Source organism: Myxococcales bacterium, from assembly GCA_012517325.1.
Taxonomy (GTDB): domain Bacteria; phylum Lernaellota; class Lernaellaia; order Lernaellales; family Lernaellaceae; genus JAAYVF01.
In genome coordinates, this window is record JAAYVF010000087.1 from 1 (window position 1) to 57,671 (window position 57,671).

Genomic DNA, 57,671 nt, shown 5'->3' on the forward strand with positions numbered 1-57,671 from the left:
CCATCGACCAATATGTCCGCTGGTACAATGAAAAACGAATCCACTCGGCGCTCGGTTACCGGACGCCGAACGAGGTCGAAGCGGCTTACCTCACCCTAAAAGCCGCCTAAATCTGTCTTGCTTTCGGGGGGACACTACGAGGGTTTCTGCTTTTAACTAACCTGCAATGCAACGTAAGGAGTGTTCGGCGCGATCCGCTTCACTCCGCTTTTTCGGCGGTCGGCTCGCGCAGTTTTTCGGCCAGCGCCACGGTTCCCCAGCGGATGACCGGATCACCGTACTTTTCGCGCAGGCGGTCGATGGCGCGGTGCAGGGCGCGCGACTGCTCGCGGGCCGGCGAGTCGCCGAACAGGCCGCGCTGCAAATCCTCGTCGGCGAGTTGCGGAGCCTGCAGGCGCAGATAACGCAGGCGGACCCGCCGCGCGAACAATTGCGCGGCCGCGGGTTTCAGGACGGCGGCCAGATCGAGATCGAGGTTCGACGGTTCGGCGGGCCGGACGGTGCGCGTCTGGTCGCGGCCGTCGCTGAAGCGCGCCGTCAACTGCAGCGCCAGCGGCAACTTGCCCCGCAACCGTAAATGCCGGCCGAGCTGCTCGGCGAGAATCCACAGCGCGGCGGCGAGTTGGCGGTCGTCGTTGGTGTCCTCGGCCAGCAGGGTTTCGGCCATGGCGTGCGGCACCCGCGCCGGCGGCAGGACCGGCCGCGGATCGATGCCCCGGGACCGCTGCCAAAGCACCGCGCCGAACGCGCCGAAGGCCATTTCCAGGTGCGCCGGATCGACGGCGGCGATCTGGCCGACCGAGCGCAGGTTCAGTTCCTCGAGCAGGCGGCGGGCCTGCGCCGCGCCGATGCCGGGCAGATGCCACGGCGGCAGGGGCGCCAGAAACGGTGCCTCGCCGCCGGGCAGGACGTCCCAGATGCCGTCGCGCACCAGGTCGCCGGCGACCCGGCTGATCAGCTTGTTGGTCGCCAGGCCCAGGTCGCCTGACAGGCGCAGGCGGTCGGCGATTTCGCGCCGCATCTTCCAGCCGGCGTTTTTCGCCTCGCCCAACAGCCGCCGCGTTCCCGTCAGGTCGATGTACAGGCGACCGTGCGCCTCGGGCTCGACCAGCGGCGAATAGCGGCCCAGCACGTCGGCCATCGCGGTTTGCGCCCGCTGATAAAGGGCGTCGTCGGGCAACAGGATCTGCAGTTTGGGGCAATAGCGGCGGGCCAACGGCACGGGCATGCCCTCGTAGACGCCGTCGGCGCGGGCTTCCCGGCTGGCCGCGACGACCACGGCCCGGCTGCCGGTTTTCGGCACCAGGGCGACGGGCCGTTCGCGCAGGCGGCGATCGCGGATTCGTTCAACCTCGATGGGAAAATCGTGGACGTGAAAGCAGACGATGTGTCGCGGATCGGCCATGGCTCGTTTCGCTCGCCCGGAACAACCGCGGGCCCGGCGGTCGCGCGGGCGCTACGGCTGCCGCTTGGCCGGCGGCGCTTTCTTGAGCGGCTCGCCCTCGAGCACCGAGGGTTTGCCGACGACGAACGGCGCGACCGCCAGCACCTGGCCGCGTTCGTCCTGCACCTCGACGCGCCAGGAGCCCGCCTGGGCGGCGGGAATGTTCATCTGCGCGGTGCCGTTAAAATGATTCTTGTCGAGGGCGAGCGCGATCCGCGAGCGTTCCTCGTCTTCCCGCAGCCAGACCACGTTCACCTTCAGGGGACGCGACAGGTCGATGGCGTCGACGCGGCAGAAGACGACGCCGACCTCGGCCGGAAAACGCGCCGCCTCGCCCTGCAAGGCGCCGGCTTCGGTCACGCCCGTGCCGACCGCGGCCTCCACCGAAAAGTCCGGTATCGACAACCAATCCATCGGATCGACGGTCTCTTTTTCCTGGCCCCAGGCGACCGCCGCGCCCAGCAGGACCAGCGGCAGAATCCACATCCAACGGCAACGCACGACGGCTCTCCTTCCCGAAAAAAACCTCGCAAAACAATGTACGCCCGCCCCGGATCGGAAGCAAGTATTGCCGCGCGGCGAAATCAGGATGCGGGACGGACGCGCACGATCGTGCCGCGCGAAAAACCAAGCGCGGCGGCACTGCCCTCGCGCACGGCCAGCTCCAGAAAACCGTGCGAGCCGATCAGCGCCAGCAGCTGACCGTGGGGGACGTCGTCGTAGGTGCGGGAGAGCGGCAGCGGCGGCAGGCCCGGCGCCTCGACGAGGCAAGGGCCGGGGCCGATTTCCTCCAGCCGGGAGGCGGGCAGCGCGGTGATGCAGTTGCCGAAGCGATCGACGTGCGCGACCGCGACGATCAACACTCCGGCCTGCCGACGGATTTCCCAGTCGGGGAGACGGACCGGATCGGTCACCGCGGGGCCGCATTCCGCCACCGGCAAACCGCCGGCCAGCCGCGCGGCGGCCGGGGCGAACAGGTCGCGGCCGTGAAAGGTCGGCGCGGCGTCGGGCAGCCACAAATCGGGATCGGCCAATTCGCGAACGATCGTCCGATCCTCCAGAAACGGCGAAAACAGACCGTTGTCGGGGCCGACGAACAACTGGCGCCGCCAGACCGCGACGATCCCCCGCCGCGACCCGCCGACGCCCGGGTCCACGACCGCCACATGCACCGTCTCGGGCGGAAAAAACGGCGCCGCCTGGGCCAGCGCGAAAGCGCCGTGGCCGACGTCGAACGGCGGCACTTCGTGGGTGATGTCGACCACCGTCGCGCGCGGCACCAGCGAATAGATGACGCCCTTCATCGCCCCGACATAACCGTCGGCCAGGCCGAAATCGGTGGTCAGGGTGATGATCATGGCCGGCCGAGGACCTCGATTTTATAGGAGTCGATCTTGGGATTGACCTTGACCATCAGGTGAAATTTCCCGTCCTGTCCCGGCGACAGGACCATCGGGTCCACCAGCGTGGTTTCGACCATCAGGAAGCGGTCTTCCTCGTCGTAGAAAGTCACCTTCACCTTGACCTGGGTGACCGGCTGGCTGAAGCCGTTCCGGACCTTGCCGACGATGTGATAGAAGTTGTCTTCCCGGTAATAGTTATCCTCGGTCAGATCGACCTGACCGGTCGGCTTGGCCGGCTCCTCGCCACGGGGCTTGGTGGTGGCCTCGGTGGGGACGAAGGAACCCTTGACGGCGGAATTGCGGAAACGTTCGGGAATTTCGTTCAAATTGTCGGTGTAGCGAACGCGGCCCTGCTCATCGACCCAGCGATAGAGCACGCTGGTTTTCGTGCCGGTCTGCGCTAGGGCGACGCCGACCAGAAAAAACACGAAAAGCCAGACAAAAACGATGACCGCCCGCAGCTTCAGTTTAAACCTCACCCGCCTAGCACCCGCGCTTCCGTGATCTTAATGGCCGGACCGCCACTGTCAAGGAAGACGTGGGGCAAAAACCCTTTTCCGCTCAAACTTTCGGTGGGACAAGCGACCATCGCCGCTTGTTCCCGCTTTATCGGCCGACCGTCCCCAACGGAAACAAGGCATAGCGCAGGGATGCCGAGCCCGCGTAGGCCGCATGCCCCCAACCGGCGCGATCCAGAGCGAACGAAGTTCGTCCGCTGACCGAGGAACCCGTATCGAGCACCCGGCCGGTCCAGCCGGCCGCCGGATCGCCCCAGACGTAATCGGTTTGCGCGGGGTCGCCGCTGTAATAAGTCAGATGCGCCGCGCCTTGCCGGTCCGCCGCCAAGGAGGGGTAATAGAAGTTGCCGCCCTCGCCGATCGTCACGACCTGCCAGGCGGCGAATTCACTGGGCTTATACGCGTACCGCAACCATCCGTCCAGGCCCGTCGCATAAACGGCCTGCACCGCGCCGGAGGCGGCGGCGGACAAATCGACGTACCATCCCGGATCGGACTCGCCGTCGACCGTCTCGAAGACCCAGGCCCCGAAACCGCCGGTCGCATAGCGCAGCCGGCTGAAAGCGGCGTCACGATACGCCAGGTGCACCCGGCCCGCGTCGTCCACCGCCAGCGACGAGTACTCGCCCGCGTCGCCGCCGGCGTCGACGAACTCAATCCGCCAATCGCCCGTGGCGTTGGTCGCGTACTTTAGTGCCGCGTGGGAATGGTCGCGGTAGGCGATGTGGACGCGCCCGTCGCCGTCCAGCGCCAGCGACGGGTTCAGGCCGACGTCGCCGTCGGCATCGATGGTCAGGCCGATCCAGCCGCCCAGGAGATTGGTGGCGTAAACGAGGTCGCCGGCGGCGCGGTCGTAGAAGGCTACATGCGCGAAGCCCCCGTCGTCCACCGCCAGCGACGGGTAATAACCCGTGTCGCCGTCGGCGATCACCGTTTCGATCGTCCAGCGGTTGCCGAGCAATCGGGCCAGTTTCAGCCGTTTGTTCGAGTAATCGTAGTAGGCGATTTGCGGCCCGCCGTCGCGGTCCAGCGCCAGCGAAGCGTACAAGCCGACCACGCCGTCGCCGTCGAGGTGCGCGACCGTCCAGGCGGCGCCGTCGTACTCCGCCAGTTGCAACCCGTCGAGGCTGTAAAACGAGAGGTACAACCGTTCCGCCGCGGCCAGCAAATGGGTCTGCTCGCCGTAGAGCCGGCCACCGCCGACGGTTTCGACGTTCCAGACGCCTTCCCGCCGTACCGCGTGCAGCAGTTGGTCGGCGCCGTTGTCGTAATAGGCGGCGTGGAAATCGCCGGCCTCGTCCGCCGCCAGCGAAACGTAATAGCCCCGGCCGGACGCCTCGTCGATCCGTTCGCTCTGCCAGAGGCTGCCGTCGCGCCACGCCCAGTAAGGGGCGGTATCCGGCCCGGTGTAACGGTAGGCGATGCCGATCCGGCCGTCCGCGGCGATCGCCAGCGGATGATAGGTTTCCAGCCGGGCGCTGGTCGCCACGATTTCGGTCCGCCAGGCGTCCGAGCTTTTTTCCGCGTGGTAAAGGCCCGTCCCGCGGTTGTAGGCGATATGCGGGCCGCCGCCGGCGTCGAACGCGATACCGCTGAACGGGCCGAAGGTTCCCGAGTCGCCGAGCGTCGCGAATTGCCAGTCGCCGCCGGCGTTGGTCGCGTAGGTCTGCCGGCCGTCCCCGTCGACGTACGTTAAGTGGGCCTGCCGGTCGGCGTCCACCGCCAGCGCCGGCCGCACCGCCGCGGATTCCGCCGCGTCCACGTCCGTGAATTCCCAGCCGCCGTTCGCGTTGGTGCCGTAAACGATGCGCTTTTCCACGCCGTCGAGCAGGTAGGCTACGTGCAACGCATCCTGCGCGTCGGCGACCAGCGACGGCGAGCGGGCCTGCTCGGCCAGTTCCTTCATGCTCACGGCCTGGTTTTGCAGCGTGTAGAGGTACAGCCAGCCTTCCTTGGCCGCGGCGACGGCCAGCGCGCCGGAAGAGAGGCGCGCCACGGAGGTGCCGTCCAGCCCGGGCAGGCCGCCGTCGATCAGCTCGACGCGTACCGCGAGAGGCGTGTCATCGTTGTCGTTGTCGTCGTCATTGTCATCGTTGTCGTCGTCGTTGTCGTCATTATCGTCATTGTCGTCATCATCATCGTCGTCGTCGCCGGAATCGTTGTCGTCGTCGTTGTCGTCGTCGCCCTCGTCCGTGTCGTCGTCAGCGCCGGGATTCGGGGTAGGAGAGGAATCGTCGTCGGTCGGGATCAAGCCGTCGAGCCAGTCATTTTCCGCCGCGTCGGCAAAGGCATCGGCGAAATCCTGGATGCTGCAGCCGGCGACGGCCAGCAAGCAAAACGCCACGGCAAGGTGAAACCAGCCCCCAAAGCGGTGCATGTCCGTCGCCCATCACCTTCATTGCCAAACCGGCCGGATAACTCCGGCCGGAAATTCGCTAGCGGATCGCCGCCCGCGGCGGCGCAACCGGTTGCGGCCGGCTGGTGTTGCCGCTGGGATCCTTCAGCCGGATTTGCAGCGCCGCGCTGTTCGGGGTCACGGCCGGCAAACGGAACGAATCCAATCTCAGCCACGGCGACCAGGAACCGGCGCCGACCCGTAATTGCATCCGTAGATTGGCGACCGGCGCCACGTAATCGTGGGCCCGGACCGCGAGGCCCCGCCCGTCGCGCGCCAACCGGACGCCTTCCAGACGCGGCGCGACGCGATCCAGCACGAAGGTCAGCCGCGCCGGCTTCGCGGTGGTCATGCCCAACCCGTCGACCGCGACGGCCTCCACCCGGTGGACGCCGTCCAGCAACCCGGCCAACTCGACCCGTCCGTCGCGCTCTTCCAACCAGGCGCCGCCGTCCATGCGCACACGGAAGGAATCCGCCGCCGCCCCGTCCAATCGCGCCAGACGCAACACCGGGGCGGCCGTCGCCGACAAGCCGGCGCGCGCCGATTCGGCGGCGGTCAGCACCCGGTCGGTCACCACGCCGAGGCCGGGCAGGTCGAAGCCCGCCCGCGGGCGGCCGCTCTGCGCCGACTGTTCGACGAACTCGCAGTACAGCCCGAAGTAATCGAGGTCATCGCCCACGGCGCCGATCTCGTTGATCTGCAACTGGTAGCCGCTGAACGCCGGCAGCGGAATGGGCGGCAACGCGGCTGAGAGCATCGGCAGTAAAAAGTTGTTGATGAAGCCGTTGAGCAGGCTTTCGATCAGCGCCGGCGGCAGGATGTTGTATTCGTTGCCGGTGACGTCGAAGGTCACGTGCGACGCTTCGGTGTCGAGCGCGACGATCAGTTGATTTTCGGCGTCGATCGACAGCGTCAGGGCCAGATCGAGGTCGATGTAGGCCGTGAGCATCTTCACGTACCGGCCTTCCTTCTGGATGTACCAGTCGAGGCGGTACGGCTGCGCCACCAGCGACAGGTCGGCGTCGCCCTGGCCGACGACGATCTGCGGCAGGTCCACCGGGTACAAGTCGATCAGGTTCGCGGCGTCCTCGAGCGCCTGGGGCAGTTCGTAATCGGGAAACAGGCCGGCGAAATCGGCGAGCGTCAGCTTTTGGTCCAGCTCCCACGGAAACATCAGGCAGAGCTGGCCCTTGAGCAAGAAGCTGTAGACGAGCTGATTGAGCAGGTCGTCGGAAAAGAGCAGCGCGGCGTCGTAGGGATCACCGTCCGGCGTCGTGGTGCTGAATTCCGGCAGCGGCCCGTCGGTGTAGGGGCTCCCGATCGGGTCGCCCGGATCGATGCACGGATCCGCCGTCGTCCCTTCCAAAAACAGCTGGCCGGTCGTCGTCGCGCCGTAGCCGTTGGTATAGCGGGTGAAGTCCGGATCGAACGCGTAGTCCATCGTGTAGTCGCCGACGGTCGTCGTTCCTTCCAGCACGATGCCGCTCAGTTGTTCCTCGAGCATCTCGTTGATCAGTTCCGGGCCGAGCGTTTCCACCAGGTACGGCAGCATGTTGTCGATCAGGGCCAGGAGAATCGATTCGAGCGACGGATCGGGCAGGCCCGTGAAGGAAATCACCAGGTCGTCGTCGTTGATCAGGGTTTGCAGCACGGTGACCACGAAGCCGTCGGTCGGGTTGTAGTCGAGGGTAAGCGAGGCGGCCAGTTGCACCGGATCGGCGGTGATGGAGGCGGTCGCGTTGAACTGGGTGGTGCAGCCCAGGCCCCAGTAGCCGTCGATGCCGATGGTCAGCAGGCTTTCGCCCTCGGCCGGATAAAGCGAGATGAGCGCGTACAAGGCGTTGGCCTGCGGCGTCAGTCCCAGCAGCGGCGTCGTGGAGAGTTGCACGTCGAAGGTCTCGACGGAAAAGTCGGTGATGTTGGCCGAGCCCATGAAAATCAGGGAGCAGGACGACACCTCGAAGAGCGGATTGAGCCCCATGAGCACCGGCGTCAGGTCGTAATTGGAAAGAATTTGCGAGGCCATGTCGCCGATGAAATCCAGGCCGTTCTGCGTCAGGTACATGGCGGCGGCGTCCGGAACGGTGCCTTCAAGCGGAATCACGCCGTCGGCCGCCGTCGCACTCGTCGCCCAACATAACGACAAAATCATAATAATCAGGATTCGGCGCATGGAAACACCTCCCGCGTTCGCCCGATCAACCGGGAATTTGATTATAGAACCCGCTTTCGGGCCCGGTCAAACGAGAGCCCGGGCGGTCCGGCGCCGCCCTTCCGGCCGGGGGATGGGTGGAAATCACCCGGACGGCTCCGGATCGGGCCTTACAAATTCCGCTCGACGAACGCCGTCAGCCATTGGTGCAGCGGCAAGAGGCGGCGATAGATTTTGAAGCAGGTGTCGACGAATTTCGCGGTGTGCAATTCGGGCGGCAGTTTCAGGCCGGCGCCCGCGTAGAGGCCGTCGTGTTTGAGCAGTTCGGCGTTCGGATGCTCGGCGTCCAGCCCGCGCGGCACGCGCTTGTATTTCAGGCCGCCGACCTCGAAACCGGCCTTTTGCACGGCTTTGACGGCGTCGGCCAGTGCCAGCCCGTGCACCGGATGCACCGCGTCCTCCCGAAAGGCGGGCAGCAGGTCGTCCGGAAAACGGTACATGCCCGTCCCGACGTAGATCTCGGGCGGTTCGAGTTGAAAATAAAAGCCGGAATTTTCCATCCGCGGCCGCGGGCCTTCCCACATCCAGATGCCCAGATGGGTTTTGTAGGGCGACTTGTCCTTCGAAAACCGCGCGTCGCGGTAGATGCGGAACAGCGACCGGTTGACGCGCGGATCGGCCACGAGGCCCGGCGCGATCGTCCGCAGCTTTTCGCCCAGCGCCAGGATGAAATCCCGCGCCGGCGCCAGCACCTGCTCCTCGTACTCGCTTTTGTGGGCCTCGAACCACTTTTTCTCGTTGTGCCGGGCCAATTCCCGGAAAAAGATCACCGCCGGCTTGGGAAATCCGTTGAATGGTTGCGCTTTTTCCATCGGCCGCCCTTTGCTGCAATGGTTACGTTTCAAGATAGGCACGCGGTTTCGCCTCGGCAAGCGCCCGGTCGCCGCCGGATCCGGCTCGCGGTTGAAAAATGGGCTCTTTTTTTCTTGGCGCGAATGGTTTAGGATGCGCCTCCTTCTTTGATTTAACCTGAGGAAGGTTCAATGCGTAACGTCTGGACAGTGATTCGATCCCTCTATGCCTGGCTCGGCATTTCGCTCCTGGTGCTGCTGATGCTGCTCGTCGTGGGCATCGTGCGGCTGTTCGATCGCGATCCGGTGCGCTACCGGACCGGCTACGTCTTCCGCAAAATGGGCAGTTGGCTGACCAAGGTCAATCCCATGTGGGACGTGAAAACCGCCGGCGCCGAACTGGTTAAAAACCCCCGCAACCCTTATGTGGTGGTCAGCAATCACCAGTCCATGGCCGACATCCCCTGCATTTCCCTCCTCCCCTGGGAAATGAAATGGGTCTCCAAGGCCGTCATTTTCAAGGTGCCGCTCGCGGGCCTCTTGCTGCGCTTTGCCGGCGACATCGCCGTGGATCGCGGCGACAAGGCCAGCCGCGGCCGCGTGTACGACAAGGCCCGCCGGGTGCTGGAACAAAAATGCTCGGTGATGTTCTTCGCCGAGGGCACCCGTTCCAAGGACAACCGGGTGCTGCCGTTCCACGACGGCGCCTTCAAGCTGGCGATCGCCACGCAACTGCCCGTGCTGCCGCTCGTGGTCGACGGCTCGCACAACTGCCTGCCCAAGCATTCCTGGCTGTTCCGCGACAACGCGCGCGTGCGCATCCAGGTGTTGCCGCCGATCGACGCCAAGGGCCTGACGGAACAGGACCTGCCCGTGCTGCGCAACAAGGTGCGCAACGCCATCATGGACCAGCTCGCCGACTGGCGCGGCGTGACGCGCCTGGAGGTCGATTCGCTGATTCCGGTGGCTACCTGGCCGGAGCCAAGCCCGCTCGCGCAACGCTTCAAGGAAGCGATGGCCGCCATGGCGGAGTTGCAGCAGCGGATTTCGGAAGCCGCCGCGCGGTTGCCGCAGCGCGCGACCGTCGCCGCCGAATCGCTCAACCAGCTCGAACGCCGCGTACTCGCGGCGATGAACCAACTGCCGCACCTGGCGGCCGAAATCGTCGAGGAACTCCACGAGCGCGTCGCCGCGGTGAAAGCCGCCCTGGCCGATTGGCAGCATCGCGCCGGCGAGGCCCTGTTCGAAATGCCCCGGCAACTCGCCGAGGCGCTCGAACAGCTTTCCGCCCTGCTCCGGCGGGTCGAGGCGATTTACCAAACGGCGTAGCTCGTCCCTGCCGATTTTTTCCGATCGTTTTGCAGCCGCCACGATTTCGAACCCGCGCCTTCGCGTGGTTCGAGGTCGTGACTGATTTTTTGCCCGCGGCTTGTATTTAATCGCGGGGAGCGGATAATCCCCCGCTTTGCGCGAAGAAAGTTGACGGTTGATCGATGAGTTCGACCACCACCCAATCCCGTACCGCCGCCGACGGCGTCCTTCAGGTGCTCCTGATGGCGATGCCGCTGGTGGTCTCGTTCGTCTCGTTTTCGCTGATGAGCGTGGTCGATTCGTTCATCATGGGCCGGGTCGGCACCGCCGAGCAGGGCGCGGTCGGCCTGGGCGCGTTGCTGGCTTACGGCCTGGCGGCGATTTTCACCGGCACGCTGACGGTCATCAACACCTTCGTGGCGCAGGATTTCGGCGCCGGCCGCCGGACGGCGATCGCCCGGCACGTCCACGCGGGCCTGCTGCTCGCGCCCGTTTTTTCCGGCCTGGTCTGGTGCGTGCTGCCCTGGCTGCCCGAATTGATCCGCCTGATGGGCACCTCCGAACCGGTCGCGCCCCTGGTGCGCACCTACCTGTCGATCCGCCTGCTCGGCGTGCCCTGCCTGTTCGCCAATTTCGCGATCACCAGCTTCCTGCGCGGCCTGGGCGACATGCGCTCGCCGATGATCATCACGCTGATCGCCAACGTGCTCAACGCGATTTTCGCCGTGGTTCTGGTGTTCGGCCTGCTCGGCCTGCCGGCCATGGGCATCGCCGGCGCCGCGCTGGGCAGCCTGCTGGCCGCCATTTGCGAAGCCGGCCTGTACCTGGGCGTGTTCTTCGGCGCGGCCCATCACCGGCAATACGCGACGCGCCGCTGGCATTGGCCGCGCGCGGCGGACTTGTGGCGTTTCCTGCGCGTCGGGCTGCCGATCGGCTTCACGATGATGTTCGATCTCCTGTCCTGGACGCTGTTCAGCATCTACGCCGCGACCCTGGCCCCGGCGGCGTTGGCGGCGCACGTCATCGTATTTCAACTGCTGCACTTCAGCTTCATGCCGGCCGCGGCGGTCGCGATCGCCGGCACGACGCTCGTCGGCCAGCACCTCGGGGCCGGCGAACCCGACCGGGCCTACCGCGCCGCCGTCAGCACGGCCCGCCTGGGGGTCGGCTACATGCTGCTGATCGGCCTGTTGATCGGCGTTTTCGGACGGTACCTGGTGGGTTTGTTCAACCCCGACCCGGAGGTGATCGCCATCGGCGCGGTCCTGTTCGCGATCGCCGGAATGTTTCAGCCGTTCGACGGCCTGGGGATGACGCTCAGCGGCGCCTTGCGCGGCGCAGGCGACACACGCTTTCCGATGCTGGCGATGCTGGCTTCGGCGGCAATCGTCTTTTTGCCGGGCGTGTACCTGCTGGGCGTGGTGTTCCAGTGGGAAATCGCCGGCGCCTGGTGGGCCGCCCTCGTGCACATCGTGACCTTCGGCCTGCTGGTCGCCTGGCGGTTCCGGTCGGGCCGGTGGCGGACGGCCCGGGTCTAGCCGGGTATTGAAAAAGGCCAGGACGGCCTTTTTCAACAGACTGCCAGGTCGCGCTCAATCCTCCCGCAAAAAGCAGCATCCCGGGCAGGTCGCCCCGACGTCTTCGTCGCGCACGGTCCGGCGGAACCGGCGGAAGTTTTCGCCGTTCCACGCCCGGCGGAAGGATTGCGCGACGAGGCTTTCCGGTTCCGGATGGCGGCACAGGAAGGCGTTGCCGCGCGGTGAGATCATGACGCCGGTCCAGGGAAACGTGCAACGGTAGCGGTTTTGCAGCGGTTCGCCGGTCAGAAAACGCGCCATCTCGGCCGGCGGAATATCCGGATAAAACCGCACGCGGCCGGACCGGCATTCCGGCGATTCGCGCAGCACCCGCAGACCGGCAAGCCAGGTTTCCCGGTTCGGCGCCGCGGTCGCGGCCGGCAACGGTTCGCGCCGCCGGGTCGCCGGCTCTTCGGGACGGACGCCTCGGTCGTAATAAGGCGGATACAGCAAATCGTTCGGCAACTGGAACGTCAACACATCGGCCAGGTCGCGCTGCAAAAAGGCCAGGTAACCGGCCGGCGAAATCGCGACATCCCGCCGCAGCACGATTTTCAGATCGACCAGCGGCCCGGCGCGGCCGATCCTTTCCCGCGCCCGGCGCAACGCTTCCAGGGTTTTCGTTTTTTCGGCCAGGGCGGCAGCCGCGAGCGGCTCGAACAGCGAGACGCCCAGAATGGTCAGCCCCGCCCCGCCGAAACGGCGCGGCGCCGCCGCGACCAATCGTTCGATCGGGTTGTCGTCCAGCAGCGTGCCGTTGGTGATCAGCGAAACGCGGTGGTGCCGCGCAGCCAGTTCCACGATGTCGAGCGCGCGCGGATGGCACAACGGCTCGCCGCCGGAAAAAGAGGCCACGGTCCGGCGGGGCAATTGCGCCAGGATTTTTTCCGCCAGCGCGAAATCGAGATCAACCGTCCGGTCGCCGGTTTCCAGTTCGCGCAGAAAACAGAAATCGCAGGCTTGGTTGCAACGGTAGGTCAACAGGAAATACGCGGCCAACGGCAGCGGCGCGCGGCCGCCCGGCCACTGTCGCGCCAACAGCGAAACGCCGGCCGCCAGTTTTTCCAGGCGGCGCAACGTTTTCAGGGCGGGCGGGCGGGCGGCGGTCATGCGCCGAGCTTAGCGAAAAATCCGCGGTCCCGACAGCCGGACGCTTACGATAATTGCGTCCGCAGCATCCGCACCCACTCGGCGACCCGCGCGCCGGTCAGGTTCTTCTGGTTGTCCTCGTCGATCCCCAGGCCGACCAACCGCCCGTCGCGCAGCGCCTGCGACTTGATGAAGTTGAAGTCCTTGGCCGGCCAGTCGCCGACGACCTGCCCGTTCATGTCCTTGACCCAGCGATAGAGCGCCATCAGGCCGTCGAGAAACTCGTCCGGGTAGCGCTTCTGATCGCCCAACCCGAACAGCGCCACGCGCCTGCCGCCGAAATCGAGCGGCGAATGCTTGAAAATGAACGTGTCCCAGTCGTCCTGCACGTCGCCTTCGTACTCGGTCGAAGCGCCCAGGATCAACGCGTCGTAAGCCAGCAGGTCTTCGGGTTTGGCGCCGGCGATGTCGCGAATTTCCACCTCGCCCGCGAATTGGGACGAGATCATTTCCGCCACGCGGCGGGTCTTTCCGGAACTGCTGCCGTAAAACAAGCCGATTTTGCCCATGATCGTTTCTCCCGATATCTCCTGTTTGTTTACGGCGATCCGGGCTCAATAAGCCTGGATCGAATCTCAATAAAAAGATAGCCACCCGCCGGCGCCGGTCAATGAAAAGAAAAAATTTAGCGTTCTCAATTAGTTGGATTTATTGTTTTCGTCGGGGTTGCCGGCCGGTTTGTACGAGCCGTCCAGGGCGGCCTGAATCGTTTCGCGCAGCCATTGAGCGATGCGCGGGTCATCCCGCACCAAGGGGTCGGCCTGACGAAAGCGGGCGACGGCCGTTTCGACCTCATCGCGGGAAAGCGCGATTTTGCCCAATTCGATCAGCGTCAGGCCGCGCGTTTTTCCCCGCAGGCGATCGAGAAGCGCCAGCAGCCGCTTTTCCGCTTCGGCCGGTTGAAGCGGCGTCAGTTGAAACAGGGTTTCGGCGAGGAAATCCGCGTCGGCCACCGGCGGCGCCCGGTCGATCAGCCGCCCGGCCTCGTCGGCCTGGCCGCGCTTGAGCAACAGCCGCGCCAGGGTGAGCACCGAATAGGAATAGGCGTCCGCGTCGTCGATGGGCCGGTCGAGGTTCAGGCGCAGCAGTCGCTCGGCCTCGGCTTCTTCGCCGAATTGCAGCCGGAGGTTCGCCTCTTCCAGGTTCACGCCCGCGACCTGGTACGGCAGGATGATCTCGCGCAGCCGCTGAACGGCGACCAGCGCGTCGTCGCGCCGGCCCTCGATTTTCGCCCGGCGGATTTGTTCGGTGTAGGAATCGTACAGATAGAGCGGATTGGCGGCGAGAGTCGCGGCGCGGCGGCGATTGACGAAAACGGCGATTCGGGTGCCGTCCGACAGGGTCAGCGGTTTGGCCGGCGCGAATTGCTCGCGGATCCTGGCCAGTTTGTCGGCCGCGGCGGCCATGTCGAACTTGGGATCGGGAAACTCGAAGCCGTTGGGATCGATCGTCGGCCAACCGGGCGCGGCGGTGTACAGCACGCTGCGGTTCTCGAGGTCGTTCACGAAAATGACGAGGTGGTTGCGGATGTCGTCGACGATGAGCAACCGGTCGCCGGCCGTCAGGCGCGGTTCTTCGAGCAGGCATTGCTCGCCAATGCGGAACAGGTCGGTATTCAGGCCGCGCACATCCAACGCGGCGCGGTCGTTCGGATGCGCCCGCAACTCGGCGATGATCGCGGAAGCCAGCGTCTTTTCCTGCGGCGTCATCATCAGCGGAATATGAAAATCAAGGATTTCGCGGCCGGTCCATTGCGGGTGCGCGAGGATCGCGCCGACCAGAACGCAATTCGCCGCGGCCAGCCCCAGATACAACCAGGCCAATCCGCGCAGAACGCGGCGGACGGCCGGCGCGTCCCACAGCCGCCGGCCGAGGTCGAGCGTCCAGACCGGCAGCGCGGCATAGGCCGGCAGAATGTACCAGGCGCGCTTGGTGCCGACGATGAAGTAAAAAACCAGCGGAATCGCGAACCACGCGGCGAAGGCCGGATCGATGCGCGTCAACGCCTTTTGCCGCCAGGCGCGCCAAACGAGCCAACCGGCCGCCGCCAACAGCGGCAAGCCCCGATAACCGTAAAGCAGCAGCAAGGGGTAATAATAAGGCCCCGGATTCCACGCCTCGTTGTAGAGATCGAACGACAACTCCGGCGCGTATTTTTCTCGGTGGGTCAGAAACCAGAGGATCGCGACGGCGGCGGCGGTCGCCAGGATCGCCAGGCGGCGGCGGTTGATCGGCCGTTCGCCGGCCAGGCAGAACAACAACCCCGCCGGCAAGGCGAAAATGACGAAGACCGCCTTGCTCAGCGCCAGGCCGGCGGCAAGCAACAACGCGCCGCCGAGGCGAAGCGGCGAGTTCAGCCGCTCGGCGTAGAGCAGCAGCGCGAAAAACGCCAACACGCTGGCCAACAGGCTGGCCTCGAGGTTGAAGGAATAGCCGATTTCCCAGGTCGTCGGCGCGGCCAGAAGCACCGCCAGCGGTAGGAACAGTAGCGCCTCGTCGGTGAAATATCGTTTACCCAAGGCGCGGGCGCCGGTGAGCGCCAGCGCCCAGAATATCAGGACGGTCAGTCCGTAGACACAGGGATACCAGTTCGTGGCGATGATCAACGCTCCGGCGACGAGGTAGACCAGCGGCGTATAGCGGGCTTCCTGCTGCCGGTACATCTGCGGCAGCACCTTCGGAATGTAGAGATAGGCGTTGGTCAGATAGGCGGTCTTTGACAAGTGCATGATCGAATCATGCCCCGCCGGGCTGGGCCATTGGGCGTGCCAGGCCAGGAGCAGCGTCACCGCCGCCAGGATCAGCAGCAGCGCGACACGCGCCGGTTGGGGTGCGATGCGGTTTCGCCGATTCATCTGGCGACTATCCGTTTGTTGAATGACGGTAAACGAGTCCTGATGACCGGCAGATTATGCCATACCGGCGATCAATGCATATCCACCCGGTAGTTCGCCAACAAATACCGGCTGCCGATGGCATCCGAAAGCAGCAATTGCAAACGATAGAGCTTGACGCGCGGATCGACGTTGTCCTTGAAAATCGCTTTCAGGCGCGGAAGGAAATCGCCGTTGACCGCGTACGAATTGAAACTGCCATAGGAATAAGTCGAAAATAACAGCGGGTAAAACACGTTGCCATCCCGCAAGCCCCGATGAAAAAGCCCCGCGCAAAGCTCGATCGGCTCGGGCATTCTTTGTTGAATGGCATTCAATCCTGAATCTGCCGCCGCAGGACCTTCCGCTCCATATTCACTAGGTTCTTTGCAGGTATATGCTTGAGTGACTACTTGCACCAATGTTTGATCACACTTTTTCAGCTCGATTAACTTTATTTTATTTTTCTTAAATTCGGACCGGATGTAATGTTCCATCCTTTTCTTATTTTTAAATTTGAATGCGGCATCAATAATTATTTCTATTTTATTTTCAGATTCTTCGCATACTTCATTTCCTTCATCCGGGTCGTGATAATTATTCAATTGCGGCATTTTTTGCTCGATACTCTTGGCCGAACCCTTGTTGCCGAAGCTGGGCGTATTATCGGGAAAAACCTGGTAGCCGTTGACGTAGAGCTTGTCGTTTTCCCGCGTCAGGTAAAACGGGGGCGTCAGCAGGCGGCCCTTGAGCAGCAGGTAGCAATTCTTGCAATCGAGCCGTTCGCCGCGGCTCGGATCGACCGCGATGTCGGGCTCGGCAACCTTGAACGTAGCGAGGATTTCCGCCAGTTCCTCGTCGGAAAATTGCGCCTCGATCGGCAGCCCGGCCACCGTCGCGATTTGTTCGGGCGCCGAGGGCGCTCGCTCGGGCGCGGCGGCGGTTTCGGGCGCCGGCGACGAAACGGCATGGCCCGCCGCCCGGTCGGACAGCGGGTCGCAACCGGAAAAAACGAGAAACGAAATCGCCAGAAGAACGGGAAGGATCGTCAATTTCATCGCCTGCTCCAAGAAAAATTGCCGATGAATAATCATTGACATTAATAAAATAGAAAATCAAGTAAATATTTTCGGGACGGGGAAAATCAGCCGCTGAACGCGTAATGGCGCAGGAATTGCCAGGCGGCGCGCAGGAGCAGGCGGCGGCTGCTGGGTTCGCGGAGGCGGCGGCGGTAATGGCGGAAAACGGCCCGGCGCAGGTAGAAGCTCCGGTAGAGGCGGCGGCGGAACTTTTCGAGTTCGGACGCTTCCAGGCCCGTCGGCACGAACGACACCTGGTGCTCGCTCATCGCCTGATAGCCGCCGATTTTCCGGCCGTGCCGTTCGATCTCGTTCGTCAGTTCGGCGCCGGGGAACGGCGCGAAGAAGCCGATCATCACGTCATCGAGCGGCTCGCCCAGGACGAAATCGCGGGTCGCCCGCAGGGTGTCCGCCGTCTCGCCGGGCGCGCCCAACATGATGAACGCCTTGGTGGAGATGCCTTCCGCGCGCACCTTGCGCAACGCCTCGCGGGCCTGCTCGACCGTCGTCCCCTTGCCCAGGCGCCGCAGCATGTCGTCGCTGCCCGATTCGAGGCCGAACGACACCTGCCAGCAGCCGGCCTTGGCCAGTTCGCGCAGGGCGAACGGCGAGATGATCTGGTCGACGCGCGCCTGGCAGGAAAACGACAGCGGCAGGCCGCTGCGCTGAATGGCGCGGCAGAGCTCGACCAGCCGCCCCTCGTCGATGAACAGGCTCTCGTCGTGGAAGGCGAAATCGACGATCGAATGCTGCCGGTAGAGCAGCTCCATCATTTCCCACACGTAGGCCGCGCCGTGCATCCGCAGCTTCTGCCCGAAAACGCCGCGGTCGCAAAACGCGCATTTGTACGGGCAGCCGCGCGAGGTAAACAGGATCGTGCTCGGCAGCCGGAAGGTCGATTGCGGGCTGGGCCCGTAGGTCGGCGCGAGGGGCGGCAGCAGATCCCACGCCGGTTGCGGCAAGTCGTCGAGATGCGCGAACAACGGCCGGCGCTTGGCGAAACGCACCATGCCGCCGTCGCGGTACACCACGCCCTTCACCAGGGCCGGGCTGCCGCCGCGCTCGACTTCCCGGAAGATTTCCCAGGCCGTGGCCTCGCCCTCGCCGACCACGCCGTAGTCGATCGAGCGGTACGATTCGATGGTTTCCTCGGGCCGGCTGGAAACGTGCGGGCCGCCGAGCACCGTGACGCAATCCGGCGACAACTGCTTGATCTTCGCCGCCAGTTCGGCGGCGGCGCGAATGCCCAGGGTCGTGGCGGTGAGGCCGCAGACGAGCGGTGCCTGGGCGGCGACGCGCGCGGCGGCGGCGGTGGTGTCCAGGCCGAGGGCGGCGGCGTCGAGGATGGCGACGTCCACGCCCTGCGCCCGCAGAAACGCGGCCAGATAGGCCAGCCCCAGATTGGGCAGCCGATTGCCGACCGGCGCCAACTTGCCGTACCGGGCTTCCGGGCTCAACGGCGGATTGACCAGAACGAAGTCCGCCACGCTACCTCCGGGTAAACATCCCTGCGCCTAGCCGCGACATGCCCGCGCGGCCGAATAATATTCGCGCTCCGCCCGCGCCAGGCCGGCCAACAGGGCCGCCGCCGGCCGGAAATCGGCCGGGGGTTCCTGTTCGCTGAGCGCCCGCAGTTCGACGCCCAACGCGGTCCAGGCGGCGGCGATCCGGCGCATGCGCTCGGGCAGTCCGTGCCATTCGATCGCCGGACAATAGACCGCTCCCTCCGCCAGAAAATCAGCGTACATCTTGCGGAAACTGCCGCCGCCCGTGCCGCGCTTTTCGATCACCTGATAGGCGAAGCGCGCGCTCCATTGCCAATCGGCCGCCTCCCGCCACGCGGGCAGTTCGCGCGCGGCGCGCTCCAGGGCGGCGACGCCGAAAAGCTCGCCGCGATCGGCCAACATTTTCTCCGCCTGGGCGACAATCGCAAGGGGCACCGCGACGGCCGGGTCGGCCAGGCGTTCGGGCACGCGAATCTCGAACCAGTCGTTTTGCAATTCGAACGGCGGCGCCGTCTCGGCGCGCGCCCGGGCCAGGCTGTCGAGCGGCACCGGCTGCAACTGGTCGAACTCGTTGTCGCTGATCGTCGCGGTTTGCTTTTCCTCGTCGTAACCGACGACCAGAATTTTATGCCCGCCGAAGCGGGTCTTGGTATTGTAATAGTCGAGCCAGCGGATATCGGCCTGGACCATCGCCGGGCGGCCGGCGTCGATTTCGTTTTTGACCCAGCGCCAGGCCTCGGCGGGATCGGCGGTCTGATGGACGGTGCACGGGACGCCCAGATTGCGAAAGCAGGTCGTTTCCAGGTACGGCCCGCGACCGCCGATGTACCGCGTCGGGTTGAGACTGGGTCCGGTCAGGTAGACGAATTCCAGCCCCTCGCCCAATCCCAGACACATGGCCTCGGAAATCCGGTGCCCGTGAAAGCGCAGCAGGCGGCTGATGGACGTCGTGCCGCAGTGGTTTCCCCTGGCGTGCTCGTATCCCGAAACGGTTACCTGCATTCACCGACCCGGTGTGAATTGGTCCTTCACTTTCCACGGTTCGGGGAACGGGGTCAAGCCGGTGGGTCGGCGATGGAAATACTGCGAAACGACGGCGGGTTCGCCGCCAAATCGCCGGCTGGGGGAAGGGGGAAATACCTATAGCACCCATTAGTCATTTCTTGGTTTCACGAACTGACGAACCCTAAGCAATCACCACATCCTTGAGGAGGCCCCAGGCCGTCTCGTAAAGAAATGACCAATCGGCGCTGGATTGACGCGACCCAATGCCACGATTCTCTATCCCATGGGCTCCCTCCCATGGCTACGACCGTCGCCCGATGGGCGACGGTCGAACACCCGCTCAAGCGGGTTTGAAAAAAGCCCGCCGCAAGCGGGCGGCCGATCGCCTTCGCGATCCCAGCCAGAGGCGGAAGCCTCTGGATATGTAGCCGCGTACGATAAATCATTCCTGGCGTTTCAGGATATTTCGCTTCTCTTGAAAAAGCGGAAGAAAGCAAAGCAAAGAAATGGCGAATCGGTGCTCTAACCAACTATTGCCGCGGCGCCGGACGATCGCTGCCCCTCGCGGCTCGCTTCCGGCGGCGACGGTATAAAAAAACCGGGGCCCGGCGAAGCCGAGCCCCGAAAATTTTCTTTTTCGGCGGAGCCGATTAAATCCAGGCGCGGGCGCGGCAGGCCTCGACGACCCGGTTGACGGCGATGACGTAGGCCGCGTCGCGCATGTAGAGCTGGCGCTTCTTGGCCAGTTCATACACCGACAGGAAGGCCGAGGTCATCTTGAGGTCGAGCTTGCCCAGCACCTCGTCCTTTTCCCAGTAGTAGTTCATGTTCGACTGCACCTGCTCGAAGTAGCTGCAGGTCACGCCGCCGGCGTTGGCGAGGAAATCGGGCAGCAGGAAGACGTTCTTTTGCCCGAACACCTTGTCGGCCTCGGGCGTCGTCGGGCCGTTGGCGCCCTCGGCGACGATCTTCACCCGCGAGCTGATCTTGCCCACGTTGTCCTCGCGGATCTGGTTTTCCATCGCGCAGGGCATCAGGATATCGACGTCCTGCTCCAGCCAGGCGTCGCCGCCGAGCACTTCATAGCCCAGGTCGCGCGCCTTGGCCTTGTCGATGCCGCCGAACCGGTCGGTGATCGATTGCAACTGATCGAGGTCGACGCCGTCCTTCTTGCGGAACGAGTAGGAAGCGTTGTCGCCCTGGTCCCAGCACGAAACGCAAACCACCTTGCCGCCGAGCTGGGAATACAGCTTGATGGCGTACTGAGCGACGTTGCCGAAGCCCTGGACGCTGGCAACGGTGTCCGCCGGGCGGATGCCGAGCTGCTTCAGCGCCTCGCGCAGGGTGTAAACCAGGCCGAAGCCGGTGGCTTCTGTACGGCCGAGCGAGCCGCCCAGGCCGACCGGTTTGCCGGTGATCAGGCCGGGGTAACGGCCGCCGGTGATGGCTTCGAATTCGTCGAGCATCCACAGCATGTGCTGGGCGCTGGTCATGATGTCGGGCGCCGGTACGTCGCGCAGCGGGCCGATGTCGCGGGCGATCTGGCGGACCCAGCCGCGGCAGATCTGTTCCTGCTCGCGCAGGCTCAGGTTGTGCGGATCGCAAACCACGCCACCCTTGCTGCCGCCGAGCGGGATGTCCACCACCGAGCATTTCCAGGTCATCCACATCGACAGGGCGCGGACGGTGTCGGCCGTTTCCTGCGGGTGGAAGCGAATGCCGCCCTTGCCCGGGCCGCGCGCGTCGTTGTGCTGCACGCGGAAACCGCGGAAGACCCGGCAGGTGCCGTCGTCCATGCGGACGGGAATATTGAAGTGGTACTCGCGCATCGGGTTGCGCAGCAACTCGCGCGCCCCCGATTCCAGATCGAGCAGGTCGGCGACGTGATCGAATTGCGCTTGAGCCATCTGGAACGGGTTGTAACTCTTGCCACTCATCGCGTTGTTCCTTTCGCTATGATTTTGCAGTGGTGAACCGGATTCTCGGCATTCGGGAAGCGGAAAATATCCTCGGGAAGGTCCTCTTCGCCTCCGGCGAAGTGGGATGACGTCATTTCCACGATGCGGCACATAACCTGTCAATCACCTATGCAGTTGATCACTTGGGCTTCCAATATCCCTAATTTTTCCGTCCATGACCTCTTATCGTCGGCGGCAGTGTAGACCTTTAGGTTTGACTGTCAAGGGAAGGAAAAGCCGATTGTTTTTGGTTTCAGGACGTTCGATTCACGGCGCGGCGGCCGAATCCGCCGGCGGCTCCTGATCCCAATCGGCGGCATAGATTTGAAATTCACGCTTGTTCGATTGGCTGTCATCGGGAAGCCAGAAAGCCTTTTCCAACCGGGTGGAATAGCGAAGATGCCGGCCGCGATCCTCTTTCAGCAAACCGAGAAAATGGTCCCATTCCTGAAAGAACAGTAACAGCTTGGGCCGGCGTCGTTGGAGCAGCTCGTACAGCGGCAGGGCGCGCGGGTTCCGGCCCTTGCAGGTCGAGGGAACCGTCGCGTAAATCCGCGCCACCTCGGGATCGGTCAGGCCGACCAGGTCCAGAATCGGCCGGTCGGCGAAATAATAAAGCGCCCCGATATCGTGCGTGGCGATCAGGTCGCCCGGCGCCGAGTGTTCCTGCACGTATTTCACCACCTTGGCGAGATAGCCGTCGATGTCCATGCTCGCGATGGCCGCGCGATAATAAACGTAGGATTTGCTTCCCGTCAGCATCGTGAAAAACAAAAACAACACCGCCAGGCCGGCGCCCGCCAGCTTGCCGCCGCCCGGGAATCGCCGGCGCAACCACCCCGCAACCGCCGCGCCGCCCATCCCCAGGCCGGCGAAAACCACCGGCAGCAGCGGATGCTGGTAACGGCCGTTGTAATGTTTGAGCGCCCCGGTGAATTGCACCAGGTACGCCCCGTAAAACACCAGCAGAAACAGCGGCGGATAGATACGACTCCACCACCGGCGCGCGGCCAGCAGCAGCGGCGACAGCAGACTGACGACGCCCAGCAGCAGCCACGGAGCCTCGGCCAAGGTCTGCCAACGGCGGGACCAGGTTTCGCATGACGACATAAAAAAGTAGCGTTTGGCCGAGACGGTCAGCGGCATGACGTGGCCAATCAGCAGGTAGTTGCTCAACAGGTAAGGTAACACGACGACCAGCGTCGCCAGAACGCCCGCCCCGCACCAAAGCCAATCGCGCCGGGCCTTTTTAGCCGCCAACTCACCGCCCCGGACCGCGAACAACACCGCGGCCAGGAAATAGCCCTCGGGGCGCGTCAGGATCGCCGCGCCGCACAGGGCGCCCAGGCCGATCGTCCAGCACGGGGCAGCTCTGCTTTTTTCAAAAACGACGAACGACCAGACGATGGCCGCCGCGAACAGGTCGGTTTCCAGGCCGTTGAGCGCGCCAAAGGCCAGCGGCCCCGCCAGGACCGCGCCCGCCGCCGCGCCGGCCGCCGCCGGCAGGCTGCCGCCCAATTGCCGTACCCAGACGAACAGGCCGCCGACCGCCAGCAAAAACGCGAGCAATCCCCACGCGCGGTCCGCCGCGATCACGCCGATCGCCTTGCCCGCCAGCCCGACCAGCAGCACGTGCAGCGGGCTGGTGATGCCCGCCACCGGCGCCTGGGGATTGATCGCGAAAAGGTTGTGCTCGGCGAGGTTGCGTGCCGCCGTCAGGGTGATGTAGCTGTCGTCGATCGGAAACGCCTCGGCGAGGCCCGCCAGCGGGAACAAAGTCCAGAAATAAACGATGACGGCGGTCAACAGAACCGCCGCCAGCGCCCACCGCGGCGCGGTCGAATCGTCGGCCTCGAACCGCTCGCCGCGCGCCGCCAGCCAAAGTAGCCCGGCCGTCCATCCGATAAAAAGCAACAACAACATCCGCTTGCCATCCCCGACTGTTCCAGCGGCATTTAATGACATCGCACCGAAAATAACAACGGCCATTTCACCCGGCGCGAAAAATTGCCTTCGGCGGCGGGCGGCGCGATTTGCAATTTCCGGGACCTTCGTTAGTATACGAGCGATTTTCCATCGGCTTGCGAACAGGGAGATAAAAGGAAATGCCGAATCCCCAAATGATTTTGCTCGGCCTGATCGGGCTCAGCTACCTGCTGATTCTCGGGGTGCTGATCACCGGCATTTTACAACTCGTGCAAAAAAACAGCGCTTCCTTGAAAGTCATGCATCGTTGGGCGGTGATCCCGACGATCTTCTTTTGGATCCTGGTGCACATCGTCGCGATCCTGTTGACGAAAATGGTGCTGGTGACCTTTCTGCTGTTTTTGGCCCTGGCCTTCGCCGGCGCCCTCAGCGGCTGGCTGGTCAAACCGGGCGCGCGGCGGATCATGCACATGATCTTCGGGGTGATGACCTTTTTGCTGTTTACCCTGTTCATCTTCCGGTTCCTTCTGGTCGCGGCCTGATCGAACCGGCCGCGGCCGCTGTCGAAACGAGTCGGAACCATGACCGAAGGGTTGTTCGCTTCCGGGGAACCCCGGAAAATCACCTTTTGGGCGTTTACCGCCTTCCTGCTGGCCGGCCTGGCCGTCGCCGCGGTGGCCATGGCCTATCTGATGCGCCAGGCGCCGGGTTCGCCGAAAGATCCCCCGATCACGCTGATCATCGCGCCGGGCGCCGCGCCGGCCGATATCGCCGCTCAACTGGAAAAATCCGCCCTGATCGCCGACCGGCGCGGCTTCCTACTGCTGGCCCGTTACCGCGGACAGGACATCAAATTGAAGGCCGGCGAATATCAGATCGCCCGCGGCCTGCCGCTTAAGGAAGTGCTGGGCATTCTGGTCGCCGGTAAAACCGTGCTGCATCGCTTTACCGTGATACCCGGGCAGACCGCCGCCCAGGTGGCCGCCGCCTTGAAAAGCGAGGGCGTCGACCCGCGCAACGAGGCCGCCGCACTGATGAACGACGCCGCCTTCGCTGCCTCGCTCGGCGTGCCGGCCAAGCGCCTGGAGGGCTATCTCTACCCCGAAACCTACGCCTACGAGCGCGGGGAGGACGCCCGCGCCCTGCTGGCGCGCATGGTCGCCCAATTCGACAAAATCTGGAAAAGCAAACTGGCCGACACGGCGGCGAAACAGGGCCAAAGCCGGGAACGAATCGTCACCCTGGCGAGCATCATCGAGAAGGAAAGCGGTTATTCGCCCGAACGGCCGCTGATCGCCCGGGTCTTTTTCAACCGCCTCGCGGAAAAGATGCCTCTGCAAGCCGATCCGACCGTCATTTACGGCCTGGGCGACAAATACAAGGGCGACCTGACCCGCGAACACCTCGCGACCGACACGCCGTTCAACACCTACACGCGGCCGGGGCTGCCGCCGGGGCCGATCTGCAATCCCAGCCTCGACGCCCTGGAAGCGGCGCTGTCGCCGGCGGAGGGTTCGTGGCTGTATTTCGTCGCCAACGACGAGGGCCGGCACGCGTTTTCCACCACTTATGGCGAACACCAGCTCAAGGTGAATCGCTATCAGCGTCAGGGCGCGGGCGAATGAGGCGGCAAACGGCCATCCTCCTCGCCTGGCTGCTGCTCGGCGGCTGCGTGACCATGGCCAAACCGGACCTGACCGATTTTTCCAGCCTCCGAGGCTACGAAGCCGCCGGGGTGAACCTCCGCCTGCCGAAGTATTTCAAACGCTTCGAGGAAAACGGCGCGTTCCTTTTCCGCCCCGAGCCGCCGGTCCGGCCGTCGCCGGGCGTGTTGGTGAAGCCGGAAAAAACCAAGGACGACATGGCGGCGCTGGAAGCCGCCTACAACAAGGTGACCGAAAAAATGGGCGGCATGCCGGTGGTCATCCGGCGGTCGATCGCCGGCCGCGAAACCCCCGGTCTGCAAGATCAGTTGATCACCCATTTCATCTGGATTTACGCGCTCAAGGGCGCGGACGGCCAGGTGCGGATTCTGCAGATCATCGCGCCGGTCCAGTGGACCGACGAACAGGTGCTGGCGTTTCACGACCTGGTGGTGCAAAACCTGACCCTGGTCGATGACGCAGCGCGTTGACGCGCCGCCGGGCAGGCATTAAGCTGCCGGCCGGGTTCTCGCTTTCGGAACCGACCTTCTTTCGTATCGCGCGGAGGTTTTCGGCATGGCGATTTTCGAAATCCTTTCGGGCCTCGGCGGCGTGGCGGTGCTGGATGTGCTGGCCGCCAAGGTGTTCGAGCGGTTCTACCGCAACGAACGCCGCCCCGAGGCGGTGCATTTCACGACCACCGAAGACGGCTGGACGCTGGCGCTGCACCAGTACGATCCGCCCGCCGGCGTCGCCCGGAAACGGCCGGTGATCTGCTGCCACGGCCTGTCGGGCAATCACCACGGCTTCGACCTGACCGCCCGCACGAGCCTGGCGCGGTTTCTGGCCGCGGCCGGCCATCCGACCTTCCTGCTGGACCTGCGCTGCGCGGGCTTGTCGGACAAGGGCCGCGTCCTCGGCGGCAAGGCCATCGCCTGGAAACTCTCGGACCACTACCGCTTCGACGCGCCGGCCGCGATCCGCAAGGTGCTCGAACTGACCGGCGCCGACCGCCTGCACTGGATCGGCCACAGCATGGGCGGCATGATCGCCTACGCCTTCTTGCAGACGCCGCTCGCCGATCAAATCTCGCGCTGCGTCATCCTGGCCAGCCCGGCGAAATTCGACGCCATGCGCCCGCTTCACCGGTTCGGCTTCCTGCTCAAGGCGATTCCCGCCGTCCCGCTGCGAACCTTCACGCAGAGCACCGCGCCGCTGTTCGAGTCGGTGAAGTTTCTGCAAAAAATGAGCGGCAACCTCAATCTGCTGCCCGGCCACGCCGCGCTGTCGGCGGTCAACTGCCAGGACCAGACTCCGTCGGCGCTGCTGCGCGACTTCACGCGGTTCATCGACGCCGGCCATTTCGTCGGCGACGACGGCGCCGACCTGGTGGCGGGCCTGGACCGCGTCCGGACGCCGATGCTGTTCATGGTGGGCGCGGCGGACGAGTTGGCCGCGAACGGTTCGATCCAGGCCGCCTACGAAGCCTGCGGCGCCGCCGAGAAGGACCTGGTCCTGCTCGGGACGCGGCACGGGCAGCGCACCGAGTACGGCCACCTGACGATCCTCCTGGGCGGAAACGTTTACGAGGAAGTCTTCCCGCGCATCACCGCCTGGCTGGCCAAGGGTTGATTCCCGGTCCGCCGCGCCCTAAGCTTGAGCCGCACTAACCCGGAGGGGAACCTTGCGTTTCCGTTGGCTGATGCTTGGCTTGCTAATGGCGGCGGCGCTGCTGGCGCTCGGCGGTTGCGACGACGGTTCGGACGACGACGAGGATTCCTGCCCGTCGTTCGCCGATATGCAACTCCTGCCCGAGACCGGCGTCGCCGACACCCAATTCGTGCTGTGGATCAAGATGCGCGACAAACAGGTCAACCGCGAACTCGACCGCGTGATCGCGCAGCTTTACCTGGTCGACGGCCGGTCCAACAACAAGACCTTCGATCTGGTGCGGGTCGAGGACGACCCCTACAAATACATCCGCACGTTCAACGGCGACGAGGTGTGCGAAACGGGCACCTGCACGCTGTTTTTCCGCGTGATCGCCGAACACAAGGACGGCTGCAAGAAATCCTTCGACACCCCCCTCTTCCAAGTCGTGATCGACCAGGGAGCGGATGACGACACCGAATAGACACGACGGGACGACCATGGATCTGAACCAATACCTGGCGAACGGCGCGGCGCGAGTGGAAACGCGGCTGCGGGAATTGACGGTGGGCGACGCGGGACCGTTCCATCTGGTCAAGGAAGCGATGGAATATTCGCTCTTCGCGGGCGGCAAACGGATCCGTCCGATCCTGTGCCTGGCCGCCTGCGAGGCCTGCGGCGGCGACGAGGACGTCGCGCTGACCATCGGCTGCGCCCTGGAGATGATTCACACCTACACGTTGATCCACGACGACCTGCCGGCGATGGACAACGATGATCTGCGGCGCGGCCGGCCCTCGAACCACGTGGTCTACGGCGAAGCCCAGGCGCTGCTGGCCGGCTGCGGCCTGCTGACGTGGGCTTACGAGGTGCTGACCCTGCCGGGCCGCCAGGGCCGGATGCCCGCCGCGACGGCGCTGCGCCTCATCGCCGAAACCAGTCAGGCGATCGGCTGGCAGGGCACGATGGGCGGCCAGAGCCTCGACATGATCTTCACCCAACGCGGCCATTCCACCCGCGACGAATTGCAATTCATGGAACAGGCCAAAACCGGCAAGCTCATCGTGACCGCGATCCGCGACGGCGCCCTTGCCGCCGGCGCCGATGAAACCGCCGTCGAGCGGCTGACCCGCTTCGGCGATCTCATCGGCCTCGCCTTCCAGGTCGCCGACGACATTCTCGACGTCGTCGCCGAGGAGGGCAAACTGGGCAAGCCGATCGGTTCCGACCTGCGGCAGGGCAAGACCACCTGGGTCGACCACCTGGGCCTGGACGAGGCTCGCCGGTATTTGCAAAGCCTGCTGGCCGAGGCCCTGATCGCCATCGAATCGTTCGACGACCAAGCCGCACATTTGCGCGGCCTGGCGCATTTCATCGTCGAGCGCGCCTACTGATTCTTTCGCCGCATCCGCGTTCCGCCGACTCATCATTTACAGGATCGATAGGGATGTGCCACACCTTTTATCCTGCAAAAAAGCCACTCTTTGGTGCCACGGTCGTCGATCCTTCAGGATCGATGGCCGTGAGGGTTTAAGATCAAGGCGCGAGTGCCGCTTGAAAAACAATCATTTTAGGAAATAATTATTCAGGCGGGCATTCAAGCCACCCATCGAGGCATTTTTGGAGAAATGGCAATGAACAACCGGCTGATGATTTGTTTTCTTTTTCTTCTTCTCGGCGCCTTTTTCACCGTTTCCTGCGACCATTCCAGCGACAATGACGATGACGACAATAACGACTCGGGAACGGATGACGACGCATTTGTCTACCCGCCGGTCTGCACCGAACCCTACGTGGAAAACGCCGCCTGGCTCGACCCGGAGTATTTCTACTTTCAAGCCGAGGAATTCGACGAGTTGTACGGCAGGACCTTCGTCCCGGCGACCGTGACGCCGGACGGCGAGAAAATCATTTTCGCAACCGCCGATTGGCAACTATCCTTCAAATGGAAAACCGACCGGCCACATCCGTTTACCGATCAAATGGAGGTTTTGCTGTTTGCCGGATCGCAACCTCTGCACGACTGGGCGGATACGCACGAGCCATTGCTCTGGGTGCTTGACCCGGCCGGCGATTTGTTGCTGTATCACGACCCAAATCTGATCGCGGAACCGATCGACAGTCGACCGCTTTCCTTCACCTTCGAAGAACAGTGCCGATATTCCTCCGGCCAACAACCTCCGACCGGTCCCGGTGTGAATTGGCTTTATGTTGACGCCATGTCGTTGACCGGGCAGGTCGGTGAAGTGTCCTTTTCCGCTTCACCCGGCGGCGAGCCGACGATCAGCGACGACGGCCTTTACGATGTCTACTTGCCCGTCAGCTATTACGGCAAAAACGATGCCGACTGCGACGACTGTTCCAACTATGTTCGGAGGGCGTTGCTCGAAATCGTCCGGCGCCCGGCCGACTAGCGCGCCCAGCCGCGCTCGCGCGCGGCGCGCATCGCGGCGAACAGCGCATCGGGCCGCACCACCCGGTAGCGGTCGTCCAGGCCGGCGACGAACGATTGGATATAGGTCGGCGAGGTGACCCACCCGTTGACGCCGATGAACACGAACGTCGGCACATCCGGATAGAAATATTCCTTGGCGATCGCGGCCTCCGCCAGGATGTCGCCGATCTGCTCCGGCCCGACCAGGTAGGTGTACTGGCTGTGCACCACCGGCGTGCCGTTCGTCGAAAAATACCAACCCTTGTCGGCCGTCGGCCAGTAATCCATGTAGATGCCGAGCAGATCGAGCGCCGCGCCGTAGCGGTTGGCGAGATCGTCGGACAGGGTCAGGTCGTCGTTGAGCAGCCACAGCGTGCGCATCGCCGCGCGATCGAGGCAGGTTTTCGATTTGGCCAGAAACGGGTCGAGGTCGGGGTAGCGGTTGGGATAGATGTAGCCGACGCCCGACACCGGGCCGAGGACGAAATCGTTTTCGTCCATCCGGTCGTAGTAGAAACCGAGCACGTCCGGGGCCAGATCGTACAGGCTGCACGACAGCTCCCAGCCGATCGGCAGTTCGCCGTAGGCCGGGTCATCGAACCAGTCGGGCATCCAGCGGTTGGCGTAGGCCAGCGAATCGCCGTCGGTGTAGGCGAACGCCACGTGAATCCGGTTTTCGACCTCCGGCCAATCGACGACGTGCTCCTGGGTGATCGGCAGCGGCGGCAGGCCGGAATGCGCGCTGAGGTTCGGCGTGTAATCGGCCGCCACCAGGTACTTGCCGTACTGCGAGAAGAGTATCACGCCGAGCAATTCGTCGAGCGGCCAGCCGAGGATCGGGATATCGCGCGGGGTGGCGGCGAGGATTTCCTCGAGCAGCGGCCGTTCGGCGTAATGGTGCGGGTCCAGTTGCAGGGTGAAGACGCGCTGGGCGATCAGGTAATCGCGCAGCGGCATCAGCCCGTCCTGCAGAAACGCCATGATCTCGTGGTTGCAGTCGAGCCAGAGTTCCGCGAACGCCCAGGTATAAAGTTCGACGTGGTCCGCGAAGCGCCCGCGCAGATCCTCGACGAGCGGCAGGCCGCGCCCCTCGAGCGCCGGAATCAGATCCGGGTGGGCGATCACCGCCTGACGCAATCCGGCCAGTGTCGTCGCCACGTTCACCGTTTGCGGCAAATCCGGATCGTAAACGACGTAGCCCGAAACATCGCCGAGGAAGCCGTCGAACACGGCCCAGGGATCGGCGGCTGTCTCGCTGGTGACGCCCCATTTGGTCTGCATTTCCGTCAGCCAGCGGCCCTCTTCCTCGTGCGTGCCGTCGTTGTAGGGCAGCGGCGACGGGTCGAAATAAAGGCGCGGCTCGGTCTGCGCAAGCACGCCCTGCAACGAAACGAACAGCAGCCGCTCCGCGTCCGTCAGATTCAGGCCGTCGATCACGATCAGGTGGTGCGGCTCCGGCGACTTGGGAAAGAGCGGCGAGGCGTCATCGTCGTCGTCATCGTCGTCCGCCACCGACACCGCCGCCGGATCGCCCGCCGGTCGTTCGTCCGTGGCGCCGGCGGACCGGCTGGAGTGATGATCGTCGCCGAACCACGAACCGGCGCAGCCCGCCAGACACAACAAGGCCGCCAGCCAAGCGAGGCAAACCGCGCGCTTCATGGCCGGCCTCCTTTCCCGAGCCCAACCAGCAAAGCCGAAAGGATCCGGTTCACCGCGTCGTGTGGGTCCAATCCTTCCCAGCCGCCGCCGAGGGTCAGCGCGCCGCCGAAGGTCGGATCGGCGAAATAGAAGTAGTAGGGCTCGTACGCGCCGTCCGCGGCGTAGCTTCGGCCGTCGTAGGCATGGTCCGCGTCGAGCAGGGTGTCGATTCCCGGATCCCAGACGCCGTTGTCGTTGTTGTCGATGAAACTCTCGGTGCGGTCGACGACGAAGTAATGCAGTTCCGGATCGCCGGCCGCCAGATCGAACAGCGGCAGGATGTCGCGGACGCTGACGAGGTTGTCGTAGATCGCCGCCAGAAACAGGCCCGTCGCGGCGTCCGCCGGCACGTAGGACGCCGTGAACAGGTTCAGGAGCAATGACAAGTCCAGCGGACGGTCGTCGACCATGCCGTCGCCGATCGAGTAGGTATCGCCTGCGGCGGCCACGGCGGTGAGGTCGCCCGCGACCGTCACCGCGGTCGCGGTGTTGGCGGTGATGGCGAACACCTGCAACGCCTCGTATTGCTCGGCCTGCTCGACGTTCGGGTTGAGCACGGCGCCGACCAGCGCGCCGGGCGTCCAGGCGGCCGTGGCGTCGGTCAACGTGGTCGCGGTCAGCGCGGTGGATTGGCCAAGCGCGAAATCGTTGTCGTAGCCGTCGTCGGCCTGCTCTTCGGGCGGGTCGCTGCCGAACCAGCTTTGCGCGACCGCCGTCAGGGCGTCGTCGGTCATCAGCGCCAAGACGGCATTGAGCAGGGCGTTGGTTTCACCGCCGATCAACTCGCCGTCGAGCCGGATGTTCAGCGCCAGCCGGTCGTTCCGCCAGCGCACGACATCGTCGGTCTGATCGTCGGTCTCCCGGCGCAGGGCGTCGAGCCAGTCGTCGCCGATCTCCCCCGGATCGACGAAATCGTCGAACGGATTGAGCGGCGTGTCGTTGTCGTCCAACCAGTAATGCCCGTCGCCGTCGTTGTCGTCGGTCAGCGCGCCCAGCGCCAGTTGCGTGTCCCGCTTGGCGCCGGCCAGCAGCGCGTAGCAGTCGATACCGTCGGGATCGGCCGGGTCGTGCAGCGTCAGAAAATTCGGAAAGCGGTCCATTTCCTGGACCAGCAGATCCAGGTTTTGCAGCAGCGCCAGCCAGTAATCGATGTTCATCGCGCCGTTGTCCAGGTCGTGCGCCGCGACGTGCCGCAGCACCGCGCGCGCCTCGTAGCACAGCGCGGCCAGCAGGTGCGCCTCGGCGCGATCGTGCTCGCCCCGGCCATCGACCGTCTCGCCCGGCAGCTCGATCGCGTGGTCGAACCAGACGAACCGGATCGGCGGCAGGCGGTAGACAAAGTTCTCGTCGGCCCGCGCCGGCGCGAGGTCCGCGATCATCTCGTCGAACATCGGCAGGATGATTTCAAGCAGGTAGACGGTGATCAGCGAGGTCGGGAGGTCCTTCCACCCCGTTTCCGATTTGGCCGGATCGAGAAAGTCGCCGATGAAATCCTCGATCAGCGGCAGCGGGACGATCAGTTGCATCAGCGTCCGGCCGTACCGGCAACGAGCGAGGTCCATGGGCTCGACGGGGCCGTCGTTGTCCGGATCGGCGTCGGTCAGTTTGGCGATCGCCACGCGGTAGTCGGTGAGGGCAATCGAAAAATTGGCCGCGGCGATATTGGCCTCGGCGCGCTTCATGTCTTCCCACGCCGTTCCCGCGGTGGTCGTGTCGTCGTCGTTGTCGTCGTTGTCATCGTTGTCGTCATCGTCGTCGTTGTCGTCATCATCGTCGTCGTCGCCCGGCGATTGATCGTCGTCGTTGTCGTCGTCGTCCGGCGTCTGGTCATCGTCATCATCCGCGGTTTGATCCGAATCGGAATCGGAGTCCTCGCCGGCGCAACCGCCCGCCGCGCCGACCGCCAAAAACAACAGCAAAACGAACGGGAAACCCCGCCGAAGAATGGCCGACATCTGGAAACCCCCTATCCCGCACCGAGGTGGAGAAGGATATTTTACGCCGAAGACGAAGGTTTTTCACCAGCCCGGCCGCTCCGGGCGAGGCGCGCGTTTTTCGGCCGCCGACGGCCGAAACCTTTCGCTTGCGAAAAACCCCTTCGGTATCGTATCGTTAACAAACTTATGGCCTTTGACAGGCAAAGGAGTGGTGTACGTTGAAACGGTTTGTGCCTCATATCGCGATCGCCCTGGTGGGGATCGTTTGCCTGGCGGTGATCTGGCATCTCGAGCCGCCGATTACCATGCTCAAAAAAACGCCGCGGCCGCAGCCGGCCGACAACGCCGCCGTCCGCGACTTCTTCGTGCGCCTGGAAAGCAACCGGCCGCTGGAACTGACCGAGCTGCGGGTGACGATCGCCTGGGACCGTGCGCGGCTCGTCGCGCCGCGTGTCTGGCACGCCAATCAGACCCGCGCCTATCGCCCGCAGACGGAAATCAAACCCGGCCGGATGACGCTGACCTTCCAAAATCCGCGGCGCCCGGAAAGCCGCATCGTCGGCCCGGGCCGGCTGGCGCGCCTCGCCTTCCGGCAGGTCGACCGCCGGCGGCCGCTCGACCTGGACGCCCTGCGCATCGTTTCGGCCGAAGGTCTGACGGCGGACGGGCGCCGGGTGCCGGTGCGTGATTTGTCCTTCGTGCGCTACGAACCGCGAGCGAAGCACCGCCGGGGCGGTCCTTCGCTCCCACCGGGTAGGGAGATCGAGATTTGAACGACATCGTCACGTCAAACAGCCTGGGCGCCGAACCGAGCGTCAAAAAGTTCGCCCTGGAGGAATACATCTCCATTTTGCGTTACCGCAAATGGCTGCTGGTCATTCCCGTGGTGACCCTGACGATCGTGACCGCCTTCGCCAGCCTCTTCATGAGTAACATCTACCGCGCCCAGACGACGATCCTGGTTTCCGGCGGCGACGTCTCGGGCGAACTGGTGCCGTCCACCGTCACCAACGCCATTGAAGACCGCGTGCGCACCGTGCGCGAACAGATCCTCTCCGAAACCCTGCTGCTCAACGTCATTCAGACCTACGAACTGTTTCCCGAGATGGCCAACGGGCCGACCGAGGACCGGATCGGGCGGATGCGCTCGAACATCAAGATCACCGTCAACGGCAAGGACATGTTCGCCATCAGCTACACCGGCGACGACCCCCTGACCGTGCAGAACGTCACCAACCGCCTCGCCCAGATGTTCATCAGCGAAACCTACGGCGACCGGCAGAAGGCCGCCACCGCCACGGCCGAGTTCCTGGCGCAACAATTGAACGAAATCAAGGAACAGCTCGACAAGCAGGAGCAGAAGGTCGCCGCGTTCAAGCGGGAGCACATCGGCGCGCTGCCCGAGCAGATGGAAGCCAACCAGCGCACCCTCGACCGCCTGCAGGCGCAATTGCAAAGCCTCGGCGAGCAGATGGCCGCCGCCGAGGACCGGAAGGTGCTGCTCGAAACGCAGATGGCGCAGGTGCAGGGCCAGTTGATGGCCGCGGGTTCGGGCCAGATCGTCACCATGCAGGATCAGCTCGAACAGCTTCAGGCGCAACTGACGCAGATGGAACAGACCCTCACCGCCGAGCACCCGGACGTGAAGGAACTCAAGTCCAAGATCGCCAAGCTGAAAAGCGACATCGGCAGCGACCAGACGGTGGACGGCAAGCAATACCACGTCAATTCGGTCAACCGCATGATGTTCGAACGGCTGCAGCAGACCACCCTGGAAATCCGCTCGATGGAGAAGCAGCGCGGCAGCATCATGGGACAGGTGGCCGAACTGACCAACCGCGTTTCCGGCTCGCCGGCCGTCGAACAGGAACTGTCGGTGCTGGAACGCGACCTGACGAAACTGCGCGAAACCTACCAGGACCTGCAGAAGAAACACATGGAAGCCAAGCAGTCCGAGGAACTGGAATCGCAGCAGAAGGGCCGCCAGTTCAAGATCATCGACGAAGCGCGCTTCCCGGAAAAACCCTACAGCCCGAACCGCCCGCGGCTGGTCGCCCTCTCCTTCACCCTCGGCCTGATCATCGGCCTGATCGCCATTTTCGTCGCCGAGCACCTCGATCACAGCTTCCGCGACGACGACGACCTGTCGCGGTTCGCCAACCAGTCGGTGCTGGCGACCATCCCGCGCTTCACGCTCGAAGCCGATCAGATCCGCCGCGCGGGCATCATCAAGATCGTCCTGGCCGTCGCGGCGGCGCTGGGCTTTTTGCTCACGCTGTTTCTGATTCTCAAGATCGGCTTCGGCTTCAATCCGTTCGCCTTGCTGAAAAAGTAAAACGAAGCCTTCCCGGCCGGAATGGCCGACTTTTATCTCGTCCTATCAAGCGAGCCCGCGCCTCGCGGGCGAGTCGAGAAATCGCTTTCCTTTGAAAAGGATAAAGTTCACTCCACTTGCCGCCAAAGACTCACTCGGCCGGAAGTGCAGATTTTTGTCTCGCCCTCGACAGCAACCCGTTTGGTCGCGATCATGAACATATCAAATCTTTGATATAAATATGTTTGTTATTGACAATATTTATCACCGAGATATACTTGTTTTGCGTCTTCTCTTGACCGAATAGGGGATTTTTTCAATGGAGGGGAACAGTGGTGAAGCGTTGCTTTCTTATTTTCCTTCTTCTCTTTCCGGTTTTCGGCGTGATCGCGCTGGTCAACCATGAAACCAATTCTCAAAGCGCCGAAAACGAGAAGTCCTCGACCGTTTCACTCATCAACCATCGTGACAAAGTCGATGTTTTCGAGGACGAACAACTGGGCGACGGCGCCTTTGCCGAATGGTCGGCAAAAGGATGGTGTGATTGGGATGCCAAGGAAGCCTGCGACGTTTCCACGCTAAAAATCACCGGCTCGAAAATAAAAGATAAATCGCTTCGCCTTACGGTCAGGGATCGCATTGGATCGCTGGAAAAGGAAATCGCCGCGACCGAAATTTTTTTGCCGAAGAATCAAGTTCTTTATGTTCCCTTGGACGCATTACCCGCGTTGACCCTGCACGACAAACAATATGAATACACCACGACCATCAAGGTCGATTTGTTCGTACCGGCCATCGAATCGGGCGGAAATAAGTATCACCAAATGCTCGCGCCGCTTTTCGTGGCGATCAACGAAGATGAGGCGCGCGTCGAAATCATGGATTTTTCCGCTCGCGAGGAAATTTATCCTTATGGCTTTACCACCGACCAAGGGCAGGCCGAGGTCACCCGAATATTGGCCGAGAACCATGACGGCGAATGGATTGAGGATATCGGCCCCGGCATCTAGAGGGTAGGTCGACGACTATTTAGGAGGGATAACCAGAAATGAGAACACACTTGGCAACCGTTGTCGTTTCGTCGATATTGTTGTTCCTGTCGACATCGGCCGAAGCGTTTACCCGCAATTTCGACATTTGCTTCAAATACGACGTGGAATTCAGCAACGCCGCCCAAGGCGATTACTATGAAAACAACGCGGTCGATCAAAAGGCATACGGAATTCATGCGATCTTTACGGACATCACCGACTCGGGAAACCCGATCACGGTCAAGAGCGATTATACGGATTTCGACGGTTGCGTGAACCTCAATCTCGACACGGCCAAAACCTATCGGATCAAACTGACCGCGAAGGCGCAATTGCACAATTCCAATTATATCTATGCGAAAAGCGCCTACGAAGGTGGCGTTCAACATACGCAGATCGTCGCCACTGCTTTTCATCCACCGATTTCCGGCGACGCTGGACCTTTTGTCTATTCCTATAACAGTACGTGGAAAGTTTCGAATGTGATGGCGGCGGCTGGCTTTTCGGTCGATCGGCGGCCGGCGGGAGTATCTGGTCATAGTGTTTATTATTACACCGAACCATGCGATCCTCTCGAACCGGATTCTGCTTGTCATCGTAGTGAGCAAGGTTGTTTTCTTGGTGCGGGTTGCCGCGACAATAAGTTTTGTGTCTCACATGAAACCGGCCATGACTTACTCGATGAAAGAAAATTCAATGTGGATCATCACAACACTTACCTTCTTAACGATCCCGATTGCCCTTGCGTAAATAATGGTAATATTTGCGATCATCGATATCATTCTCTGGAGTGGAAATCCGCCGCTGTTTGGGAAGGATTTGCCGATTTCTATGGATCAGCCGCCTGGAATGACGCCGCCTATCCTGATGATTGCGAATATGGCAGCAACGATTGCGGCACTAGTGGTAGTTACATCACAACCGTACCCTGTTGCGTCGATTCAGATTGCGATGGAAAAGGTGTGGAAGGCGATGTGACCAATTTCCTTTGGGATTTATATACCGCGGTAGAACTAACGCTCAGCGAAATCGCCGACATTTACGTCTGGTCCGACACACCAAATTGGGTGCAGGAAACCATCTATGAAGACCTGATGGAATCGGCGGTCGAGACTCTCTCCTATCTCGGTCAAAACGATTGGGATGGATATGCCTCTGATAACGGCGTCGATTATGGGGAGGAATAACCAAATGTCAGATAAATACACTGTCAGTCTAATATTTTTTACATTGGTGGGTATAACAATCGGCCTTGCCTGTTTCGCCGACGATGACGATGACAACGATAACGAGGACCATGACAGCGATCAGGACAATGATTACGAGGACGATGATGATTCTTCCAGTTCCGCGGATGACGACAACGGCGGCGATGACGATGACGATAACGATTCTGCGGATTATTGCGAGGAACATCAGGGCGACTTATGGGAACCGGCGCTGTTTAACGCAACTTTGATGGTGAACGGAATTGCGGTAGAAATGCCGGCAACCGTTCACCTGTCCGATACCCTCGCGCTGGCGATCGAATACGATGATCCTGATTGCGATCTCTGGAAGGCAGGGATTACACCAGAACCGAATGAACCATACAATGAGGAAATGCTGGAGATCATCCAAAACCCATACCTACTTCCAGACATTGGCTGTTCCAGTGTCATCGACGGAGAACCCTATTATCTGCCGTTGGAAACAAGCCACTTCTATTTTCCGGCATCAATCGAACGGATCAATCCATTACGTTTGGTTCTGGTGGATGATTGTCTCAACATCAACGATAATGACGAAATTCAATATCTCGATTTCACGGTGGTGGAAGATTAGACAAAGGCAAGTCGGATAAGCAATGAAACGCAAAGGCCTGTTCGTGATATTCTTAGCAATGGTTATAGGACTTTACCTCTCCTTCGCTTGTTCAACCGATGACGACGACAATGACGATAACAATAACGACAGCAATTTGGATGATGACGATAACGATAACGACAATGATGATACTTCAAGCAGCATGGATGACGACAGCGGCGATGACACGGATGATGATACGTCGGATTATTGCAGTGAACATCAAGGAGATGATTGGGAACCGGCGTTGTTCAGTACAACCCTCTTGGTGAATGGCGAGGAAGTCGAAATGCCGGCAACCGTTCACCTGTCCGATACCCTCGCGCTGGCGATCGAATACGAGGATCCGGATTGCAATCTGATCGGCGGCCGCATTACCATTAATCCAAATCCTAATGAGATATACCGGTATGAAATCGAAAAAATTCTTCCCGGAGCGTACATTCTTGAGGATATTGGCTGTTCGAGCAATGAGGAAGGAGAACCATATAATCTGAGTCTCGATACCAATAATTTTTATTTCCCATCTCCGATCATTCGCTCGTATCCGCTCATTCTTTATATGAGTGATGTCTGCGGCAATATAAACGACAAAGAAGAAGCTCAATATCTCGACTTCACGGTGGTGGAGGATTATCGCGCCGATTGAGCTTATCAAACCCTGCGAGGGCTTCTGTTTTTCATTAAGGCAATACCGGTTTTTCCCGGATCGATCCTCGCCAATCCGATCGATGATTTCCCTTTTTAAAAATCCTCTACTTGCACCTTTTTTCAAATCCCGCTAGATGAAACCCATGATTCGACGCGTCAGCCTTTTCTGCGCCCTGGTGGGCCTGGCCTGGGCCGTTTCGGCCGCCGGCGAGGACCTGGCGGCGCTGTATCAAAAAGCGCTCAAGGCCTTTTACGCCGGCGAGTACGTCGACGCCGAAAGCGATTTCGCCACGGTCTATCGCCTGGCGCCCCAGGCGCCGTACGCGGCGGACGCGGCGTTCAAGGCGGGCGAGGCGGCGTTTCGCCAGGAACGCTACGCGGCGGCGGTGCGGCATTTCAGCCACTACCTGCGCGCCTACCCGATCGGTTCGTCCGCCGACGAGGTGAAAATCCGCCTGGCGCAGGCGCGGCAAAAGGCCGACCGGATCGACCAAATCCTGCCGCTGCCGGAGGTGCGGACCGAGTGGCCCCGGCTCGTCGCCGCCTGGGCCGACCAACTGCCGCTCGACTACGGCAAGGACGTCGAAAAATACCTCGGCTCGCTGGCCAAGAACGGTTACAACGCCGTGGTGATCAACGCCTACAAGCTGCCCGGCGCCGCGCCGCTCACCCGCGAGGAAGGGCCGGCCTGCCCGGCGGGCGCCTATTTCGCCTCGGCGACCGTGCCGGTCTGCCGCGATCAACTCGACGATTGGATCGCCAACGCCCACAAGTTCAACCTGCGGCTGATCGCCGTGCTGCCGGTCCGTACGCTGGTGCAGAACGCCGCGCCGGAGCAGTGGGATCGCCGCTTCGACCCGAAAACCAACGAGCTGGCAGCCGATCCCCGGGCGCTGGACCTGTTCGCCCCCGGCGCGCCCGAGCGTCTGGCGCAAATCGCCGCCGAGCTGGCCGCCGCCGGTCCCGACGCCATCTGGTTCGGCGGCGACCTCGAATTCGCGCCCGACGAGGGTTATTCCGCCGGCGCGATCGCCGCGGCCGAACAGAGTTTCAATCGCCCCATCGACGCGCCGAAATTGCTGGCCGCGCTGTCCTTCGACTCCGGCGGCCGCGCCCGGCAGGGGCTGGCCGATCCGGCGTTTGCCGCCTTGTGCGAAGCCCGCTCCGGCCGCCTGGTGGCGGTGCTCGGGCAGTTGATCGCGGCGGTGAAAAAGGTGCACCCGTCCTGCCGCCTGGGGGCGATCGTGTCGGCGGCGGCGGTCGCCGACCCGATGGCCGCCCTGCGCGACGACGGGCTGGACCTCGACGGCCTGGCGGGCCTGCCGCTCGACCAACTGGCGGCGGACCTCGACTGGCGGTCGTGGAAACTGACGCGCGGTTTGACAGCCCAAAAGGCCTATGCTTCGATGAGCGATCTTTCCGCCCAACTGGCCCGCGTCGTCGGGCGTCCCGAACGGGGCGCGGCGATCTTCCGCGGCCAGTCGGCCAGCGCCGCGCGGCCGTTGCCGCGCTGGGAAATCGAGGGCGGCATCGCGGCCTTCATGGCCGGCCGGACGTTCGGCCTGGTGCTGGCGCCGCCGCTGGCCGGACCCGTCGCCGGGCTGCTGACCGCGCCGGCCGAACCGGGCGGCGAACCGGGGAAAACCGAATGAAAAAAATCCTCTTCGTGGTGCTCGTGTCGTTGCTGGGCGCGCTCGCCGGCTGCACGCCGGAAAAACCGCCGCGCGGCGCGGTGACGCTCGCCTTCACCAACGACGCCCGCGGCGGGCTGGCCGATTGCGGTTGCGCGAATCAACCGCTCGGCGGGCTGGCGCGGCGCATCGGCTACCTGAAAAAATTGCGCGCCGCAAACGCCGACCGGACGCTCCTGGTCGAAAGCGGCGATTTCCTCTATCCCGAGGAACCGGCGCCCTGGGGCGAACCGGAAAAGGCGGCCGCCCGCGCCGAAACCATCGCCAACGCCTACCGCATCGCCGGCTACGACGCCGTGCTGTTCGGCCAGCGCGATTACGCCCTCGGCGTGGCGCCGCTGAAAAAGCTGGCGGAAAAGATGGCCGTGCCGATCCTCGGCGCCAACGTCCTGGACAAGCAGACCGGCAAACACTTCTGGCGCGAATCGCTGATCGTCCAACGCGGGGGCCTGCGCATCGGCCTGATCGGCGTGATCGGTCTGCCGCGCGAGCCGGCGACCGTGTGGCGGTCGGAAGTGGAGGTCGTTTCGCCGATCGACGTCACCCGGCGGGTCGTCGCGGAACTGCGCCCGCAGGTCGATCTGATCGTGCTGGCGGCCAACCTGGACGCCGCGCTGCTCAAGGAATTGCTCGGCCAGGTGCCGGGCATCGATTTCGTCCTGCGCAGCAACGACGCCGGCAAGATCACCCACCGGGTCGAGATCATGCACGACGTGCCGACCGCCTGCCTCTTTGCCGGCGGCCAGTACGTCGGCCGGTTCGACATCACCTTCGTCGAGCCGAAAAAGCTGTTCCAGGATCTGAGCGAACGCGACATCCTGCAGCGGAAGATCGACCAGTACCAGGCCTACGTCACGGCGATGGAAAAGGAAGCCGGCGGGTCGAATCGCGTCGCGCAATTTTTCCAGGGCCAGACCGAGCGGCTGGAAAATTACCGCAAATATCGCCTGGGCATCGCGGACTGGAAAAAGGAACTGGCCAAAATCAAGGAAAAGGGCAACCGGTACGCCTACGAAATGGCGGAGCTGAACGACGCCGTCGCGCCCGACCCGCTCGTCGCCGCGCAAGTGGAATATTTCGTCCGCACCGGCCAATTCGGCCCGGTCGCGGCCGGCGACCCGGAACCCGTGATCAAGAGCAAGCAATGACCGACCGTTTCGGCAAATGGCTCGGCAACCGCCGGCTGGCCGTGGCGCTCCTCGCCGCCGCCGTCTTGCTCGGCCTGCCGCTGCACCTGGCGGTCAAACGCCTCGCCGAACGCGACCTGCTGGCCGAAGGGCGGCGCGCGCCGGTGCTGCAAGGGCCGACGCTGGCCGGCGGGGCGTACGATTCGTTCCGCGACCGCGGCCGGGTGCTGGTGATCGTCTTCCTCGACCCGACCCTGGCCTCGAGCGACGAACAAGGCAAGGCGCTGGCCGCCTGGCGCGACAAGTACAACGACGACCGGGCGGTTTTTATCACCGTGCTGACCGACGGCGCGCCGGAAGCGGCCAGCCGTTTCGCCGCGCGCTACGGCCTGAACGAGGCCGAGGTGGTGATCGATCGCGGCGCGACGCGGCGGCAGCCGTTTAAAGTCAAACGCTATCCAACCGTTTACGTGATCGACCGGATCGGCGTGGTCCGCTACGCCCGCGAGGGCGTGGTCGGAGCGCGCAAAGGCGCGTTTCTCCGCGCCCTGGAAGACGCGCTGCCGCCGGCCGGCAGCCGCTTGGAGCCGCGTCAACCATGAACGAACCGCTCATCGAATTGGTCGAAGCAACCAAAATCTTTCGCGCGCGGCGCGGCGCGGTGCGGGCGCTGGACCAGGTTTCCTTCACCGTGCGGGAAGGCGACGTCTTCGGGCTGCTGGGCGCCAACGGAGCCGGCAAAACCACCGCCCTGCGTTGCATCCTCAACCTGACGCGGCTGAACGCCGGCCGGCTGCTGGTCCTGGGGCGCGAACGGCCCGACCGGCGGACGCTGTTCGCCCGGGCGGCGTATCTGCCCGAGGAACCGCAATTCTTCCAAGGCGCCACCGGACGCGAACACCTGGCCTACTTCGGCCGCCTGTGCGGCCTGCGCGGCCCCGAACTGCGCGGGCGGGTCGCGGAGGTTTTGCGCCTGGTCGGACTGGAAAGCTCGGCCGACCGGCCCATCGCCACTTACAGCAAGGGCATGAAGCAGCGGGCGGGCATCGCCGGCGCGATCCTGCACCGGCCGAAGCTGTTTTTCCTCGACGAGCCGACGCGCGGCCTGGACCCTATCGGGCGGCGCGAGATTCGCGACCTGTTGCAAAAGCTGGCCGCCGACGGCGTGACCCTGTTCCTCAACAGCCATCTGTTGGGCGAGGTCGAACGGCTGTGCAACCGCATCGCCATACTGGATAAGGGCCGGTTGCGGGCCGAAGGTCTGCTGGCCGACCTGTTGACGAAGACCGAGTTGATCGACGTGCGCTTTTCGCTGCCCGAAAGCGTGCCGCCCGCGGCTTTTCCCGAGGCCGAACGGGCCCCGGGTGGGCTATGGAAGGAGGCGGTGCCCGATACGGCGGCGCTGGCGGCGCTGGCCGGGCGGATCGCGGCGGCCGGCGGGCGCGTCGTCTCGGCCCAGGCGGCGCGCGTCGAACTGGAAGACTACTTCATTCGCGTCGTGCGGGAAGGAGAACCGGCATGAGAATGCTCGCCGTTTCCCGCTTCACGCTGCTGCGCCTGTCGCGGACGCGCTACATCCTGGCCGGTTTGATCCTCATCGCCCTGATTCTGCTGACGTACCTGGCCAACGCCGCGGGCGGCGCCCCGGCGAGCCTCAACGACCTGGTCTGGCCGCACAACCTGGCGCGCTGGCTGCTCTGGCTGGCGGCGATCTGGCTCGGCATCAACCTGGTGCACGACGACCGGGCCGACGGTACGCTGCGCAGTACGCTGACCCGGCCGATCAGCCTGCTGGAAACCCTTTTCGGCAAACTGCTCGGCGGCTGGCTCGCGCTCGCCCTGCTGGCGGCAGGCGTCGCCGTCGCCCTGACCGTCGCGGCCCTGCTCAAGGGCGTGCCGTTCCATCCGGCGATGCTGACCTTCCAACTGGCGCTGCTGCCGGGGCATTTGCTGGTGCTGTCGCTGGCGCTCTGCCTGGGGCAGGCGATGCCGCGTTTCGCGGCGGCGGTGCTGGTGCTGTTCGCCGACGACGGTTTTTACACCGCCAAGGCCCTGGCCCGGGCGGCGGAATGGTTGCCGGGCGGCCTGGTCGCGACGATCACCCCGATCGCCAAGGCGCTGTATTGGCTGAGCCCGTCGGTTTCGCTGTTTTACCTTTCTTTCCGCGACTTTGTGTACCAGCCGCCCGAGGCCGCCGTCTGGCTGCTCGGCCTGCCCTACACGATCCACTACGCCTTTCTGGCCGGCCTGCTGGCCGCCGCCCTCCTCGGCCGGAAAGAGTTGTAACCGCCGCGCTTGAACCTCCACCGGCGGCGGGTTGTCCAATTAACAGCGTCTCGGCGAAAGCTCCTCGTTTGTTTTGATTGACAAGCTCCAAATTGCCGTTCTATCGTCACCTCCGGACCGATCCGCCTACAAGGAGTCATTGGTTTGAAAACCGATCAGATAAAAAACGAGTGTTGTCGGGACGAAGTGGCCCGGGATCGCCGCGGCTTTCTCCAGGGCGGCCTCGCGGCCCTCGCCGGCCTGTGGCTGCTGGGCGAACCCGGCTTGGGCTCGCTGCTGAAAATCGACTGGCGCAACGCCCAGGCCGAGGAAACGGCCACCGCGCCCGATGCGACCGAGCCGACCGGCCTGGCCAAGGCCGTCCGCTTCAACACGTCGATCCAAAAACCCTTCCTCAACGAAAAGCTGGCGTTCGACATCACCTTCGCCGGCGCCAAGACCGCGTCGGGATTGATCACCTTCAAGCAGACCGACAACAACGAGTACACCGCCTCGGTCGAGGGCACCATCAGCGGCCTGGTCGGCGCGATGACGCCTTTCCAAAAGGTCGTCATGACCTCGGTGATGCACCCCATCAAAACCAAGGCGGGCGAACGGTTCGTCACCAAGACGTTTTACCGTAAGACGATCCGCACCTCGGGCACGACGGAAAGCCGGCACGAGTTCGATTACCTGCGCCGCAAATGGACGTACACGCGCGTGAAGGACGGCAAACGCGACAAGGGGCCCGTCAACCGCAAGATCAAAGAGGGCGTGTACTACGACGATTTCGTCAACATCCTGTACAACTTCCGCGCCCAGGCCTACGGCGCCGTCAAACCGGGCCTGAAAATGACCCTGAACACGATGCCGTGGGATCGCTCGCTCAAGATCAACGGGAAAAACGTCAAGAAAACCGCGACGGTCGTCGATGTTTTCGTGCCCGCCGACGGCCAGATGAGCGAGAAAGATCGCGCCTGGTTGAAGGAAGTGGGCGGCGATCTGCTGGTGATCGTCACCCTCGACCCGGACGTTTACGAAATCAAATCCGGCCAGGCCAAACTGGCCGGCGTCCGCAACGGCCTGACGCCCCGCGGCGCCTGGATCGAGGACGCCCTGCTCTTCGGCGACGTGAAGGCCAAGTACAAGGGGTAAGTACCGCTGCTTTCGGCGAAAAATCGCTGCCCGACGATTCCGTTCACTGGATCGCTTCCGACCCGCTTTCCGATCGCCGGTTGACTACCGGCTGCTTTTGGCTATTCTCTGAAATTCCATTCTCGCGCCGCGCAAGAAAGGAAAGGCGTTATCATGAGTGGAGAGAAAGTGAACTATAAGGAAACGCTGTATTTGCCGTCCACCGGCTTTCCGATGAAGGCCAACCTGGCGCAACGCGAGCCCGAGATGTTGGCCGCCTGGGACCGGTCGGACATTTACGCCAAATTGCAGGCCGCGCGGGCCGGCCGGCCCAAATTCGTGCTGCACGACGGTCCGCCGTACGCCAACGGGCACATCCACCTTGGCACGGCCATGAATAAAATTCTGAAGGACATCATCGTCAAATCCAAGAGCATGGAGGACTTCCTGGCGCCCTACGTGCCGGGGTGGGACTGCCACGGCCTGCCGATCGAAAGCGCGATGCTCAAGGAACTGAAAGAGACCAAGCCCAAGACCGGCGAGGAAGGCGATTTCCGCCGCCGCTGCCGCCAATACGCCGAGAAGTACATCGATGTGCAACGCGCCGAGTTCAAGCGCCTGGGCGTGCTGGGCCAGTGGGCCAAGCCGTACATCACGATGGACCCGCGGTACGAGTCGATCACCCTGCGCGAGCTGGGCAAGTTCGCGGCGGCCGGCAGCGTCTACAAAAGCCGCAAGCCGGTCTACTGGTGCGCGCAGTGCGTCACCGCCCTGGCCGAGGCCGAGGTGGAATACGACGAGCACCACACGCCGAGCATTTACGTGAAATTCCCCCTGGTCGACGACGTCACCGACGTCATCCCCGCCGCGCAGGGCTACCAGGTCAGCGTGGCGATCTGGACGACCACTCCCTGGACGATCCCGGCCAACCTGGCCCTTGCCTTCCACCCCGAGTTCGACTACGTGCTGGTCGACGCCGGCGGCGGCGAGGCCCTGATCATGGCCGAACGGCTGGCGGCGATCTGCATGGAAACCTTCGGCAAACCGCTGAAGATCCTGGCCACGTTCAAGGCGCCGCCGCTCGAACGCCGCCGCGCCCGGCACCCGCTGGGCTACCGCGACAGCCTGATCCTGCTGGCGGATTTCGTCACGCTGGATTCCGGCACCGGCATCGTCCACATCGCGCCGGGCCACGGCCAGGAAGACTACGAGATCAGCCTGCAATACGGTCTGCCCGCCTACGCGCCGGTCGACGATCACGGCAAGTTCACCGCCGAGGTTCCCGAGTGGGAAGGCCGCTTCGTCTTCGACGCCAACGCGGACATCAACAAAGCGCTGAAGGAAAAGGGCTTCCTGCTGGGCGAACACGACGAAACGCACCAGTATCCCTACTGCTGGCGCTGCAAGCAGCCGATCATCTTCCGCTCGACCGAACAATGGTTCATCTCGATGGCCGAGGGCGATCTGCGCGGCAAGGCGCTGGCCGAAATCGACGCCACCCGCTGGATCCCCGCCTGGGGCCACGACCGCATCCACGGCATGGTCGAAAACCGGCCCGACTGGTGCATCAGCCGCCAGCGCAGTTGGGGCGTGCCGATCGTGGCCTTCACCTGCGCGAAATGCGGCGAACTGCACTTCTCGCGGGAATTGATCGACCGCGTGGCCGACATTTTCGAACAGGAAACCGCCGACGCCTGGTTCGACCGCGACGTGAAGGACCTGCTGCCGCCCGGCTTCACCTGCCGGAAGTGCGCCGCCGCGGAATTCAAGAAGGAGCGCGACATTCTCGACGTCTGGTTCGACTCGGGCGTCTCCTACGCCGCCGTGTGCGAAACCGATCCGCAGCTCGGCGCGCCGGTCGATCTGTACCTCGAGGGCAGCGACCAGCACCGCGGCTGGTTCCACAGCACCCTGCTGGCGGCCGTCGGCACGCGCGGCCGGGCGCCCTACAAAACCGTGCTGACCCACGGCTTCGTCGTCGACGGCGAAGGCCGCAAGATGTCCAAGAGCCTGGGCAACACCATCGCCCCCGACGAGATCATCAACCGGTACGGCGCGGAAATCCTGCGCCTGTGGTCGGCCAGCAGCGATTACCGCGACGACATCCGCATCAGCGACCAGATCGTCGCCGGCCTGGTCGACGGCTACCGCAAGGTGCGCAACACGATCCGCTTCCTGCTCGGCTGCCTGGGCGATTTCGACCCGGCGGCGCACGCGGTGCCCGAGGACCGGCTCGAAGACCTCGACCGCTACATCCTCGCCGTGTGGGAAGGCGTCAAGCAACGCCTGTACAAGGCCTACGACGACTACGATTTCCACCTCGTCTACCACCAACTGCTCAATTTCTGCTCGGTGGAACTGTCGAGCTTCTACCTCGACGTCAGCAAGGACACGCTGTACGCCGATCGGGCCGACGCGCCGCGCCGCCGCAGCGCGCAGACGACGATCCGGCTGTTGACCGACGAGATGCTGCGCGTCATGGCGCCGATCTTCTCGTTCACCGCCGACGAGGCCTGGCAATTCCTCCCCGGCCGCGAGGGCGAAAGCGTCCACCTGGCGCGGTTCGCGCCCGCGCAACCCGCCCGCCTCGACCGGGATCTGCTGGAACGCTGGCGGCAACTGCTCGAGGTCCGCGCCGTGGTCACCAAGGCCGTCGAGGTCGCCCGCGACAAGGGCCTGGTGCGCGCCAGCCTCGAGGGCGAGCTGACCATCGCCGCCCCGGCCGCCGCGCGGGACCTCCTGGCCGGCTACGGCGACCGGCTCGACCGGATTTTCCAGACCGCGGCCGTCCATCTGGTCGAGACGCTGCCCGGCGCGGCCGACGCGACCGGCGAAACGCTCGGCGGGGTCCAGGTGAAGGTTGAACCGACCTGGGCGCCCAAGTGTCCTCGTTGCTGGAATCGCGACGAATCCGTGGGCCGCGATCACCCGGAAGTCTGTTCCCGTTGCGCGGCGGTACTGACCGCCCGCGGCTGATAAGGCGACGCATGCACTGGTTGAAGGAGAAATACGGGGTCTTGGCGGTCGGCACGGTGGCGAGCCTGCTGCTGGATCAACTGACCAAGGCGCTGGTGATTTTCCATTTTCCCAAGGACGGGAGCACGGCGATCATCCCCGGCTTTTTCGACCTTTATCACGCGCACAATCAGGGCGCGGCGTTCGGCCTGTTCCGCGGCAACCCGATTCTCTTCTTTCTGATCGTCAACCTGCTGGCCATCGGGTTCATCATTTACTACTTCGTCAAACTGGACCGGGGCAACCTGCTGCTGGCGGCGGCGCTGTCGCTGATCATGGGCGGCGCCCTGGGCAATCTGCTGGACCGGCTGCGCCACGGCTTCGTCGTCGATTTTCTGCGCTTTTACGTCAACGATTATTCCTGGCCGACCTTCAACGTGGCGGACATCGCCATCGTGATCGGCGTGGGGATTTTCGCCCTGGACATCATCCGGACGGAGATCCGCCTGCGAAAATCGCCGGGCAGATAGGTGAAAGGCACGGCATGCGCTGGCTGAAAGAGAAATACGGCGTGCTGATTTTGGGCCTGACGGTCAGCCTGGTGCTGGATCAACTGACGAAGATGCTGGTCATCTTTCAGCTTCCCAAACACGCCGGCCGGGCGATCATTCCCGGCATTTTCGACCTGTACCACGTCCACAACACGGGTTCGGCCTTCAGCCTGTTCCGGGACAACCCGGTGACTTTCTTTCTGATCGTCAACCTGGCGGCCATCGGCTTCATTCTGTACTTCTTCGCCAAGCTGGAGCGCGGCGAGTTGCGGCTGGCCGCGGCGTTTTCGCTGATCATGGGCGGCGCCCTGGGCAACCTGCTGGACCGGCTGCGCCACGGCTTCGTCATCGACTTTTTCCGCCTTCACTTCAACGACCTTTCCTGGCCGGTCTTCAACGTGGCGGACATCGCGATTTTCAGCGGCGTGTGCCTTTTCGCCCTGAATCTCATTCGTTCGGAGCTGCAGCTCCGGAAATCGCAAGGGGCTTGAACTTTGCATCCGATGATCCTCCAACTGGGGCCGCTCAAGGTTCACTCCTACGGCTTCATGCTGGCCCTGGCGTTTCTGGTCGGCATCTACCTCGCCGGCCGCGCGGCGCGCCGCGTCGGCGAAACGCAGGACCACGTCACCGACCTGTCGTTCTGGATCATCGTCGCGGCGGTGATCGGTTCGCGGCTGTTTCACGTGCTGGTGTTCTGGAGCGAACTGCAGCCGCCCCGGCTGCTCTCGGCGTTCAAGATCTGGGAAGGCGGGCTGGTTTATTACGGCGGGTTCATCGGCGCGGTGACGGCCAGCGTGCTGTTCTGCCGCCTGAAAAAAATCGACTTCTGGCAGATGGCCGACATCATCACGCCCTCGATCGCGCTGGGCCTGATGTTCGGCCGCATCGGCTGCACCCTGGTCGGTTGCTGCTACGGCAAGGCCTGCCCGGCCGATTACCCGCTGGCCATCGTCTTCCCGCCCGAAACGATCGGCGTGGCCGGCGTGCCGCTCTACCCCACCCAGCTCCTCGAGGCGGCCGGCTGCCTGGCCATCGCCCTGTTCCTCTGGTTTTACCTGCAATACCACCGCCGCTTTCGCGGCCAGTTGTTGCTGGTGTTCATCGTGCTGTATTCCGCCCTCCGCTTCACCCTCGAATTCTGGCGCGACGACCCGCGCGGCTTCGCCGACCTGTTCACCTTCGCCGCCGCGGCGGGGCAGACGCCGGCGATCGGCGGGCTCCGGGGTTTCCTGCTCTGGAGCGGCACCATTCACGAGATTTCCAGCGGAATTTACGGTTTTTACCTGTCGGAAAGCCAGCTCGTCAGTCTGGTGATGACCCTGGCGGTCGTCCCGCTCTGGATTTGGAAAAGCCGCCGCGACCGGCGGTTGGGGGTTTCGGTCGCACCGGCGCCGGTTCCGGACCAAACGCCGAAACGCGCGCCTCACTCCAAGGGAAAGGCCAAGCGAAAATGAAACGCGCCTTGCCGTACCTGTTTTTGTGTGTGTTTTTGCTGCTCTGCGCCTCGTGCACCGTCACCACGACCAATCTGCGCCTCGATCAGCTCAACGAGCCGGGGTTGCCGGAAAACGAGACCGTCGACGACAGCACGGCGTTGCGCGCCCGCGCCGAGGGCCTGTGGCAAAGCCTCGAAAAGGCCAAGCTGACGACCTACATCACCAAGGACCGGATCGCCGGGTATTTCGAAAACGAGCAGGAACGCAGCGATTTCATTGCGATTTACGCCAGTATGTTCCGCGAAAAGCGGTTCGAGCGCGAATACGTGCAAAAATTCCAGGTCGGCAAGATCGTCATCGAGCCCAACGGCGTCCTGGCCAAGGTCGAAGTGACCATCTGGGGCAAGATCTACTTCATCTGGCGCCACCGCATCCACGAAGTGCAAACCTGGAAGAAAACCGACGGCGGTTGGATGATGAAGCCGCAAGCGAGCTGAATTGGTCGCCTACTCCTCCTCCCCGATCATGTCGCCCGCGGTGCCCTGATCGGCAAAACCATAGATTTTCCATAGCCTCGGCCCGGGGATCTGTTTCCATTTTTCGCCGTTGTAATGCATGACGCCTTCGTATGGACCAACAACATAAACATTCCCGCCAAGAGAGACCCACATGTCTTCTAAGCGAAAGCTGTTCTTTTGCGTCGGTAAATCAATATTAATAAAATTCTCTCCATTATATAAATATACTTTTTTACCGTCACCGGGACTTGAAAAGGAGAAAAAAACATAATTTCTGTCCACTCCCATAATATTGTTAACGAAATATGACTCACCAATTTCGTCGGGCATTGATATTGTCTCAAGATTTTGATCATTATAGTGATAAGCACAAGGGTAATAAATGGGTAATATATTAGATACAGTATGTTGATATCCGCCAAGGAAGATGTCATTTTTTGATGCAGCCCATATTTTGTTTATATGGCATATATTATTATCATATGTATATTCACCCCAGTTGGTCCCATTATAATGAACTAAAAGCAAATCAAATGATTCACTCGTCTTTTTATAGTCGCCAACAACATACACTTCCCCGGATTCGTCGACCCATATTCCTTCCAGCGTTTTGCCGCTTTCGCCAACAAGGATTTCTTCGATGTTTTGCCCATCATAATGATAAATGATATAATGATCCAAATCCGTAATATCGGGATCGATATTCTTGTCGACATTCGCGACAATATAGATGTTTTCTCTAGATGATCCTCCGATACCATAACATTCGACAAATGGATAATTAAATTTATCATCAATAACCCATGAGCCATCGCCATAGGTAATGAGATGGGATGTTTGATATATAAACGTGCCAATTGCTTCCCATCTTCTGCCCACCATCAGAATATGATTGCGATCAAAACCCCAAATTTGTTCAACTTCATCATTTCTAGGTGATTGAAAAAGAAACTCATTATTCCACTTCTGTTGACTGTATCTGCGAATAGTAATATCGTAATAACCATCACCATATGGATAACTCGGACTATCCCAATAATTATAGTTGATACCAACAAATTCTAGATTGGTTTCGGGATATATTGATGTAAATGCGTTTATTTCCTGATAGATATCGTCATCACTTAAATCGTCATCCGATTCTGAATCATCATCATTCAAATCATCGTTGTTATCATTTTCTGCTTTTTCTTCCTCGACACATGAAAGGATCAAGGGCATCATGACAGTCATAATAACAACATATACAATTGTTTTCATTTTTCTCTCCCCGACACCGCAGAAAGGCGATAGATACGGATATCGTATGCCTTTAGGGTGATATTAAAGGTGTGCTGAAGAATACCGTTTTGGGAGATTAGGCGTTCAGCCCAAGGATGCCAAGAATTCCAGGTGTTTTCCTTAGTGAATGACATATGCAGTTGTTCTACTTTCACCTCACTTTTTCCAAATAAGTCACTGACAACTTGATAATCGAAGGTCAATTCCTTATCGCATGAGTTGGCAACCATGAATATTGCACGCGGAGTTATGCCAATGGAATAATCCAACTGGTCTTTCCATGCCGACACAATGAGCGGTCTGGCACGCCAATACCAATAGGTTGAGTCTTCCATATTCTTTTTCCAAAAATATGTACTATGTTCTCTTCTCCAACCGTTCATGGATTGGAAAAAATCAAAGTCGTATTCATAGACTTTGTTTTGTTCATTTGGAATTATTCCCGGACGTATCATCTCTCCGTAAACAAGAAATTCCGGCACGATCTGGGTTCGCATATAGGACAACATGCGAAGGTATTTTATCTTTTTCGCGTGGGCATAAGTGCGGTTCAAGGTATCGAAATCAGCATCTTGGCCTGCCGGATGTTTTCCGGGATTGGGATCGCCGTGTTTTTTCATCGCATTATCTGGAGATGTTTCCGGATATATCGAATTTCTGTACCAATCCAAAATATAGGTTGGCGTATCGGCAGGCATTTCCGGAAAAATATCGACCAGCACCTTGTCGTAATCAAGCCGAGTGATCATGCCGTAAAGATAGGAACATGCGACAACCCAATGAAACGCCTCGCCAAGATGTTGTGGATCAATCGAAAGATTAATCCCCGTCGCGTTGGGATCGTCTTTCGCTTTCAAGACGGTCCCCGCAGGATCGTTGGTCGCATGTTTCCCAGTCCGGAAATCGTCGCCGGCTATGCTGTCAGAGGATTGAACGATTTCGACCGTGGTGAAAACCCCCCTTTAAAATTAACCCCCATCAAAAACGTCTTTCGAACGCCAATCATCAAGCAGGTAATTTTCGCGGTTAGAGAGGTCATCGTTTCACCCATGAATGAGGTCTTCCAAGTTGCGAGAGGACAAATAGCATAAATTATTGGATGAGGAAAAGAGTAATATTCCAAAACAACCCAACTTGATTCTCTTCCTTTTTTCAACGCTTTCCATTCTTGTCCGATCCGGTTCGGGCTCTCAGTTCACCTTTTTCAAACCCGGTTTTCAGCCCGATTCGGGGCGGTAAAAAACACGCTTGACAAACCGGCCGGTTTCAAGGATATTTACGCCCTCTTTTTGATCGATGAATGGTCAGGAGTGAAATCATGGACGTCATTACGTCATTCGAAAAAGGCCAGAAAAAGGCAGAGATTCCCGAATTCGCCATCGGCGACACCGTTCGCGTCAGCCTTCGCATCAAGGAAGGCGACAAAGAGCGTTTGCAGCCTTTCGAGGGCGTCGTCATCGCCAAGCGCAACGCCGCGGCCCGTTCCAGCTTCACCGTCCGCAAGGTGAGCTACGGCATCGGCGTGGAGCGCCTCATTCCGCTGTGCAGCCCGGCGCTCGACAGCCTGAAGGTCATCCGCAAGGGCGACGTCCGCCGCGCCAAGCTGTATTACCTGCGCGAACTGCGCGGCAAAGCGGCCCGCATCAAGGAAAAGACCGACTGGTAGGCCGCCGTTCCGGCCGTGTCCGTCCGGTTTTTTCTCCCGGTCCCCCCAGGGGGCTTTAGTCGTTCGTCCCTCTCGTGTTATATAATAGGTAAAATTGTGTCTTAATCGAGGACTCGGCCATGCGCAATATCCGCATCCCGCTGATTTTTTCCCTGCTGACAGCCTTGTTCGCCGGCCTGTATCTCCTGCTGCCGTCCTGCAGCGTCGAAGACAGCACCCCCAAAAACGACGTCGAAAAACTGGCGTTGGCCGAGCAAATGGTCGACCGCTACCTGGCGGGTTGGACCGCTCGCGACGTCGACGCGCTGCTCGAGTTGTACGGCGAAGGCGCCACCATCATTCTTCCCGGCCGCGGCTCGTTTTCGCCGACCGATTTCCGCGCCTACCTCGAAAACCTGTTCGCCGCGCTGGATACGCTCGACACCAAGGAAACCGGCCGCGAGGTCCTGCTGACCAGCAGCAATTCCGCCACCGCCAAGTTCCGGCACTGGCTGCTGACCGTCGACAAAAGCGGCGCGGTGTTCGCCGAAAAAACCTGGGTCAAGCTGCAGATGTCGTATTCGTATTCCAAGAACTGGCGGATCGTCTACCAGAACGGCGAGGACCAGATCGTGCTCAACGATCAGCTCGGCACGATGTTCAGCCTATGGGTCAACGCCTGGCGGTCGCGGAGCGTCGACGGCATTCTCGTCGTGTACGCTCCGCAGGCGACGATCGTCGAGGCCGACGGCGAAACCCTGACGCTCGACGATTACCGCGCCAGGCTCGCCGAGTTGTTCGCCGGCCTGCAATCCGCCCAGGTCAATTACTACGATTACACGCTGAAAAACATGGACTGGGAAACCGCGCGCCTCGCGTTCCGCCTGAGCAATTTCTACACCGATCTCGAAGGCGGCACCGCCACGGTTTCCACCGACTACACCTGGGATCTGAGCATCAAGGACGACGACACGGGGTGGCTGGTGACCGCGCAGACGGCCGCCAACGAATCGTCGACCGATGACGACGATGACGACGACGACGACAACGACGACAACGATACCACGCCCGGCGACGACGACGATGATGACGACGACGATAACGACGACAACGACGACAACGACACCTCGCCGGATACGGTTTAGCGCGCCTTGGCGGCCGCCATTGCGGCCGGACGCGCCGGCTTTTATAGTTTTCTTCTAACCCGCATCGAGGTTGCCATGTCTGGGTCGGCCGAATGGAAAAAAATGCTGGTGCTGTTGTTCGCGCTTTGCCTGGGGTTGACCCTGGCGGGTTGCGACTGCGGCGACGATGACGACGACAACGACGACAACAATCCCGTCGATGACGACGATACCTCGCCCGGCGACGACGACAACGACGACGCCTCGCCCGACGACGATGACGACGACAACGACGACAACGACGACGACGACACCACGCCGTCGCCCGCGGAACCCTACTGCACCGAGGGCAAGGATTTGCTGCAGGCGGCCGCCGGCGGCCTCGCCGCGCAAAAATTCCGCGCCGGCCTGGACCTCGACGACGGCGCGGTGAACTGCCGCTACGGCCTGCTGCTGGCCGACACCCTGACCCAGTTCGACACGATCTCCGTTGCCGTCTCGTACATCGAGTCGTTCATCGAAGGGTATCAACCGCCCGCCAAAGACGATTGGCCCCAAACCGGCCAGGGCTTCCTCGACGAAGTGCTCAGCCGCATCCTCGACGGGCTGCTGTTCGAGGCCTCCGACGAGGCCATCGAGCAGGCGGAATGGCTGCGCGAAAACGAGCCGGACGTCGTGTATCCGGTCGATACCCTGCCGATCATCCTCAATTTCTCCCAGGTCGCCGACGCGGCGGGCGATTACGACCTGCCCGACGCCGTGGCCGCCGAGGGCTTCGCGGGCATGTTGCCGGGCCTCGCGGCGCACCTCACCGCGCTGAATCTCGATTTCGACATCGGCCTGATTTTCGAGGTGGTCAACCTCGATTTCGGCATGCCGATCGAGGATTTGCTGGGCGTCCTGGTCGACGACCTGCTGCGGCTGTTCAACAACCCGCTGTATCCCGACTTCTTCACCCTCAAGGACGACGCCGCGCCGTTCAAGGCGGCGGGGTTGAAGACCGGCCTCGGCTTCCGCCATACCGAAGAAACCCTTAAGCTGATCCTGGCCGAGGAGGGCGATCAGAGCAACGAGGTGTTGGGCTACGACGACCAGAACGGCAATCAGCAATGGGACGAGGGCGAAGGGCTGATCGCGCCGCCCAACGGCGTGCTGACCGACGAGGAAAACGTCCAAGCCTTGGCGATCGCGCAACTGGCCGGCCATCTGGCCGACAGCTTCCTCGATTACACCGACTACGACAACAACCCCGCGGAGTCGCAACCGTTCCGGCTGGCGTATCTGAACGACGTGCTCACGGCGTTCGGGCTGCCGGCCCTGATTCCCGATCTGGACGCGCTGGTCATCGACTTCGGCGCCGCCTATCGCGACGCGAACCCGACCTCGCTGCGCAACACGATCCGCACGATTCTGTTGTTGCTGGATTCGTTCCTGCCCTGAGAGGCAAACGCCGGCGAACCGACAACGCGACAAGCATTTGAAGCGACGGCGGTCGTTCGCGCCGGTGTTTTTCGGCGACACAATCCCATAAGTCCATGAAACATCTTTGGATTGTACAATAATAAAAAATATTGTATTATTTCTCGTCGGCGCACAGGAGTCTTCGATGAAGATGAACTCCCCGTGGGCAATGGTTTTCTTCCTTTCCTGTCTTTTTTTCTGCGGCTTGTCCTGCGACCAAAACTCGAATGATGATGACTCGTCCGACGACGATCAGACAAGTGACGACGATAATGACAACAACGACGATAACGACAATATTGCCGATGATGATGACGATGACGATGACGATGATAACGACGATGATGATGACAACGATGATGACGACGACGATGACGATGACGATGATAACGACGACGATGATAACGACGACGATGACGACGATGACGATGATAATGACGACAACGATAACGATAACGATAATGACAGCGCCTTCACCTGCGACGAATTGGTCAGCGATCAATTCAATTTCGGATTTACCGGCGCCGAATTGTTTTTCGATTCCGGCGGGAGATTGCGGTTGGCGTACAGCCGCAGCCGGATGGGAGACGATTGCACGAGCGAAGGCATCTTTTATGCATTGAAGGATTACGGTTTCTGGACCATCTACCAGATCGGCGCGACGGATTACTGCGACTACGACAACGAATACCACTACTACCGCTGGGAATATCTGGAGACGGGCGATTCCTACGATTTCGCCTGGGGAGCGGACGACCGGTTCCAAACGGCTTACCAACAAAAAACCCAGGTGGCCTATCGAATTTTGTACGATCCTTATTATTGCAATTCCACGGGCGCGCTCAGATATTCATCCGGCCTGGGGACGTCCCTCGAACTGGATTACGAAGCCGGCTCCTACGGCGGAACGTCGTCCTGCGAATCGTCCAATGCGTCCGGGGTCGCCATGGCGCTGGATTCGTCCGGCGCGGCGCACATCATCGCCCAGAACATCGACACGCAGTTCGTCGATCCGCCCTCGCTGCGGCATTACACGATCAAGGGCGACGAGCCCTGCGAGGAAATCGTGGCCGAGCTGCCCTGCCAATACGACGCGATCCAACGAAGCTTTTTGTTCGCCGACAGCGGAGATCGCCTGCGCGCGGCCGCGATCTGTTCCGATTCGTCCGATCTGCTGCTCTATGACGGCGACGAAACCGGCTGGACCGCCGGGACGCTGCCCGCGGTTCTATTCGGCGGCACGCCGCAAATCCGGCTGCTCTTGGGCCACGACGACCGGCTGCGTCTCGTCTACGCGGATGCCGACGATCTGTGGCTGTTGACCGAAACGGCCGGCGGCTGGGACGAGGAAATCATTCCCACCGCCAGCGGCGCCGAAAACCTCGAAGCCTTCCTGCTCGACGACGCCGACCACGCTTTCGTCGTTTACGCCGAAACGGCCGACAGCGGCGCGGCGATCCTCGCCACGAACCGCGGCGGCACCTGGACCGGGACGCCGCTCGCCGCCGATTTGGAGGTGCTGGCCATTGGCTTGGACGAAAGCGACGTGCTGCACCTGATTTACCGGCGCGGCGATCCGTGGATGCAACTCTTGCGCCACGCCTGCTACCCGCTCGGCGTGGATTGAGCCGGCCCCCGCTCCTTCTCTTTTGCCGCGACCTTTTCTAGAATGAACCTCATTCCACCCGGTATCAGGAGAAGCGCATGAAAACGAAGTTCCTCGGGCCGCGAACCATCGGCTTCCTCCTCGTTTTGTGTTTCTTGTGCGCCGCCTGCGGCGGCGACGACGATGACGACGACGCCAGTGGCGGGGCGGACGACGATGCCGACGACGACGCGGGCGACGACGACGATGCCGCGCCGATCGTCGATCTGCGGGCGGACGTGAACCGCGACGGAACGGTGGATTTGGACGATCCGGCCGAGGACGAGAACGAGGATACGTGGGACGCCGCGCACGGCGCGATCTTTCTGGCCAACCTCGACGACGACACGCGGCGCTGCCCGACCCAGGCCGCGTTGAGCGACGCCGAGCTGGCCGCCTGCAACGACGCGACCGACGAGGTCGTCAACGGCGAGGACGACCTGCTCGATCTGGCCCCGCTGCGCGTGGCCGCCTGGCCGGACG

The 57,671-nt window shown here is 62.2% G+C and carries 50 protein-coding genes and 1 pseudogene (1 of these 51 running past the window's edge); 32 read left to right on the plus strand and 19 right to left on the minus strand.

All coding sequences use genetic code 11. From position 1 onward, the window contains the following. The coding region (locus GX444_15370; GenBank protein NLH49959.1) for a transposase at positions 1 to 110 on the plus strand (110 nt) is incomplete at its 5' end. Between the two features lie 89 nt (positions 111 to 199). Here the strand turns inward: GX444_15370 and GX444_15375 are convergent. From GX444_15375 to GX444_15405, 7 genes are all read right to left on the minus strand, one after another. Then, positions 200 to 1,405: a DNA polymerase IV gene (locus tag GX444_15375; protein NLH49960.1), complete on the minus strand. Its 1,206-nt coding sequence runs from the start codon at positions 1,403 to 1,405 to the stop codon at positions 200 to 202. 51 nt (positions 1,406 to 1,456) lie between these two features. Next, entirely contained in the window at positions 1,457 to 1,945 is a 489-nt protein-coding gene (locus tag GX444_15380) for a DUF2914 domain-containing protein (protein NLH49961.1), read from the minus strand. A gap of 83 nt (positions 1,946 to 2,028) precedes the next feature. Continuing rightward, on the minus strand, positions 2,029 to 2,802 hold the full coding sequence (locus GX444_15385) for an SAM-dependent chlorinase/fluorinase (GenBank protein NLH49962.1): 774 nt from the start codon (positions 2,800 to 2,802) through the stop codon (positions 2,029 to 2,031). Continuing rightward, positions 2,799 to 3,326, minus strand: a complete 528-nt coding sequence (locus GX444_15390) for a DUF4124 domain-containing protein (protein ID NLH49963.1) — start codon at positions 3,324 to 3,326, stop codon at positions 2,799 to 2,801. Before GX444_15390 ends, GX444_15385 begins: the two co-directional genes overlap by 4 nt. A gap of 127 nt (positions 3,327 to 3,453) precedes the next feature. Next, the gene (locus GX444_15395; protein ID NLH49964.1) at positions 3,454 to 5,742 is read right to left on the minus strand and encodes a hypothetical protein; all 2,289 of its coding nucleotides are present in this window, start codon (positions 5,740 to 5,742) and stop codon (positions 3,454 to 3,456) included. Between the two features lie 58 nt (positions 5,743 to 5,800). Then, positions 5,801 to 7,936, minus strand: coding sequence for a hypothetical protein (locus GX444_15400; protein ID NLH49965.1), 2,136 nt, complete (start codon positions 7,934 to 7,936; stop codon positions 5,801 to 5,803). A gap of 149 nt (positions 7,937 to 8,085) precedes the next feature. Beyond that, the gene (locus GX444_15405; protein ID NLH49966.1) at positions 8,086 to 8,787 is read right to left on the minus strand and encodes a DUF2461 domain-containing protein; all 702 of its coding nucleotides are present in this window, start codon (positions 8,785 to 8,787) and stop codon (positions 8,086 to 8,088) included. 171 nt (positions 8,788 to 8,958) lie between these two features. Between GX444_15405 and GX444_15410 the strand changes: the two genes are divergently transcribed. Both GX444_15410 and GX444_15415 read left to right on the plus strand, forming a co-directional pair. Next, positions 8,959 to 10,095, plus strand: coding sequence for a hypothetical protein (locus GX444_15410; GenBank protein NLH49967.1), 1,137 nt, complete (start codon positions 8,959 to 8,961; stop codon positions 10,093 to 10,095). 164 nt (positions 10,096 to 10,259) lie between these two features. Further along, positions 10,260 to 11,615 (plus strand): MATE family efflux transporter, encoded by a 1,356-nt coding sequence (locus GX444_15415; GenBank protein ID NLH49968.1) that lies wholly within the window; start codon positions 10,260 to 10,262, stop codon positions 11,613 to 11,615. 54 nt (positions 11,616 to 11,669) lie between these two features. Here the strand turns inward: GX444_15415 and GX444_15420 are convergent, their stop codons facing one another. The 8 genes from GX444_15420 to GX444_15455 form a co-directional block, all read right to left on the minus strand. Next, positions 11,670 to 12,764 (minus strand): radical SAM protein, encoded by a 1,095-nt coding sequence (locus tag GX444_15420; protein NLH49969.1) that lies wholly within the window; start codon positions 12,762 to 12,764, stop codon positions 11,670 to 11,672. Positions 12,765 to 12,808: 44 nt separating this feature from the next. Next, entirely contained in the window at positions 12,809 to 13,312 is a 504-nt protein-coding gene (locus GX444_15425; GenBank protein ID NLH49970.1) for a flavodoxin, read from the minus strand. A 129-nt stretch (positions 13,313 to 13,441) separates the two neighbouring features. After that, entirely contained in the window at positions 13,442 to 15,658 is a 2,217-nt protein-coding gene (locus GX444_15430; protein ID NLH49971.1) for a hypothetical protein, read from the minus strand. 71 nt (positions 15,659 to 15,729) lie between these two features. Further along, on the minus strand, positions 15,730 to 16,746 hold the full coding sequence (locus tag GX444_15435; protein NLH49972.1) for a hypothetical protein: 1,017 nt from the start codon (positions 16,744 to 16,746) through the stop codon (positions 15,730 to 15,732). Positions 16,747 to 16,820: 74 nt separating this feature from the next. Beyond that, on the minus strand, positions 16,821 to 18,242 hold the full coding sequence (locus GX444_15440) for a B12-binding domain-containing radical SAM protein (protein NLH49973.1): 1,422 nt from the start codon (positions 18,240 to 18,242) through the stop codon (positions 16,821 to 16,823). 27 nt (positions 18,243 to 18,269) lie between these two features. After that, on the minus strand, positions 18,270 to 19,262 hold the full coding sequence (locus GX444_15445; GenBank protein NLH49974.1) for a BtrH N-terminal domain-containing protein: 993 nt from the start codon (positions 19,260 to 19,262) through the stop codon (positions 18,270 to 18,272). Between the two features lie 653 nt (positions 19,263 to 19,915). Continuing rightward, complete coding sequence (locus GX444_15450) at positions 19,916 to 21,202, minus strand: Glu/Leu/Phe/Val dehydrogenase (protein NLH49975.1); 1,287 nt, start codon at positions 21,200 to 21,202, stop codon at positions 19,916 to 19,918. A gap of 288 nt (positions 21,203 to 21,490) precedes the next feature. Next, positions 21,491 to 23,146 (minus strand): hypothetical protein, encoded by a 1,656-nt coding sequence (locus tag GX444_15455; GenBank protein NLH49976.1) that lies wholly within the window; start codon positions 23,144 to 23,146, stop codon positions 21,491 to 21,493. A 182-nt stretch (positions 23,147 to 23,328) separates the two neighbouring features. Between GX444_15455 and GX444_15460 the strand changes: the two genes are divergently transcribed. The 7 genes from GX444_15460 (at position 23,329) to GX444_15490 (ending at position 28,856) form a co-directional block, all read left to right on the plus strand. Then, on the plus strand, positions 23,329 to 23,691 hold the full coding sequence (locus GX444_15460; protein ID NLH49977.1) for a hypothetical protein: 363 nt from the start codon (positions 23,329 to 23,331) through the stop codon (positions 23,689 to 23,691). Positions 23,692 to 23,730: 39 nt separating this feature from the next. Beyond that, positions 23,731 to 24,774, plus strand: coding sequence for an endolytic transglycosylase MltG (gene mltG / locus GX444_15465; protein NLH49978.1), 1,044 nt, complete (start codon positions 23,731 to 23,733; stop codon positions 24,772 to 24,774). Next, positions 24,771 to 25,283: a hypothetical protein gene (locus tag GX444_15470; GenBank protein NLH49979.1), complete on the plus strand. Its 513-nt coding sequence runs from the start codon at positions 24,771 to 24,773 to the stop codon at positions 25,281 to 25,283. The genes mltG and GX444_15470 overlap by 4 nt, the downstream gene beginning before the upstream one ends. An 85-nt stretch (positions 25,284 to 25,368) precedes the next feature. Then, positions 25,369 to 26,424 (plus strand): alpha/beta hydrolase, encoded by a 1,056-nt coding sequence (locus tag GX444_15475; GenBank protein ID NLH49980.1) that lies wholly within the window; start codon positions 25,369 to 25,371, stop codon positions 26,422 to 26,424. A gap of 52 nt (positions 26,425 to 26,476) precedes the next feature. Beyond that, on the plus strand, positions 26,477 to 26,926 hold the full coding sequence (locus GX444_15480) for a hypothetical protein (protein NLH49981.1): 450 nt from the start codon (positions 26,477 to 26,479) through the stop codon (positions 26,924 to 26,926). Between the two features lie 16 nt (positions 26,927 to 26,942). Further along, positions 26,943 to 27,836 carry a polyprenyl synthetase family protein gene (locus GX444_15485; protein ID NLH49982.1) on the plus strand — a complete coding sequence of 298 codons (894 nt, stop codon included), beginning with the start codon at positions 26,943 to 26,945 and terminating at the stop codon, positions 27,834 to 27,836. Between the two features lie 240 nt (positions 27,837 to 28,076). Further along, entirely contained in the window at positions 28,077 to 28,856 is a 780-nt protein-coding gene (locus tag GX444_15490) for a hypothetical protein (protein NLH49983.1), read from the plus strand. Here the strand turns inward: GX444_15490 and GX444_15495 are convergent. Both GX444_15495 and GX444_15500 read right to left on the minus strand, forming a co-directional pair. Beyond that, positions 28,853 to 30,535 carry a hypothetical protein gene (locus GX444_15495; protein NLH49984.1) on the minus strand — a complete coding sequence of 561 codons (1,683 nt, stop codon included), beginning with the start codon at positions 30,533 to 30,535 and terminating at the stop codon, positions 28,853 to 28,855. The two genes, GX444_15490 and GX444_15495, sit on opposite strands and share 4 nt — an antisense overlap. Beyond that, a complete protein-coding gene (locus tag GX444_15500; GenBank protein ID NLH49985.1) occupies positions 30,532 to 32,529 on the minus strand; it encodes a hypothetical protein in 1,998 nt (665 codons plus the stop codon). Before GX444_15500 ends, GX444_15495 begins: the two co-directional genes overlap by 4 nt. Before the next feature lie 200 nt (positions 32,530 to 32,729). Between GX444_15500 and GX444_15505 the strand changes: the two genes are divergently transcribed. The 17 genes and pseudogenes from GX444_15505 to GX444_15585 all read left to right on the plus strand — a co-directional run bounded on the left by GX444_15505 (position 32,730) and on the right by GX444_15585 (position 50,011). Next, positions 32,730 to 33,284, plus strand: coding sequence for a hypothetical protein (locus tag GX444_15505; GenBank protein NLH49986.1), 555 nt, complete (start codon positions 32,730 to 32,732; stop codon positions 33,282 to 33,284). Then, the gene (locus tag GX444_15510; GenBank protein ID NLH49987.1) at positions 33,281 to 34,846 is read left to right on the plus strand and encodes a hypothetical protein; all 1,566 of its coding nucleotides are present in this window, start codon (positions 33,281 to 33,283) and stop codon (positions 34,844 to 34,846) included. Before GX444_15505 ends, GX444_15510 begins: the two co-directional genes overlap by 4 nt. Positions 34,847 to 35,157: 311 nt before the next feature. Further along, the gene (locus tag GX444_15515; protein ID NLH49988.1) at positions 35,158 to 35,835 is read left to right on the plus strand and encodes a hypothetical protein; all 678 of its coding nucleotides are present in this window, start codon (positions 35,158 to 35,160) and stop codon (positions 35,833 to 35,835) included. Between the two features lie 38 nt (positions 35,836 to 35,873). Next, complete coding sequence (locus GX444_15520) at positions 35,874 to 37,043, plus strand: hypothetical protein (GenBank protein ID NLH49989.1); 1,170 nt, start codon at positions 35,874 to 35,876, stop codon at positions 37,041 to 37,043. Positions 37,044 to 37,047: 4 nt separating this feature from the next. Next, positions 37,048 to 37,680 (plus strand): hypothetical protein, encoded by a 633-nt coding sequence (locus GX444_15525; GenBank protein ID NLH49990.1) that lies wholly within the window; start codon positions 37,048 to 37,050, stop codon positions 37,678 to 37,680. Positions 37,681 to 37,702: 22 nt separating this feature from the next. After that, positions 37,703 to 37,900 (plus strand): annotated as a pseudogene (locus GX444_15530) (ATPase). Between the two features lie 595 nt (positions 37,901 to 38,495). After that, positions 38,496 to 40,004, plus strand: a complete 1,509-nt coding sequence (gene bamD / locus GX444_15535) for an outer membrane protein assembly factor BamD (GenBank protein ID NLH49991.1) — start codon at positions 38,496 to 38,498, stop codon at positions 40,002 to 40,004. Next, complete coding sequence (locus tag GX444_15540; GenBank protein ID NLH49992.1) at positions 40,001 to 41,191, plus strand: hypothetical protein; 1,191 nt, start codon at positions 40,001 to 40,003, stop codon at positions 41,189 to 41,191. The genes bamD and GX444_15540 overlap by 4 nt, the downstream gene beginning before the upstream one ends. Beyond that, a complete protein-coding gene (locus GX444_15545) occupies positions 41,188 to 41,772 on the plus strand; it encodes a TlpA family protein disulfide reductase (GenBank protein ID NLH49993.1) in 585 nt (194 codons plus the stop codon). Before GX444_15540 ends, GX444_15545 begins: the two co-directional genes overlap by 4 nt. Continuing rightward, positions 41,769 to 42,692, plus strand: coding sequence for an ABC transporter ATP-binding protein (locus GX444_15550; GenBank protein ID NLH49994.1), 924 nt, complete (start codon positions 41,769 to 41,771; stop codon positions 42,690 to 42,692). The genes GX444_15545 and GX444_15550 overlap by 4 nt, the downstream gene beginning before the upstream one ends. Next, positions 42,689 to 43,456 carry an ABC transporter permease subunit gene (locus tag GX444_15555; GenBank protein ID NLH49995.1) on the plus strand — a complete coding sequence of 256 codons (768 nt, stop codon included), beginning with the start codon at positions 42,689 to 42,691 and terminating at the stop codon, positions 43,454 to 43,456. Before GX444_15550 ends, GX444_15555 begins: the two co-directional genes overlap by 4 nt. A 144-nt stretch (positions 43,457 to 43,600) precedes the next feature. Further along, positions 43,601 to 44,590 carry a DUF3108 domain-containing protein gene (locus GX444_15560; GenBank protein NLH49996.1) on the plus strand — a complete coding sequence of 330 codons (990 nt, stop codon included), beginning with the start codon at positions 43,601 to 43,603 and terminating at the stop codon, positions 44,588 to 44,590. Positions 44,591 to 44,758: 168 nt separating this feature from the next. After that, complete coding sequence (gene ileS / locus GX444_15565) at positions 44,759 to 47,545, plus strand: isoleucine--tRNA ligase (protein NLH49997.1); 2,787 nt, start codon at positions 44,759 to 44,761, stop codon at positions 47,543 to 47,545. An 11-nt stretch (positions 47,546 to 47,556) separates the two neighbouring features. After that, the gene (gene lspA / locus GX444_15570) at positions 47,557 to 48,054 is read left to right on the plus strand and encodes a signal peptidase II (protein NLH49998.1); all 498 of its coding nucleotides are present in this window, start codon (positions 47,557 to 47,559) and stop codon (positions 48,052 to 48,054) included. A 14-nt stretch (positions 48,055 to 48,068) separates the two neighbouring features. Continuing rightward, entirely contained in the window at positions 48,069 to 48,566 is a 498-nt protein-coding gene (gene lspA, locus GX444_15575) for a signal peptidase II (protein NLH49999.1), read from the plus strand. A gap of 3 nt (positions 48,567 to 48,569) precedes the next feature. Further along, positions 48,570 to 49,532, plus strand: a complete 963-nt coding sequence (lgt, locus tag GX444_15580) for a prolipoprotein diacylglyceryl transferase (GenBank protein NLH50000.1) — start codon at positions 48,570 to 48,572, stop codon at positions 49,530 to 49,532. Further along, positions 49,529 to 50,011, plus strand: a complete 483-nt coding sequence (locus tag GX444_15585; GenBank protein NLH50001.1) for a hypothetical protein — start codon at positions 49,529 to 49,531, stop codon at positions 50,009 to 50,011. Before lgt ends, GX444_15585 begins: the two co-directional genes overlap by 4 nt. Positions 50,012 to 50,020: 9 nt before the next feature. Here GX444_15585 and GX444_15590 read toward each other — a convergent pair whose 3' ends face one another. Both GX444_15590 and GX444_15595 read right to left on the minus strand, forming a co-directional pair. After that, a complete protein-coding gene (locus tag GX444_15590) occupies positions 50,021 to 51,292 on the minus strand; it encodes a hypothetical protein (protein ID NLH50002.1) in 1,272 nt (423 codons plus the stop codon). Beyond that, positions 51,289 to 52,170: a hypothetical protein gene (locus GX444_15595; GenBank protein NLH50003.1), complete on the minus strand. Its 882-nt coding sequence runs from the start codon at positions 52,168 to 52,170 to the stop codon at positions 51,289 to 51,291. Before GX444_15595 ends, GX444_15590 begins: the two co-directional genes overlap by 4 nt. A 461-nt stretch (positions 52,171 to 52,631) precedes the next feature. Between GX444_15595 and rplS the strand changes: the two genes are divergently transcribed. From rplS to GX444_15620, 5 genes are all read left to right on the plus strand, one after another. Continuing rightward, complete coding sequence (rplS, locus tag GX444_15600) at positions 52,632 to 52,979, plus strand: 50S ribosomal protein L19 (protein ID NLH50004.1); 348 nt, start codon at positions 52,632 to 52,634, stop codon at positions 52,977 to 52,979. 119 nt (positions 52,980 to 53,098) lie between these two features. After that, positions 53,099 to 54,103 carry a nuclear transport factor 2 family protein gene (locus GX444_15605; protein ID NLH50005.1) on the plus strand — a complete coding sequence of 335 codons (1,005 nt, stop codon included), beginning with the start codon at positions 53,099 to 53,101 and terminating at the stop codon, positions 54,101 to 54,103. A 75-nt stretch (positions 54,104 to 54,178) separates the two neighbouring features. Then, the gene (locus GX444_15610; GenBank protein ID NLH50006.1) at positions 54,179 to 55,522 is read left to right on the plus strand and encodes a hypothetical protein; all 1,344 of its coding nucleotides are present in this window, start codon (positions 54,179 to 54,181) and stop codon (positions 55,520 to 55,522) included. A 166-nt stretch (positions 55,523 to 55,688) separates the two neighbouring features. Beyond that, positions 55,689 to 57,170, plus strand: a complete 1,482-nt coding sequence (locus tag GX444_15615) for a hypothetical protein (GenBank protein NLH50007.1) — start codon at positions 55,689 to 55,691, stop codon at positions 57,168 to 57,170. A gap of 77 nt (positions 57,171 to 57,247) precedes the next feature. Further along, positions 57,248 to 57,671, plus strand: partial view of a protein-arginine deiminase gene (locus tag GX444_15620; GenBank protein NLH50008.1) — the 5' end (the start) only. The gene runs 1,436 nt beyond the window's last position; only the first 424 of its 1,860 coding nucleotides appear in the window; its start codon is at positions 57,248 to 57,250; the stop codon falls past the right edge of the window.

What these genes read in the sequence shown, in the direction of transcription:
- bamD (NLH49991.1), top strand. Translation starts at nt 38,496, where the DNA reads ATGATTCGACGCGTCAGCCTTTTCTGCGCCCTGGTGGGCCTGGCCTGG.
- GX444_15400 (NLH49965.1), bottom strand. Translation starts at nt 7,936, where the DNA reads ATGCGCCGAATCCTGATTATTATGATTTTGTCGTTATGTTGGGCGACG.
- GX444_15475 (NLH49980.1), top strand. Translation starts at nt 25,369, where the DNA reads ATGGCGATTTTCGAAATCCTTTCGGGCCTCGGCGGCGTGGCGGTGCTG.
- GX444_15610 (NLH50006.1), top strand. Translation starts at nt 54,179, where the DNA reads ATGTCTGGGTCGGCCGAATGGAAAAAAATGCTGGTGCTGTTGTTCGCG.
- GX444_15550 (NLH49994.1), top strand. Translation starts at nt 41,769, where the DNA reads ATGAACGAACCGCTCATCGAATTGGTCGAAGCAACCAAAATCTTTCGC.
- GX444_15605 (NLH50005.1), top strand. Translation starts at nt 53,099, where the DNA reads ATGCGCAATATCCGCATCCCGCTGATTTTTTCCCTGCTGACAGCCTTG.
- GX444_15430 (NLH49971.1), bottom strand. Translation starts at nt 15,658, where the DNA reads ATGAATCGGCGAAACCGCATCGCACCCCAACCGGCGCGTGTCGCGCTG.
- GX444_15615 (NLH50007.1), top strand. Translation starts at nt 55,689, where the DNA reads ATGAAGATGAACTCCCCGTGGGCAATGGTTTTCTTCCTTTCCTGTCTT.
- GX444_15410 (NLH49967.1), top strand. Translation starts at nt 8,959, where the DNA reads ATGCGTAACGTCTGGACAGTGATTCGATCCCTCTATGCCTGGCTCGGC.
- GX444_15450 (NLH49975.1), bottom strand. Translation starts at nt 21,202, where the DNA reads ATGAGTGGCAAGAGTTACAACCCGTTCCAGATGGCTCAAGCGCAATTC.
- GX444_15540 (NLH49992.1), top strand. Translation starts at nt 40,001, where the DNA reads ATGAAAAAAATCCTCTTCGTGGTGCTCGTGTCGTTGCTGGGCGCGCTC.
- GX444_15500 (NLH49985.1), bottom strand. Translation starts at nt 32,529, where the DNA reads ATGTCGGCCATTCTTCGGCGGGGTTTCCCGTTCGTTTTGCTGTTGTTT.
- GX444_15485 (NLH49982.1), top strand. Translation starts at nt 26,943, where the DNA reads ATGGATCTGAACCAATACCTGGCGAACGGCGCGGCGCGAGTGGAAACG.
- lspA (NLH49999.1), top strand. Translation starts at nt 48,069, where the DNA reads ATGCGCTGGCTGAAAGAGAAATACGGCGTGCTGATTTTGGGCCTGACG.
- GX444_15375 (NLH49960.1), bottom strand. Translation starts at nt 1,405, where the DNA reads ATGGCCGATCCGCGACACATCGTCTGCTTTCACGTCCACGATTTTCCC.
- GX444_15395 (NLH49964.1), bottom strand. Translation starts at nt 5,742, where the DNA reads ATGCACCGCTTTGGGGGCTGGTTTCACCTTGCCGTGGCGTTTTGCTTG.
- mltG (NLH49978.1), top strand. Translation starts at nt 23,731, where the DNA reads ATGACCGAAGGGTTGTTCGCTTCCGGGGAACCCCGGAAAATCACCTTT.
- GX444_15470 (NLH49979.1), top strand. Translation starts at nt 24,771, where the DNA reads ATGAGGCGGCAAACGGCCATCCTCCTCGCCTGGCTGCTGCTCGGCGGC.
- GX444_15555 (NLH49995.1), top strand. Translation starts at nt 42,689, where the DNA reads ATGAGAATGCTCGCCGTTTCCCGCTTCACGCTGCTGCGCCTGTCGCGG.
- GX444_15405 (NLH49966.1), bottom strand. Translation starts at nt 8,787, where the DNA reads ATGGAAAAAGCGCAACCATTCAACGGATTTCCCAAGCCGGCGGTGATC.
- lspA (NLH49998.1), top strand. Translation starts at nt 47,557, where the DNA reads ATGCACTGGTTGAAGGAGAAATACGGGGTCTTGGCGGTCGGCACGGTG.
- GX444_15590 (NLH50002.1), bottom strand. Translation starts at nt 51,292, where the DNA reads ATGAAAACAATTGTATATGTTGTTATTATGACTGTCATGATGCCCTTG.
- GX444_15520 (NLH49989.1), top strand. Translation starts at nt 35,874, where the DNA reads ATGAGAACACACTTGGCAACCGTTGTCGTTTCGTCGATATTGTTGTTC.
- GX444_15425 (NLH49970.1), bottom strand. Translation starts at nt 13,312, where the DNA reads ATGGGCAAAATCGGCTTGTTTTACGGCAGCAGTTCCGGAAAGACCCGC.
- GX444_15495 (NLH49984.1), bottom strand. Translation starts at nt 30,535, where the DNA reads ATGAAGCGCGCGGTTTGCCTCGCTTGGCTGGCGGCCTTGTTGTGTCTG.
- GX444_15490 (NLH49983.1), top strand. Translation starts at nt 28,077, where the DNA reads ATGAACAACCGGCTGATGATTTGTTTTCTTTTTCTTCTTCTCGGCGCC.
- GX444_15460 (NLH49977.1), top strand. Translation starts at nt 23,329, where the DNA reads ATGCCGAATCCCCAAATGATTTTGCTCGGCCTGATCGGGCTCAGCTAC.
- GX444_15385 (NLH49962.1), bottom strand. Translation starts at nt 2,802, where the DNA reads ATGATCATCACCCTGACCACCGATTTCGGCCTGGCCGACGGTTATGTC.
- GX444_15455 (NLH49976.1), bottom strand. Translation starts at nt 23,146, where the DNA reads ATGTTGTTGTTGCTTTTTATCGGATGGACGGCCGGGCTACTTTGGCTG.
- GX444_15585 (NLH50001.1), top strand. Translation starts at nt 49,529, where the DNA reads ATGAAACGCGCCTTGCCGTACCTGTTTTTGTGTGTGTTTTTGCTGCTC.
- GX444_15525 (NLH49990.1), top strand. Translation starts at nt 37,048, where the DNA reads ATGTCAGATAAATACACTGTCAGTCTAATATTTTTTACATTGGTGGGT.
- GX444_15545 (NLH49993.1), top strand. Translation starts at nt 41,188, where the DNA reads ATGACCGACCGTTTCGGCAAATGGCTCGGCAACCGCCGGCTGGCCGTG.
- GX444_15420 (NLH49969.1), bottom strand. Translation starts at nt 12,764, where the DNA reads ATGACCGCCGCCCGCCCGCCCGCCCTGAAAACGTTGCGCCGCCTGGAA.
- GX444_15445 (NLH49974.1), bottom strand. Translation starts at nt 19,262, where the DNA reads ATGCAGGTAACCGTTTCGGGATACGAGCACGCCAGGGGAAACCACTGC.
- rplS (NLH50004.1), top strand. Translation starts at nt 52,632, where the DNA reads ATGGACGTCATTACGTCATTCGAAAAAGGCCAGAAAAAGGCAGAGATT.
- GX444_15415 (NLH49968.1), top strand. Translation starts at nt 10,260, where the DNA reads ATGAGTTCGACCACCACCCAATCCCGTACCGCCGCCGACGGCGTCCTT.